This is a genomic window from Streptomyces sp. NPDC092369, from assembly GCF_044755245.1.
In the GTDB taxonomy this organism is placed as follows: domain Bacteria; phylum Actinomycetota; class Actinomycetes; order Streptomycetales; family Streptomycetaceae; genus Streptomyces.
On record NZ_JBIVQP010000003.1, the window covers coordinates 1,259,681 to 1,315,314 of the forward strand.

Genomic DNA, 55,634 nt, shown 5'->3' on the forward strand with positions numbered 1-55,634 from the left:
ATCGCGATGAGCTCCTGCGTGCGCTCTTCCTTGGTGATCAGACCACGCTCGTACTGCTTCTGGACCTTCTCGTCCTGGTCCTCGTAGCCCTTGACGATCGCGCGCTTCGCGTCGGGCACGACGATGTCGGAGATGGCCACGGTGACACCGGAACGGGTCGCCCAGAAGAAGCCGGCCGCCTTCAGGTTGTCGAGCGTCGCCGCCACGATGACCTTGGGGTAGCGCTCGGCGAGGTCGTTGACGATCTCGGAGAGCTGCTTCTTGCCGATCTCGTAGTCGACGAACGGGTAGTCCTCGGGCAGCAGCTCGTTGAAGAGCGCGCGGCCCAGGGTCGTCTTCAGCCGGAAGCTGTCACCCTGCTGCCACTCCGGCTCGCCCTCCTCCTGCGCCGGCGGGGTCCAGCCGCGCGGCGGGATGGTGCCCACCGGGAAGCGGATGTCCACGCGCGACTGCAGCGAGAGCTCGCCGGCGTCGAACGCCATGATCGCCTCGGCGACGGACGCGAAGGAGCGGTCCTCGCCCTTCACGTTCCGCAGCTCGCCGTCGGTGGTGAGGAAGAACAGACCAAGGACCATGTCCTGGGTCGGCATCGTCACCGGACGGCCGTCGGCGGGCTTGAGGATGTTGTTCGAGGACAGCATCAGGATGCGGGCCTCGGCCTGCGCCTCCGCGGAGAGCGGCAGGTGCACGGCCATCTGGTCACCGTCGAAGTCCGCGTTGAACGCGGTGCAGACGAGCGGGTGGATCTGGATGGCCTTGCCCTCGACCAGCTGCGGCTCGAAGGCCTGGATGCCGAGGCGGTGCAGCGTGGGCGCACGGTTCAGCAGAACCGGGTGCTCCGCGATGACCTCTTCCAGGACGTCGTACACGACCGTGCGGCCGCGCTCGACCATCCGCTTGGCGCTCTTGATGTTCTGCGCGTGGTTCAGGTCCACCAGGCGCTTCATCACGAACGGCTTGAAGAGCTCCAGCGCCATGGCCTTCGGCAGACCGCACTGGTGCAGCTTCAGCTGCGGACCGACGACGATCACGGAACGCGCGGAGTAGTCCACGCGCTTGCCGAGCAGGTTCTGACGGAAGCGACCCTGCTTGCCCTTGAGCATGTCGCTCAGGGACTTCAGCGGGCGGTTACCCGGGCCGGTGACCGGACGGCCACGACGACCGTTGTCGAACAGCGCGTCGACGGCCTCCTGAAGCATGCGCTTCTCGTTGTTGACGATGATCTCGGGAGCACCAAGATCCAGAAGCCGCTTCAGGCGGTTGTTGCGGTTGATCACACGGCGGTACAGGTCGTTCAGGTCGGAGGTCGCGAAGCGGCCACCGTCCAGCTGCACCATCGGGCGGAGGTCCGGCGGGATGACCGGGACGCAGTCGAGGACCATGCCCTTAGGGCTGTTGGAGGTCTGCAGGAAGGCAGACACGACCTTCAGCCGCTTCAGCGCACGGGTCTTCTTCTGGCCCTTGCCGGTGCGGATGATCTCGCGAAGCCGCTCGGCCTCCTCGTCGAGGTCGAAGGACTCCAGGCGCTTCTGCAGCGCCGCGGCACCCATCGAACCGTCGAAGTACGTGCCGAAGCGGTCACGCAGCTCGCGGTAGAGGAGCTCGTCGCCCTCCAGGTCCTGGACCTTGAGGTTCTTGAACCGGGTCCACACCTCGTCCAGGCGGTCGATCTCGCGCTGCGCACGGTCGCGCAGCTGCTTCATCTCCCGCTCGGCACCTTCGCGCACCTTGCGGCGCACGTCGGCCTTGGCGCCCTCGGCCTCCAGCTCGGCCAGGTCGGCCTCGAGCTTCTTGGCGCGGGCTTCGAGGTCGGAGTCACGCCGGTTCTCGACCTGCTGACGCTCCACGGAGACGTGCGCCTCCAGGGAGGGCAGGTCGCGGGTGCGGCGCTCCTCGTCGACGAACGTGATCATGTACGCCGCGAAGTAGATGACCTTCTCGAGGTCCTTCGGGGCGAGGTCGAGCAGGTAGCCCAGACGGGACGGGACACCCTTGAAGTACCAGATGTGCGTGACGGGGGCGGCCAGTTCGATGTGGCCCATCCGCTCACGGCGCACCTTGGCGCGGGTCACCTCGACGCCGCAGCGCTCACAGATGATGCCCTTGAAGCGGACGCGCTTGTACTTGCCGCAGTAGCACTCCCAGTCCCGGGTCGGACCGAAGATCTTCTCGCAGAAGAGTCCGTCCTTCTCGGGCTTGAGGGTGCGGTAGTTGATGGTCTCAGGCTTCTTGACCTCGCCGTGGCTCCACTGACGGATGTCGTCAGCGGTGGCCAGACCGATCCGGAGCTCATCGAAGAAGTTGACGTCGAGCACTATGCGTCAATCCCTCTCAGGGTTGTAAGTCATGGGGTCTGATACGGGGGTCCAGGGGCCGGCCGAAGATTCCTCACCAGGACCTTCGGCCGGACTCCCGTCAGACCTCTTCGACGCTGCTCGGCTCACGCCGGGACAGGTCGATGCCAAGCTCCTCCGCAGCGCGGAAGACGTCCTCGTCGGTGTCGCGCATCTCGATGGACATGCCGTCCGAGGACAGCACCTCCACGTTGAGGCACAGGGACTGCATCTCCTTGATGAGCACCTTGAAGGACTCGGGGATGCCGGGCTCGGGGATGTTCTCGCCCTTGACGATGGCCTCGTAGACCTTCACGCGGCCGGTCACGTCGTCGGACTTGATGGTCAGCAGCTCCTGGAGGGCGTACGCGGCGCCATAAGCCTCCAGCGCCCACACCTCCATCTCACCGAAGCGCTGGCCACCGAACTGGGCCTTACCACCCAGCGGCTGCTGGGTGATCATCGAGTACGGACCGGTCGAGCGGGCGTGCAGCTTGTCGTCGACCAGGTGGTGCAGCTTGAGGATGTACATGTAGCCGATGGAGATCGGCTTCGGGAACGGCTCGCCGGAGCGGCCGTCGAACAGGTTGGCCTTGCCGGAGGGCTGGACCAGCCGGTCGCCGTCGCGGTTGGGGATCGTGGCCTCGAAGAGACCGGAGATCTCGTCCTCGCGGGCACCGTCGAAGACCGGGGTCGCGACGTTGGTACCCGGCGCGACCTGGTCGGCACCGATGACCTGGAGGCGCTGCGCCCAGTCGTCCGCGAGGCCGGAGACGTCCCAGCCGCGGCTGGCGAGCCAGCCGAGGTGGATCTCCAGGACCTGTCCCGGGTTCATTCGGGACGGGACACCCAGCGGGTTGAGGATGATGTCGACCGGGGTGCCGTCCTCCAGGAACGGCATGTCCTCGATCGGCAGGATCTTCGAGATGACGCCCTTGTTGCCGTGCCGGCCGGCCAGCTTGTCGCCGTCGGTGATCTTGCGCTTCTGCGCAACATACACCCGGACCAACTGGTTGACGCCGGGCGGCAGTTCGTCGCCCTCCTCGCGGTCGAAGACGCGGACGCCGATGACCTTGCCGATCTCGCCGTGCGGCACCTTCAGCGAGGTGTCGCGCACCTCGCGCGCCTTCTCGCCGAAGATCGCGCGGAGCAGGCGCTCCTCGGGGGTCAGCTCGGTCTCACCCTTGGGCGTGACCTTGCCGACGAGGATGTCACCGGCGACGACCTCGGCACCGATCCGGATGATGCCGCGCTCGTCGAGGTCGGCGAGGACCTCCTCGGAGACGTTCGGGATGTCCCGGGTGATCTCCTCGGGGCCGAGCTTGGTGTCACGGGCGTCGACCTCGTGCTCCTCGATGTGGATCGAGGAGAGGACGTCGTCCTGCACGAGGCGCTGCGACAGGATGATCGCGTCCTCGTAGTTGTGACCCTCCCACGGCATGAACGCCACGAGCAGGTTCTTGCCCAGCGCCATCTCGCCGTTCTCGGTGGCCGGACCGTCGGCCAGGACCTGGCCCTCGATGATCCGGTCGCCCTCGTTGACGATGACCTTCTGGTTGACCGAGGTGCCCTGGTTGGAGCGGGCGAACTTGGCCAGGCGGTACGTGATGTACGTGCCGTCGTCGTTGGCGGTGGTGATGTAGTCCGCGGAGACCTCCTGGACGACACCCGCCTTCTCGGCCTTGACCACGTCGCCGGCGTCGACGGCGGAGCGGTACTCCATGCCGGTGCCGACGAGCGGGGCCTCGCTCTTGATGAGCGGAACGGCCTGACGCATCATGTTCGCGCCCATCAGGGCACGGTTGGCGTCGTCGTGCTCGAGGAACGGGATCATGGCGGTCGCGACCGACACCATCTGGCGCGGCGAGACGTCCATGTAGTCCACGTCGTCACCGGCGACGTAGTCGACCTCTCCGCCACGGCGGCGGACGAGGACCCGGGCCTCGGTGAACTGCATGTCGTCGTTGAGCGTGGCGTTGGCCTGCGCGATGACGAATCGGTCCTCTTCGTCGGCCGTCAGGTAGTCCACCTCGTCGGTGACCTGACCGTCGACGACCTTGCGGTACGGCGTCTCCACGAAACCGAACGCGTTGACGCGGCCGTAGGAGGCGAGCGAACCGATCAGACCGATGTTCGGGCCCTCAGGGGTCTCGATCGGACACATGCGCCCGTAGTGCGAGGGGTGCACGTCACGGACCTCGAAGCCGGCTCGCTCACGGGAGAGACCACCCGGGCCAAGAGCCGACAGACGGCGCTTGTGGGTGAGACCCGACAGCGGGTTGTTCTGGTCCATGAACTGCGACAGCTGGCTGGTGCCGAAGAACTCCTTGATGGAGGCGACGACCGGCCGGATGTTGATCAGGGTCTGCGGCGTGATCGCCTCGACGTCCTGGGTCGTCATGCGCTCACGCACGACGCGCTCCATACGAGCCAGACCCGTGCGGACCTGGTTCTGGATGAGCTCGCCGACGCTGCGCAGACGACGGTTGCCGAAGTGGTCGATGTCGTCGGTCTCGACGACGATGGAGCCGCCGCTGTCGCCGACCGTCTCGGTCTCACCGGCGTGCAGCTTCACCAGGTACTTGATCGTCGAGATGATGTCCTCGACGGTCAGGATGCCCGCGTCCAGCGGAGCGTCCGCACCCAGCTTCTTGTTGACCTTGTAGCGGCCGACCTTGGCCAGGTCGTAGCGCTTGGGGTTGAAGTAGAGGTTCTCGAGCAGCGTCTGCGCGGCCTCACGGGTCGGGGGCTCGCCCGGACGCAGCTTGCGGTAGATGTCGAGCAGCGCGTCGTCCTGGCCCTGGGTGTGGTCCTTCTCCAGGGTGGCGCGCATCGACTCGTACTCGCCGAACTCCTCGAGGATCTGCTCGGTGGTCCAGCCGAGAGCCTTCAGGAGAACGGTGACGGACTGCTTGCGCTTGCGGTCGATGCGGACACCGACCATGTCGCGCTTGTCGATCTCCATCTCCAGCCAGGCACCCCGGGACGGGATGATCTTGGCGGAGAAGATGTCCTTGTCGGACGTCTTGTCGATGGAGGAGTCGAAGTAGACACCCGGCGAGCGGACCAGCTGCGACACCACGACACGCTCGGTGCCGTTGATGACGAAGGTGCCCTTGTTCGTCATGAGCGGGAAGTCACCCATGAAGACGGTCTGGGACTTGATCTCGCCGGTCTCGTTGTTCGTGAACTCGGCGGTGACGAAGAGCGGAGCCGCGTACGTGAAGTCGCGCTCCTTGCACTCGTCGATGCTGTTCTTAGGCGGCTCGAAACGGTGGTCGCGGAAGGTCAGCGACATCGACCCGGAGAAGTCCTCGATCGGGGAGATCTCCTCGAAGATCTCCTCCAGACCGGACTTGGTGGGGACGTCCTGACCGGAATCCAGAGCCGCCTCGACTCGAGCCTTCCACGCGTCGTTGCCGAGCAGCCAGTCGAAGCTCTCGGTCTGCAGCGCAAGAAGGTTCGGAACCTCGAGGGGCTCCTTGATCTTTGCAAAAGAGATGCGCAGCGGGGCGGTGCTGGCAGCGTTGTTCGTATTCGCGGTCGAGGCAGTGCGCGAGGCGGCCAAGAGGGGGTCCTTCCGAGGGCTCGGACTCACTACGCGCTCCCCGATCCCTCCCCGGCCACGGAGACAGAAACCCCAGTTCAAAGGGGGCTCGGTCATCGGTGCTCAGGTGAGGGCAGACCCCTGGTGACGGGCAGGGGACAGCTAACAGGCAGCGCAAAGGGTCAGTGTAGCCACTCGGCACACTGATGTCCAGTCCCCATTTTCTGAGACCCTCGTTGTCCTCAACGCCTGCGCCATGCCTGCCTTCAACGCACGTTGATACTGCCCTCTTCGTCGCCGATCCATGCCTCGGATTCGGACCGTTCTGGCGACGCGTCCTGAGAATTGCGCGCTCCGTGCGGTTCGTCAAGGCCCCTCTGCGCAAACCCGGTGCGCGGGAGACACGACGAAGATCACCATACCCGCCGCCACTGCGGGTGCAAGGCAACCGTGGCCCGCCTCCCCGGAACGCCGAAGAGCGACCACCCGGATGGATGATCGCTCTTCGGTGCTCTCGCGTTACAGCCCGATCGGGCCGCGTCCGCGCGCGGAGGCCTTGAGGGCCTCGGAGGTGTTACTTGACCTCGACGGAGGCGCCGGCGGCCTTGAGGGACTCGGCAGCCTTCTCGGCGGCCTCCTTGGCGACCTTCTCGACGACGGGCTTCGGGGCGCCGTCCACGAGGTCCTTGGCCTCCTTCAGGCCCAGCGAGGTCAGCTCACGCACGACCTTGATGACCTGGATCTTCTTCTCGCCGGCGCCGGTGAGGATGACGTCGAACTCGTCCTGCTCGGCCTCGGCCTCGACCGGAGCGCCGGTAGCGGCGGGACCGGCAACGGCGACCGCGGCAGCGGCGGTGACGTCGAACTTCTCCTCGAACGCCTTCACGAACTCGGAAAGCTGGATGAGGGTCATCGTCTCGAACTCGGCGAGCAGTTCGTCCTGGGTGAGAGCCACGATGGCTTCCCTTCACTAATTCGGCTGGTGCCGGGTGTGTACATGTCTGGCGGGCGTACGTTCGGCCCGCTACGACCGTTGCCTTGGGGCGCGAAGCCTCAGGCGGCGGTCATTTCGCGAGCCGAATTACTCGGCACCGCCCTGCTCTTCTTGCTTGGCGCGAAGGGCGTCCACGGTGCGGACGAGCTTCGACGGAAGCGCCTGGAAGAGCTGCGCAGCCTGAGTCTGCTTGCCCTTGAAGGCACCCGCCAGCTTGGAGAGCAGAACCTCGCGGGACTCGAGGTCCGCGAGCTTCTTGATCTCGTCGGCGGACAGCGCCTTGCCGTCAAGGACACCGCCCTTGATGACGAGGTTCGGGTTGTCCTTGGCGAAGTCACGAAGACCCTTCGCCGACGTCACCGGGTCACCGGTGACGAAGGCGACCGCCGTCGGACCGTTGAACAGGTCGTCGAGCGTGGAGATCCCGGCCTCGTTGGCCGCAATCTTGGTCAGCGTGTTCTTCACCACGGCGTACTGGGCGTTCTCACCGAGCGAACGACGCAGCGTCTTGAGCTGCGCCACGGTGAGACCCCGGTACTCGGTCAGCACAGCAGCGTTCGAGCTGCGGAACTGCTCCGTCAGCTCGGCTACCGCAGCAGCCTTGTCGGGCCTTGCCATAGAGCGTCGGCCTCCTTCCGGGTGTTGGACCGCTCAGAAGGGGCTGAGGAATACGAAACGCCCCGGCGCAGGCGCACGGGGCGTAACTCGACCGGGTTCACCCGCTGTTGGGCGGCGAAGTCCGGGAGTACTTCCACAGTGTCACCTGCGCGGGTCGTCCGCAGTTCAGCGGATCCTTCGGTCACCGAACCCTCTTGCGAGAGCACGGCAACGACCAGCGGTCTTTGGCTTCTCCTGGAGAGTACGGGACCGCATCCCTGTCAAGCAAATCCGCTCCTACGGTGCTCAGCCCCGGGACTTCCCGGCCTGCTCGCGCAGGTCCACCGTGTCGTCGGCGGCCGGTGCCCGCACCGTCACCGGCGTGCCGAAGTCGAGCAGGGTGACGGTGAGATCGAGCTCCCCGTGCCGGCCGAAGCCCTGGGTCCGCAGCCGCCTGACATGGTCGTCGCCGTCCACCCATACGTCGAGGGTGAGCTCGTCGACGCCCAACGTCTTGTACTGCGCCAGGTCCGCCTTCGCCTTCCCGGTCACTAGGTCGCGGAGGTGATCGAGGGTCGCCGTCCCGGTGTAGTGCGTGGTGCGGGAGCCCGCGACGGTCTCGGTGCCGGTCCGGCGTACGTCGTCGGCGGCCGCCAGGAAGGCGGCGTCCCGGGCCGGGTTGCGCCCGACCTGGTCGCGCAGACCGCCGACGTCCATCTTCAGTCCGCTGCCCGCGGTGAACCTGGCGTCCGGACCGAAGTCGGCCCAGTGCCTGCCGTGCGTCTGCTGGGCCACGCCGTTCTCGGTCATGCTCTGGTACAACACCCCGTCGACCAGGCGCAGTTCGGCCTTGCCTGCGTTGCCGTCGGCCCGGCTGGTGGTGACCATGCGGGCGCGTGCCGGCTTCGCGGCGACGGACGCCTCGGTCTCGACCTGTCCCTGCTCCGGTATCCGCCCGCTGATCCGGTAGTGCACGGACGGAACGCCCTCGGTCGCTCTCGCCGCCCGCGCGACGGCCGCGGCGGCGGACGAGTCCGAGGACCCGCCCGCACCGCCACCTGCACCGCCCACGCAGCCCGCGCACAGCAGCACGGCGAGCCCGGCGAACCCGAGCACTCGGGCCGTTCCGACCGCTCCGGCAGCCGATCTCAAGAGCTGTCGGCCGAGCCGCTGGCGGTGTCGCCGCTGCCCGGTGTCATGCCCTGCTTCTTCAGCAGGTCCTTGAAGTCCTCGGTGTCGCTCGCCGCCGGCTCGCTGACGGAGACCTTCGTGCCGTAGTCGCTGTAGTACGCGGTCTGCGTGTACTCGCCTGCCGTCATCCGGCCCTTCTCGACCTTCTTGACCAGCAGGTCCTTGCCGTCTACCCAGATGTCCACGGTCTCGGTGCTGACACCGGCCTGGGTGAGCTGCTTCTTCAGACCGGCCAGCTGGCTCGCGGTGAGGCTGGAGTTCTTGCGGGCCAGGTCGGCCACGTCCACCGTGCCCGAGTAGTGCGTGGTCTCCACCCCGCGCACCTTCTCCGTGCCGACCTTCTTGACGTCCCCGGAGGCCAGCAGCAGCTTCACCGACTGGTTCGGAGTCGTGTTCTGCATCTGGTCCTTGAGGTAGGCGCCGGAGCTGCCCCCGAGGTCCGCGAGGTCGTCGTAGCCGTACCGGATCCAGTGCTTGCCGCCGGCCTGCTGGGCGAACTGCTCGCCCATCTTGGCGTAGTAGGCGTCGGGCAGGTAGCGGGCCTGCATCGACGTGGTGCCGAGCTGGCGCATGGTGTCGGCCATCGTGCCGCCGGTGTAGGTGATGACGAGGTTGCCGGTGAGACCGTCGGCCCAGCCGAGGGCGCCGTCGGCGGTCATCGACATCACGGAGCCCATGGACGTCGTGGACTCGACCTTGGCGGAGTCGGCGCCGTCGGTGGACTTCTCGGCGGTGCGCAGGGCGGCTATCGGGCTGAGCCGTGTGCTGCCCTTGCCGGCCGCGTTGTCGTCCTTGGCGGACCCGCCGCCGGAGCCCGAGGAACCGCAAGCGGCCACCCCCGACAGAGCGGTCCCCACCGCGATCGACAGCGCCACGCGGCGCACGGTCCTGCTCTTCATTCGTCCCACCCCTAAGCGTTTGCTGTGTCCCGACGGTAACCCAGGGCACTGACAAGCCGTACGGAAATATCCGCACACACAAAGGACGGGCCCCGCACCCGTGAAGGTTGCGGAGCCCGTCGTGCTTTTGTCGCGTCCCTGACGCGGCTACCGGGGTGAGCGCTCAGCTCAGACGGCGGCCGGGTCCTCCTCGACGAGGAGGTTGCGGGTGCGGTTCGGGTCGACCGGAACGCCGGGGCCGATCGTGGTGCTGATCGCGGCCTTCTTGATGTAGCGACCCTTGGCGGCGGACGGCTTCAGACGGAGGATCTCCTCCAGCGCGGCGCCGTAGTTCTCCACCAGCTTGGTGTCGTCGAAGGACGCCTTGCCGATGATGAAGTGCAGGTTCGAGTGCTTGTCGACGCGGAACTCGATCTTGCCGCCCTTGATGTCGTTGACAGCCTTCACGACGTCCGGGGTGACCGTGCCGGTCTTGGGGTTCGGCATGAGGCCACGGGGGCCGAGCACGCGGCCGAGGCGGCCGACCTTGCCCATGAGGTCCGGGGTGGCGACGACGGCGTCGAAGTCCAGCCGGCCCTTCGCCACCTCGTCGATGAGTTCGTCGGAGCCGACGATGTCGGCGCCCGCGGCGGTCGCGGCCTCGGCACGGTCACCGGTCGCGAAGACCAGGACCCGGGCGGTCTTACCGGTGCCGTGCGGAAGGTTCACGGTGCCACGGACCATCTGGTCGGCCTTGCGCGGGTCGACACCCAGGCGGAAGGCGACCTCGACGGTGCCGTCGAACTTGGAGGTGGAGGTCTCCTTGGCGAGACGGACGGCCTCGAGCGGGGCGTAGAGCTTGTCCCGGTCGATCTTCTCGTCCGCAGCGCGGAGAGACTTGCTGCGCTTGCTCACTTCTTCTCCTGGTGAGTCTTAGGAGTCGTGGTCCGGACCGAGCAGGCCCTGCCACTTCTGCAGTTGAACGGGGGTGGGACTCAGCCCTCGACCGTGATGCCCATGGAACGGGCGGTGCCGGCGATGATCTTCGACGCGGCGTCCAGGTCGTTGGCGTTGAGGTCGGGCATCTTCGTGGTGGCGATCTCGCGGACCTGCGCCTGAGTGATCTTGGCGACCTTGGTCTTGTGCGGCTCGCCGGAGCCCTTCTCCACACCCGCGGCCTTGAGGATCATCTTGGCGGCCGGCGGCGTCTTGGTGATGAAGGTGAAGGAACGGTCCTCGTAGACCGTGATCTCCACCGGGATCACCCAGCCACGCTGCGACTCGGTCGCGGCGTTGTACGCCTTGCAGAACTCCATGATGTTCACGCCGTGCTGACCCAGCGCGGGGCCGACCGGCGGAGCCGGGTTGGCCGCGCCGGCCTGGATCTGGAGCTTGATGAGCCCCGTGACCTTCTTCTTCTTGGGAGGCATGCTCTCTCCGGGTCCTTACTGAGAGTTGGTTACCAGCTGCATCAATTGGATGAATCATCCGGCAGATGGCATACCGCACCACGGTAGCCGATGACCTCCCCCGGCATGAAATCGTCGAGGTCAGAAAGGCTGCGCGGGGGTACGGTCCCGGCTCGCGACCACCAACTGGACCAGCCCCGCGACCAGGAAGAGGACGCCGAAGAACCCGATGAGTGCGGTGATGGCGCCCACCTGACCGAGCCCGCCCTCCTCGGCCGCCACCGTCGGGTCCGAGGGCCGGTACCGGATGGTGATCGGCTCGCCCTCGCGGGAGACCTTGTTCTCCTTGGCGGAGGTGAGGACCGGCAGATCGGCCTCCACCTTCTTCCCGTCGAGCTCGAACTCGGCCCAGCAGCGGTGGCGCCAGCAGTTGGCCGCGCCCTCGTTGTGGAAGACGCCGACCTCGCGGACCCCGTCCTTCTGGAGCGAGGAGACCTGTGCCCACTGGGTGACGCCCACGTATGCGGCGCAGGCCGAGACGACCGCCCCGATCAGCAGGAGCACCCCGGCGAGCAGGAAACGACGAGAGCGCCCGAGCCGTGGGGCGACTGCCGCCCGGCTCAAGGCGCTCTCTCTGTCTGTGTCGGTCAACGGACCTCGGTCGTCAGTTCTTCTGAATCTGATCGAAGGACAGCTCGACCGGCGTCTCACGGCCGAAGATCTCGACGAGACCCTTGACCTTCTTGGAGTCGGGGTTGATCTCGTTGATGGTCGCCTGCAGCGTCGCGAACGGACCGTCGGTGACGGTGACCGAGTCGCCGACCTCGAAGTCCAGCACCTGGACCTCGAGCTTGCGCTGCGGAACCGGCTTGCCCTCGGCCTCGGCGGCCTCACGGGCGGCCTTCTCCTCGGCCTCCGGCGCGAGCATCTTGACGATCTCGTCCAGGGTCAGCGGGTACGGGTCGTAGGCGTTGCCCACGAAGCCGGTGACGCCGGGGGTGTTGCGGACGACGCCCCAGGACTCGTTCGTCAGGTCCATGCGGACCAGGACGTAGCCCGGGAGCTTGTTCTGCTTGATCGTCTTGCGCTCGCCGTTCTTGATCTGCGCGACCTCTTCCTGCGGCACCTCGGCCTGGAAGATGAAGTCCTCGACGTTCAGCGAGACGGCACGCTGTTCGAGGTTGGTCTTCACGCGGTTCTCGTAACCGGCGTAGGTGTGGATGACGTACCACTCGCCGGGCAGTGCGCGCAGCTCCTGGCGGAGGGCCTCGACCGGGTCGACCGGCTCGGGCTCCGCTTCGACGAGCTCGTCCTCGGCGTCCTCGTCGGACGCTTCCTCGGCGCTCTCGTCCTCGTCCTCGACGTGCAGCGCGGCTTCCTCGGCGGGCTCGCCCGCCTCGGCCTCGGCAGCCTCGAACTCGTCCTGCTCGTCCGAGCCCTCGACGATGTCGAGCTCGTCATCGACCGACTCATCGGGCTCGACGGCGGCGTCGTTCAGGTTCGGGTCAGACACGATGGCTGCTTCTTCCTGGATACATGGGGGTGGAACATGCGAAAGGGGCGCCGGTTACCTCGGCGCCCTTCGCACTCGACTCAGCCGAAGACGTACTTGGCGGCGTGGCTGAGCCCATAGTCAATCACGGTCACCAGGCCGATCATGATGACGACGAAGACAATGACCACTGTCGTGTACGTCGTCAGCTGGTTTCGCGTGGGCCAGACGACCTTGCGCAGCTCCGCGATGACCTGACGGTAGAAGAGGGCAAGCCTCTTGAACGGACCCTTCTTGGCCCGCTTACCGCCCTTTCGGGACTTCTTCGTCTCCTGCGCCTCGTCCTGGGCACCAGGCGTGTCGATGGAGCCCACGGCGTCCGCCATTCGTCCTCACCTGTTCCCGGGTCGTGGCCGTGCCGCGCCCGGTCTGAGCCGCACGGCTGTGCACTACTGTACGTACATGCACACACATCCTGGCGAAGGTGTGTGTAGCAGGGCCGGAGGGACTTGAACCCCCAACCGCCGGTTTTGGAGACCGGTGCTCTACCAATTGAGCTACGACCCTTTGCGCGTCCCCCAACGTACCGCATCCGACCGAGTGCTCGGTGTGCACCTTCCACGGCGCGGCAGTTGATGGCCAACGAGGTGAGAGTGTACGTGGTCCGGGGCGCCCCGTCGAACAGAAAGCGCCCGTAGGGGCCTTGGCGGAGGAAGATCGTCGGAAAACCGACGGAAGATCACCAGGCCACCGCATGATTCCGGACGGGTGTTCAGTGGTCGACCGCTACATGTTCAGTCTGTGAAACCCGCGTGCCGGTGGCGTTTCCGGTCTGAAACGATGGCCCCATGAGCCCTGCAACCCCTCCCACCGAGCGCCGGGTCTCCGCCCGAGTCGGCGCGATCTCCGAATCCGCCACCCTCGCCGTCGACGCCAAGGCCAAGGCCCTCAAGGCCGCCGGGCGTCCGGTGATCGGCTTCGGCGCCGGCGAGCCCGACTTCCCGACCCCGGACTACATCGTCGAGGCGGCCGTCGAGGCCTGCAAGAACCCGAAGTACCACCGCTACACGCCGGCCGGCGGACTGCCCGAGCTGAAGGCCGCGATCGCCGCGAAGACGCTGCGCGACTCCGGCTACGAGGTCGAGGCGTCCCAGATCCTGGTGACCAACGGCGGCAAGCAGGCCATCTACGAGGCCTTCGCCGCGATCCTCGACCCGGGTGACGAGGTCATCGTCCCGGCGCCGTACTGGACGACGTACCCGGAGTCGATCCGGCTGGCCGGCGGTGTCCCGGTGGACGTCGTCGCGGACGAGACGACCGGCTACCGGGTCTCGGTCGAGCAGTTGGAGGCGGCGCGCACCGAGAACACGAAGGTCCTCCTCTTCGTCTCCCCCTCGAACCCGACCGGCGCCGTCTACACGCGCGCGCAGATCGAGGAGATCGGCCGCTGGGCCGCCGAGCATGGCCTGTGGGTCCTGACGGACGAGATCTACGAGCACTTGGTGTACGGCGACGCCGAGTTCCACTCGCTCCCGGTGGTCGTGCCGGAGCTGGCCGACAAGACGATCGTGGTCAACGGCGTCGCGAAGACGTACGCGATGACCGGCTGGCGGGTCGGGTGGGTCATCGGCCCCAAGGACGTCGTCAAGGCGGCGACGAACCTCCAGTCGCACGCCACGTCGAACGTCTCCAACGTGGCCCAGGTCGCCGCTCTGGCCGCCGTCTCCGGCGATCTCTCCGCCGTGGAGAAGATGAAGGAGGCCTTCGACCGCCGCCGCAAGACCATCGTGCGGATGCTGAACGAGATCGACGGCGTGGTCTGCCCGGAGCCCGAGGGCGCCTTCTACGTGTACCCGTCGGTCAAGGCACTGCTCGGCAAGGACATCCGCGGCAAGCGCCCGCAGGACTCGGTCGAGCTGGCCGCGCTCATCCTCGAGGAGGTGGAGGTCGCGGTCGTCCCGGGCGAGGCCTTCGGCACCCCCGGGTATCTGCGGCTGTCGTACGCCCTGGGTGACGAGGATCTCGTCGAGGGCGTCAGCCGGATCCAGAAGCTGCTGGCCGAGGCTCAGGACTGACGCTGGACTGACGTTTTCGCGCTCCACGCGCGCGTGACGGGCCGTCTTCCCGAGGGGAGGCGGCCCGTTTCTGCGTGCGAGCAAGACCACGTACGGGGAATCCGGTATCGGGACGGCGCCGGCGTACGGCAGGATCCTCCAATGGAGCGTGTACGTGATGTCTCTGAGCTGCCGAAGGCCCATCTGCATCTGCACTTCACCGGGTCGATGCGGCCGGCGACCGTGCTGGAACTGGCCGACAAGTACGGCGTCCGCCTGCCCGACGCCCTCACCGAGGCGCTGACCAGCGGGGAACCGCCGAGACTGCGGGCGACCGACGAGCGGGGCTGGTTCCGCTTCCAGCGCCTGTACGACGCGGCGCGGTCGTGCCTGCGGGAGCCCGACGACATCCGCCGGCTGGTGCGCGAGGCCGCCGAGGAGGACGTCAGGGACGGCTCGGGGTGGCTGGAGATCCAGGTCGACCCGACGTCGTACGCACCACGTCTTGGCGGGCTGATCCCGGCGCTGGAGATCATCCTGGACGCGGTCGAGACGACCTCCCGCGAGACGGGTCTCGGGATGCGCGTGCTGGTCGCCGCGAACCGGATGAAGCACCCGCTGGACGCGCGGACGTTGGCCCGGCTGGCGGTGCGGTACGCCGACCGTGGCGTGGTCGGCTTCGGCCTCTCGAACGACGAACGCCGGGGCATGGCGCGGGACTTCGACCGGGCCTTCCACATCGCGCGGGAGGGCGGGCTGCTGTCCGCTCCGCACGGTGGTGAGCTGACGGGGCCGGCGTCGGTGCGGGACTGCCTCGACGACCTGCACGCCGACCGGCTCGGACACGGCGTGCGCGCGGCGGAGGACCCACGACTCCTCAAGCGCCTCGCCGAGCGAGGCATCACCTGCGAGGTCTGCCCCGCCTCGAACGTCGCCCTGGGCGTCTACGAGAAGCCCGAGGACGTCCCGCTGCGCACGCTGTACGAAGCAGGGGTCCCGATGGCGCTCGGCGCCGACGACCCGCTGCTCTTCGGCTCGCGGCTGGCCGCGCAGTACGAGATCGCCCGTCGATATCACGCTTTCACGGACGAGGAGTTGGCGGAGCTGGCACGGCAGTCACTGCGCGGTTCGGCGGCGCCTGAGGACGTGAAGGCGAAGCTGTTGGCGGGGGTCGACGACTGGCTGGCGCAGGGCGTGTAGCGGCACGCGCGCGTAGGGGCACGCCTGGGCAGGGGTCAGCCGCCGATTCCGGCGAGCAGGGTGCGGGCCAGCCGTGCGGCGAACTCGTCGACCGGCGGCCGTACGCCCTGCGCGGTCGCCTCGTACGCGAACGCGCGCTGGGCGCACGCGCCGAGGAGCAGGGACGCGGCGGCGAAGGTGTCGGCGTCGGGGCGGACGCGGCCGACGGCCTGTTCGGCACGCAGGTAGGCGTCGAGGCCCTCGATGGGCCGGTGCGGACCCGCACCGATGTCCCTCATCGCGTCGTCGTGCCGGCGCTTGAGCTGGGTCTCCGCGTACAGGGAGGCGGCGATCGGGAAGCTCTGCTCGTAGAACAGGGCGGCCTGGCGGGCGATCTCGGTGAGGTTCACCGTCAGTGTGCCCCGCCCGGGCTCGGCGGCCAGGCTGTTCAGCAGGGGCGTCAACTGCGGCAGCCGCTCCGTGAGGACACGGATGAACAGGTCTTCCTTGCTGTCGAAGTACTTGTAGAGCGCGGCCTCGGAGCAGTCAGCCGCCTTGGCGATCTCCTTGGTGGTGGTACGAGCCAGCCCGACGGTGAGCATCAGTTCGTGAGCGGCGTCGAGGAGACGGACGCGGGCGGGCTTCTTCTCCATGGCACGGCCAATCGGGCTTGACGGGTGAGTGAGTGCTTACCCATTCTAGGGAGAGGCCGGAGTGAGTGAATACTCACCCACCACACGAGCACAGGAGGAGCCATGCACCTCACCGTCTTCGGTGCCACGGGAGGCATCGGCCAGGAAATCGTCCGGCAGGCCTTGGACTCGGGGCACGGGGTCACCGCCGTGGTACGGGATCCAGCGCGGCTTGCGGTGACCGGTGAGCGGCTTGAGGTGTTTCGCGCGGATCTGACCGATCCGGAAGCGGTGCGGGCCGCCGTGGCCAGCCGGGACGCGGTCCTGTCCGGGCTGGGCGCGCGCACCCGCAAGGAGGCGGGGGTCACGGCCCGGCTCACGCGTACGGTGCTGGGCGCGATGGAGTCGGAGGGCGTACGGCGGATCGTCGTGGTGAGCGCGGGTCCGGTCGGTCCGGCGCCCGCGGCGGAGGGTCCCGTCGACCGCACGGCACGGCGGATCGTCACGGCACTTCTGAAGGACGTCTACGCCGATCTGGGCGCGATGGAGGCCGAGTTGGCGCGGAGCGCCACGGACTGGACGGTCGTGCGGCCGCCGCGGCTGCAGAACAAGCCGGTCACGGGGGTGTACCGGACGGTGGTCGGCGGTTTTCCGGCGAAGGGGCGGTTCATCGGGCGGGCGGATGTGGCGCACGCGATGTTGGCGATGGCCGGTGATCCGGGGGTGGTGAAGCAGGGGGTGGGGGTGGCGTATTAGAAGGGGCGGGAGCGGCCTACTAGAGGGTCACGCCGACCGTCACCGGTTCGTTGACCAGTGTGATGCCGAAGGTCTCCCGGACGCCGGCGACGACCTCGCGCGCGAGGGTGAGCAGGTCCTCGGTGGTGGCGTCGCCGCGGTTGGTGAGGGCGAGGGTGTGCTTCGTGGAGATGCGGGCCGGGCCGGTGCCGTAGCCCTTGGTGAAGCCCGCCTTGTCGATCAGCCAGGCGGCGGAGGTCTTGGTGTGCCCGTCCCCTGCCGGGAAGGCGGGCGGTTCGGCGGCGTCGCCGAGGTGCTCACGCACGCGTGCGTGGAAGGCGGCGAACTCCGTGTCCGTGAGGATCGGGTTCGTGAAGAAGGAACCTGCCGACCAGGTGTCGTGGTCCTCGGGGTCCAGGACCATGCCCTTGCCCGCGCGCAGCTTGAGGACGGTCTCGCGGGCGGCGGCCAGCGGGACTCGGTCGCCGGGCTCGACGCCCAGTGCGCGGGCCGTCTCGGCGTACTTGATCGGCGCGGAGAGACCGTCCGCGTCCTCCAGGTCGAAGCGGACGCGCAGGACGACGTAGCGCTCGGGGTCTGCCTTGAAGCGGCTGTGGCGGTAGGAGAAGGCGCAGTCGGCGCTGGCGAGGGTGACCGTCTCGCGCGCGTGCCGGTCGTACGCGACCACCTCGGTGATCGTGGACGACACCTCCTGCCCGTACGCCCCCACGTTCTGAATCGGCGTCGCGCCGGCCGACCCCGGGATACCGGCCAGACACTCGATCCCGGCGAGCCCGGCCTCGACGGTCCGGGCGACGGCGTCGCTCCACACCTCACCGGCGGCGAGCTCCAGCCGGGTGCCGTCGAGTACGAATCCCTTGGTGGCGACGACAAGCGCGGTCCCGGCGAACCCCGTGTCACCGACCACCAGATTCGACCCCCCACCGATCACCAACAACGGCGTCCCCGCGTCATCGGCTTCCCGGACAGCGTCGATCACCTCGGCGTCGTTCGTCGCGGTGACCAGCCGATCAGCGGGCCCACCGAGCCGAAAGGTGGTCAACGGGCCGAGGGGAGCATCGTGAAGTACCTGCACGCGCCCAAGAGTACGAGACGCCACTGACAGGTTCGGGCGGGGCCGGGGGCGAATGCCTGCGGCGCCTGCGCGGGACGGGTGGGGGTGCACGTAGCGCCCAGCCGTGCTCCGTGGGTCGGGGCCGGGGCGGGGGGTGTCCGTCCTCGGACCGGCGGTTCTGTCGGCCGACGTGTGCCGTAGGTTGACGCCGGCCACTGCGGGCGGACACCCCCCGCCCCGTCCCCTTCGCATGGAGAGCGGGTGCGGGTCGTCGGTAGGTCCCCAGCCATATCCGTCTCCCTCAACTTGCGGGCCGTCAGCACGTCGCCGTCCGCCCGGGGCCTCCGCACGGTCGTACGCCCGACGCACAACGCCCCTCCCCCAACCTGCGGGCAGCCAGTACATCCCCGCTCCCCCGCCCAAGCCGCAGGCAGTCAGCACGTCCCCACTCCCCGCCCAAGCCGCAGGCAGTCGGCACGCCCCCACTCCCGCCCCGCCCCCGTTCCTGCATGCGCCACGCGCACGACGGTGCCCTCCCACCCCCCTAGCCTGCGGGCAGTCGTGCCGCTGGGGCGGCACGGGTGGGCGCAGGCGGCACCCCGTCAGCGCCGGGCCGCGCGACCCACCCCCGCCTCAGCCCCAGCACGCGTGCACGACGAAACGGCCCCGCCTGTCCTGGCAGAGCCGTTCCGTTGCGGAGCAGACAGTCAGCCGGCGATCGACTCCAGAGCCGGAGCCTGCTCCTCCGTGCGCGAAGACTCCCCCGCCTTCTCGGAGCGCCTCGTCGGGATGAGCAGCGCAGCGACACCGGCGAGAGCCACAACGCCCGCCCCGGTCACGAGCGCCGGCTGCAGGCCGTCCACGAACCTCTGCCCGGACTCGTAGCCCCCTTGAGACGCGAAGATCGACGCCATGATGGCGATGCCGAGCGCGCCGCCCACCTCACGCAGCGCGTTGTTCGCCCCGGACGCGATCCCCTGTTCCTTGGGCAGGACGCTGGACATGACCAGGTTGGCTGCCGGGGCGAAGTACAGGGCCATCCCGATGCCGCTGATGATCAGGCCCGGCAACTGGACCGCGTAGGAGACATCGGGCGTGACCACGGACGCCATCCAGCCGAGGCCGACGGCCTGGAGGAAGAGGCCCGTGGCGACCACAGGGCGGCCGCCGATCCGGTCGGAGAGGATGCCGGCGACGGGCGCGACCAGCATCGGCATACCGGTCCAGGGCAGCATCCGCAGACCCGCCTCGGTGGGCGAGTAGCCGAGCACGCCCTGCATGTACTGGCTGAGCAGGAAGATCGACCCGAACATCCCGAGGAACATCAGCAGACTCGCCGCGTTGATGCCGGCGAAGGCACGCGAGCGGAACAGCCGCATCGGGAGCATGGGGTTCTTGGCGCGGATGCTGTAGAGGACGAACCCGACGAGCAGCGCCGACCCGGCGAACAGGCCGGTCAGGACCAGAGGGCTGTTCCAGCCGTCGGAGGGGCCGCGGACCAGCCCGTAGACGATCCCGAAGAGGCCGCCGCTGGCGAGCACCGTGCCGGGTACGTCGAGCGGCGCACCCGTGCCGAAGGACTCGGAGAGGCGAAGGCGGGCCAGGGGCAGCAGCGCGATGCCGAGCGGAACGTTCAGCCAGAAGATCCAGTGCCAGGAGATGTGCTCGGTGAGGCTGCCGCCGATGAGGGGACCGGATGCCACTGCGAGGCCGTTGACCGCGCCCCAGATGCCGAACGCCATTCCACGCTTGGCGGGTGGCACGGCCGCCGTCAGGAGCGTCAGGGTCAGCGGCATCATGATCGCCGCGCCCACGCCCTGGACCGCGCGGGCCGCGATGAGGCTGTCGATGCCGGTGGCCATGGCCGCCGCGGCCGACGAGACGGTGAAGACGCTGATGCCGACGAGGAACATCCGGCGGCGGCCGAACCGGTCGCCAAGTGCCGCGCCGAACATCAGGAGCACGGCGAAGGTGAGCGTATAGGCGCTCACGGTCCATTCGAGGTCCCCCAGCGCGCCGCCGAGATCCTTGCGGATGGAGGGCAGGGCGGTGGTGACCACGAGGTTGTCGAGGGCCGCCATGAATCCGGCGACGCTGGTGATGACGAGGGCCCAGACGGTTCCCCCGCGACGTGCTGTCTGCTCTGACATCGCTCCCCCAGAGAGTGATCAGTCGCTTAGGTGGGTCTACTGGTTGACGCTTGATTAGTTATTGATTACTAACTTTTGCGGGCACGGAAAGGCGGTTGCGGCGCCCTCCCGCGGTTGTCCGGACTATTCGTTCTATTCGTTCCGGATGACCTGATCGCATGGATGGCCCTTGAGCCGCGAATCCGACCCGAAGCCTTCCCAGACCCGGTGTTCGGGTGAAAAGCCCATGGCCACCAGGCAGTTGATGAGCATTCCGTGCGCCAGGAACGACGTCGTCTCGTCGACGTCCGCGCCGAACGACAGCCGCAGCGTGTCCCACAACCGGGACCAGCCCGCGCGCATCTCCTCGCCCAATTCGAGATCCCCGGCCTGTTCGGCGGCGGCCACGGCGACATACGTCTGCATCTGCATCAGCAACCGCTCCGGCTGCTCCGCGATGACCTTGCGGTACGTCTCCCCCATGGCCTGCAGGGCCTCTTCGCCCTGCAGCCCCTCGGCGGCCTCCTCGAACGTGCGGATCGTGTCGTCCACACACCGCTGCGCCGCGGCGAGGAAGATCGCCTTCTTGCCCGGGAAGAGCCGGAAGAGATACGGCTGCGAGACACCGACGCGCTTGGCGATCGCCTCGGTCGACGTGCCGTAGTACCCACCGCGGGCGAACTCCTCGGTCGCCGCGCGGATGACGCTCTCGCGCCTCTCTTCTGCGCTCATCCTGACCATACGAAGAAGTTAGTACTCAATCACTAACTAAGTCAAGGGCGGGTGCGGGATGCGAGCGGAGGGTGCGAAAGGGGCTGGTGTGCGGTGCCGGCCGTGGGCCGAGGGGCTGGTGTGAAGTGCCGGCGGTGGGCCGAGGTGCTTGTAAGGGGCGCTCTCTACGGAGTACGCCCCTTACACCGCGCCACGCGTGCGTGCCTCAGCCCAGTCGTACGACCGCCCGGGACATGCCCAGCACCTTCTGGCCGGCGCTGGTCGCCGTGAGGTCCACGCGGACCGTGTTGTCGTCGAGCTTGGCGGCGACCTTGCCGCTGACCTCGATGACCGCGCCCTGGTCGTCGTTCGGGACGACGACGGGCTTGGTGAAGCGGACGCCGTACTCGACGACCGCGCCCGGGTCGCCGGTCCAGTCGGTGACCACGCGGATCGCCTCGGCCATGGTGAACATGCCGTGCGCGATCACGTCCGGCAGCCCGACCTCCTTGGCGAACTTCTCGTTCCAGTGGATCGGGTTGAAGTCCCCGGACGCGCCCGCGTACTGGACGAGCGTGGCACGGGTCACGGGAAAGCTCTGGGCGGGCAGCTCGGTGCCGACCTCGACGTCGTCGTAAGCGATCTTCGCCGTCATCGGTTCCTCACGCCCCCTCTGCCGCGCGGGAGACCAGCTTGGTCAGGGCGGTCACGACGTGCTCGCCCGCCTCGTCGTGGACCTCGCCGCGGATGTCCAGGATGTCGTTGCCGGCCATGGACTTGATGGCCTCGATGGTCGAGGTGACGGTGAGCCGGTCGCCGGCCCGCACGGGGCGGACGTAGACGAACTTCTGGTCGCCGTGCACGACCCGGCTGTAGTCCAGGCCCAGCTGCGGGTCCTCGATGACCTGTCCCGCGGCCTTGAAGGTGATCGCGAACACGAAGGTCGGCGGGGCGATCACATCGGGGTGACCGAGCGCCTTGGCGGCTTCCGGGTCCGTGTACGCCGGGTTGGTGTCCCCCACCGCGACCGCGAACTCACGGATCTTCTCCCGGCCCACCTCGTACGGGTCGGTGGGCGGATAGGTCCGCCCCACGAAGGACTGGTCGAGCGCCATGGCTCGGCACCTCCTGTTGTCTGAACCGGTCGGTAACCGGGGCCGATAACGACACGAGGCCGCCCCCCGAACTGCGGGGGCGGCCTCGTGTACGAGCCTGATTTATCGCGTTTCGCGGTGCGCGGTGTGCGCGTTGCAACGCGGGCAGTGCTTCTTCATCTCCAGTCGGTCCGGGTTGTTACGCCGGTTCTTCTTGGTGATGTAGTTCCGCTCCTTGCACTCCACGCAGGCCAGCGTGATCTTCGGGCGGACGTCGGTGGCAGCCACAGGAGTGCTCCTTGACGAACGAATGGGACGATTAACGCATAGAAGAGTAGCCGATCGAAGGACCGACCCCGCAATCGGCTACTGTCAGTAGCGGTGACCGGACTTGAACCGGTGACACAGCGATTATGAGCCGCTTGCTCTACCGACTGAGCTACACCGCTGTGATGCGATCGGTTCCCGCCACGTGACGGGAACCTCCCACACCAGAGCCCCAATACGGAATCGAACCGTAGACCTTCTCCTTACCATGGAGACGCTCTACCGACTGAGCTATTGGGGCGAGCGATGAAGACATTACACGCTCGGCAGCCGTTCACCCAAATCCGTTTCGTGGCCCCCATACAGGGCCATCCAGCCGCTCCCTCAGCGGCCTCCGGAGCCCCTCGGGACCGTCGGACCACACCGGTACGACTATTGCGCTCCTCCCCGACACGGGCGGATCACCGCCCTAGGCTCGACTCACTCTGCGTGATCTTGCCTCCCGGTTGAGCACCGGTACGCAGTGCGGGTGCTCACCGGCACGCGATGCCCGAGTCCGCGCAGCCCCGAGCCCCTGGAGCGCGATGCCCGACAGCCAGCCGCAGCCGCCCCACTCGTCGTCTTCGTCGTCTTCCTCCTCCGGTTCCTCGGGCCCTTCGGGCGCACCCGGACAGGGCGATTCGGCCTCCCTGCTGCTGTGCGGGGCGCGGCTGACCGACGGCCGGACGGTGGACGTACGGCTTGGCGGCGGGCGTATCGAGGCGGTCGGTACGGCCGGCAGCCTGGCGACGGACGCCGCTCGCGGCTGCGGCGCGCGCGTGGACCTCACCGGCTATCTGCTGCTCCCGGCCCCGGCCGAGCCGCACACGCACGGCGACACCGCTCTGTCCGCTGACGGCGAGGGCCCCGCCTCCTCCGCCCCCGAGGACGTCCAACGCCGGGCGACCGAGGCGGCGCTGCTGCAACTCGGCCACGGGGCGACCGCGGTACGGGCGCACGTGCGCGTGGGTGACGTCCAGGGGCTCGGCGCGCTGGCTGCGGTGCTGCAGGCACGGCGTTCACTGCGTGGCCTGACGGAACTGACGGCGGTCGCCATGCCGCGCCTGCTGACCGGGGTGGCCGGCGCGGACGGGCTCGCGATGCTCCGGGACGCGCTGAAGATGGGCGCGTCCGTGGTGGGTGGCTGTCCCGACCTGGACCCCGACCCGACGGGGTACGTGGAAGCGGTCCTCGAGGTCGCCTCCGAGCACGGCTGCCCGGTCGACCTGCACACCGACGCCGCCGATCCGGCGCGCCTGGCCCGCCTCGCCGCGATGTCCGGCGGACTGCGCACCGGCGTGACCCTCGGCCCGTGCGGTGGCCTGGACCGCCTGCCCGCCGACGCGGCCCCGCGCATCGCCGACGGGCTCGCCACGGCCGGCGTGACCGTGGTGTGCCTGCCGCAGGGCGGCTGCGCCGCCGTCGACCGCCGCGACACGGCTCCGGTACGGCTGCTGCGCTCGGCCGGCGTACGCGTCGCCGCGGGCAGCGGCGCCCTGCGCGATCTGTCGAACCCGGTGGGCCGCGGGGATCCCCTGGAGGCGGCCTACCTCCTCGCCTCCCGCTACGGCCTGCGCCCCGAGGACGCCTACGACGCCGTGAGCTCCTCCGCCCGCACCGCCCTCGGCCTGCCCGAGGTCCGCGTCGAGGCCGGTTTCCCCGCCGAACTCCTCGCAGTCCGCGGCGACCGCCTCGCCGGCGCCCTCTCCCTCGCGTACAGCCGCATCGTCGTACACCGGGGGCGCGTGGTGGCACGCACCAGCGCGGTACGGGAGTACTGCAACTCGGCGGCGGCAGCGGAACTGGGGTTGCCCCGACAGGGGCGGGGCGAGGTGTCCTGACCGGGCGTCTCGCAACCGGGGTCGTGACGGGGCGCACGAGCGGGTGGTGGACGCCTCAGCCGCACGAGCCACCCGCACGCACTCCCGCGTACGCCCCTGCCCTCTCCCTCTCCCCCGCCCCTGATGCGTGGCTCAAGTCGTGCGGCGGATGCGGCTGTCCGGGCGTACGGTCGAAGACATGCGCATTGTCATCGCTGGTGGTCATGGTCAGATCGCGTTGCGGCTGGAGCGCCTGCTCGCCGCGCGCGGAGACGAGGTCGCGGGGATCATCCGCCACCCCGAACAGGGCGACGACCTGAGGGAGGCCGGCGCCGAACCGGTGCTCCTGGACTTGGAGTCGGCATCGGTCGAAGAGGTCGCGGAGAAACTGCGGGGAGCCGACGCGGCGGTCTTCGCGGCGGGCGCGGGCCCGGGCAGTGACGCCGCCCGCAAGGACACGGTGGACAAGGGCGCGGCGGTCCTGTTCGCGGACGCGGCGGTCAAGGCGGGCGTACGACGGCACGTGGTCGTCTCGTCGATGGGCGCCGACCCCGCGCATCAAGGGGACGACATCTTCGACGTGTACCTGCGCGCGAAGGGCGCGGCGGACGCGTACGTGCAGGGCCTGAGCGCGCTGGACTCGACGATCCTGCGCCCCGGGGCCCTCACGAACGACGCCGGCACCGGTCTCGTCCGCCTGGAGGCCAAGACGGGCCGCGGTTCCGTCCCGCGCGACGACGTGGCCGCCGTACTGGCCGAGTTGGTGGACAGCGTCGCGACGGCCGGGCTGGTCCTGGAACTGGTCAGCGGCTCGACGCCGGTGTCGGTGGCGGTCAAGTCGGTCGCGGGGAACTGAGCCCCACGGCGGCCCGCTGGATCAGCTAGAACAGCGGGAGCTGGCCGGGAAAATCGGGCACCGCGTACCCGTCCAAAGACGGCTGCGCGGCACCCAGCTGCGTCTGCCGACGCGAGCCCGGACACGACACCAACTCCCCCGCCTCCCGCGCCCCGGGCGGGTCATGCCGCGCAAACCGTCCGGCGACCACAGCAATCTCACGCCGGCATTCGGGACAGCGTCTACGGGGAGTGGACATGCTGTCAGTGTGCCCTGAGGGGTGGTGGGTTGCGGGTGCGCGCGGCCGGGGTGGGGTGGGGTGGGGTGGAGTCTCGTGGGGCGGAGCATGAGGAATCCGACCGAGCACGCAAAGACCCCCTCCCTCTGCGTTTCCGCAGTATGGAGGGGGTCTTTTTCCCGTGTGGCGGCGCCAGGATTCGAACCTGGGAAGGCTGAGCCGGCAGATTTACAGTCTGCTCCCTTTGGCCGCTCGGGCACACCGCCGGGGGTTGCTGCCGTTCGAACCGCTTTTCGGCGGTGCTCGCTGGCAACGACGTAAACAATACCCGATACGGAGGGGTGCTTCGCCACCCGATTGATCTGCGCTCGGGGGACATGGGGTGGCTAGGCTTGTGCGGATGCGGACCGGGTCGACGCCCGGCTCGGCGGCCACCCCCGCGCCCGCCGACACGCACCCGACAAGCACCCCGATACAAGGAGCCACAGGACATGGCCGACTCCAGTTTCGACATCGTCTCGAAGGTCGAGCGGCAGGAGGTCGACAACGCCCTCAACCAGACCGCCAAGGAGATCTCGCAGCGCTACGACTTCAAGGGTGTGGGTGCCTCGATCTCGTGGTCCGGCGACAAGATCCTGATGGAGGCGAACTCCGAGGACCGGGTCAAGGCCATCCTCGACGTCTTCCAGTCCAAGCTGATCAAGCGTGGGATCTCGCTGAAGTCCCTGGACGCCGGTGAGCCGCAGCTCTCGGGCAAGGAGTACAAGATCTTCGCGTCGATCGAGGAGGGCATCTCCCAGGACAACGCGAAGAAGGTGGCGAAGATCATTCGCGACGAGGGCCCCAAGGGCATCAAGGCCCAGGTGCAGGGCGAGGAACTGCGCGTCAGTTCCAAGAGCCGTGACGACCTGCAGACCGTGATCGCCCTGCTCAAGGGCAAGGACTTCGACTTCGCCGTGCAGTTCGTGAACTACCGGTAGATGGCTGCCGGCTGCTCGGCCGTTGCACGAGGAAGGGTGGGCACAGACTGTGCCCACCCTTCTCGCCTGCTGGCCGCAGTCCAGGGGTGTGCGGTGTGCTCAGCCGCTCAGTCGCGCGAGTTGCCGAACACCAGGCGGAAGGCGATCAGGAGGACCAGCGAGCCTCCGATCGCCGCGGCCCAGGTCGCGCCGTCGTAGAAGTCCTTGGAGATCGGGTGGTCCAGCCAACGGGCCGATATCCAGCCACCGATGAACGCGCCCGCGATCCCGATCAGCGTCGTGCCGATGAAACCGCCCGGGTCGCGGCCCGGCAGCAGGAACTTGGCGATGGCTCCGGCCAACAGCCCCAGAATGATCCAGCTGATGATGGTCATGCCGTGAACCTGCCCTTCCGCGCTGTGCCCGCACTGTCCGGGCACTGTGATTTCGGGCGCGTCTGCTCGTGCTTGATGCTCATGCTCTGTTGAGGGATGGGACGTCTTTACGGTGCTTCTCGGTTGCAACTGATCAGTAAGGTTTCGGCCATGACATCGCCTGGTTCGGATCCGTCCGGTTCGAGTCCACCCAGTTCTGATCCGACCGAGCTTCGGCGCACTCTGGGGGTCGGGGACGCCGTGGTCATCGGGCTCGGTTCGATGCTCGGGGCCGGCATCTTCGCCGCCCTCACACCCGCGGCACGCGCTGCCGGGTCCGGCCTGCTGCTCGGCCTCGCGGTCGCCGCCGTCGTCGCGTACTGCAACGCCACGTCGTCGGCTCGGCTGGCCGCCCGCTATCCGGCCTCGGGCGGCACGTACGTGTACGGACGCGAGCGGCTCGGGGCCTTCTGGGGCTATCTCGCGGGCTGGTCGTTCGTGGTCGGGAAGACGGCCTCCTGTGCGGCGATGGCGATCACGGTCGGGGCGTACGTCTGGCCGGGACAGGCGCATGCCGTGGCGGTCGCGGCCGTGGTGGCGCTGACCGCGGTGAACTACGGCGGCGTCCAGAAGTCCGCCTGGCTGACGCGGGCGATCGTGGCGGTGGTCCTCGCTGTCCTCGCTTCCGTGGTGGTCGTGTGCCTGGGGTCCGGCGCGTCCGACGCCGGGCGCCTGGACGTCGGCGTCTCGGGTGGTGTGGGCGGGGTGCTGCAGGCGGGCGGGTTGCTGTTCTTCGCGTTCGCCGGGTACGCGCGCATCGCGACCCTCGGTGAGGAGGTACGGGATCCGGCGCGCACCATCCCACGCGCGATCCCGCTCGCCCTGGGCATCGCGCTGGCGGTCTACGTGTGTGTCGCGGTGGCCGTCCTTTCCGTGCTGGGAGCCGGCGATCTCGGTCGGGCGAGCGCTCCGCTGTCCGACGCGGTGCGGGCCGCCGGTGTACCGGGGCTGGTGCCCGTGGTGCGGGTGGGTGCCGCGGTGGCCGCACTGGGATCGTTGCTCGCCCTGATCCTGGGCGTCTCACGGACAACGCTGGCCATGGCCCGGGACCGGCATCTGCCGAGCGCTCTGGCGGCCGTGCACCCGCGCTTTCAAGTCCCGCACCGGGCCGAGCTGGCCGTGGGCGCGGTGGTCGCCGTCCTGGCCGCCACAGTGGACATGCGAGGTGCGATCGGGTTCTCCTCCTTCGGTGTGCTGGCCTACTACGCCGTGGCCAACGCCTCGGCCTGGACGCTCGATTCGGCTCCGGCGGCCCGTGCGCTACCGGCGCTGGGACTTGTCGGGTGCGTGGTCCTGGCCTTCTCTCTGCCGGTGACGTCGGTGATCGTGGGCGCGGGTGTGCTCGTCGTGGGAGTGCTGGCGTACGGCGTGCGGCGGCGATTGGCGTCCCGATAGTGGTCGGGGTGAGGTCCGGCGAGGTCCGGAAACCTGCCTGTCAGGATGCCCGCTCGGCCGTCGTGCGTATGCGGAAGTCGGCCCAAGGAGCCATCTCCAGCTCCTCGTTCATCTCCTCGTACCAGCCGGTTCCGTCGACCCAGGCGCGCAGCCAGTCCGTGAGGTCGGGGGCGTCGATGAACCAGGCGTGGTCGGCCTCGGCGGCGTTCGGCTCGTAGAGGAGGACGGTGGCCTGTGGGGTGTGGCAGTCCACGCAGGCGTACATCGCGCAGCCCCAGTGGGATATCGGCAGGACGCCCTCGGGCCAGGGCCACTCCGGGTCCTTGCGGCCGTCCTTGCGGTTGGCGAGGTACTGCACGACGGCGGCGGGCTCGCCGGCGGGCGGGCTGTCGAGCAGGGGCAACAGGCCGTATTCCGGGCCGAATCCGCCGTCCCCTATCCGCAGGTAGAGGTCGGCGAGCAGGGGCGGCAGGGAGAAACCGAGCGTGGCCTCGGCGCGGGCCAGGGTGGCGGCGTCGACGGGCTCAGGGAGGGAAGTCCAGCCCCACGGATGGGTGTTGCGCGCCTTGGCGGCCACCCGTGCCAGCAACTGCTCGTTCTCGGTCATGGGTTCATGATGCAAGGCGGCACTGACAATCGAACCGGCCTGTGGACAACTGCCGGGTTGTGGAAAACGCCTCGGCCCGGGCGACGGGGCGACCGATCGTCCACCCTCTGCCCGGGCCGTGTGTTCTGCGTGCCTAGCGTGCCGCGAAGGGCTGGTCCGTCGGCACGATCTCGCGGCCGAGCGGCAGCAGTGAGACCGGGATGAGCTTGAAGTTGGCGATACCGAACGGGATGCCGATGATCGTGATGCACAGGACGATGCCGGTGACGATGTGCGCCAGAGCCAGCCACCATCCCGCGAGGATCAGCCAGAGCACGTTGCCGATGCAGGACGGCGCCCCGGCGTCGCGGCGCTCGACCGTCGTGTACCCGAAGGGCCACAGGGCGTAGATGCCGATGCGGAAGGCCGCGATGCCGAATGGGATCCCGATGATCGTGACGCAGAGGAGGACGCCCGCGAGCAGGTATCCGAGGAAGAGCCAGAAGCCGCTCAGGACGAGCCAAATGACGTTCAGGATGGTTTTCACTGGGGTCGACCTGCCATCTTCTCGAGACGGGCGATGCGCTCCGCCATCGGCGGATGTGTCGAGAACATCTTGGAGAGTCCCTGGCCCGGGCGGAAGGGGTTCGCGATCATCATGTGGCTCGCGGTCTCGATCCGGGGCTCGGGGGGCAACGGCAGCTGCTTGGTACCGGCTTCGAGTTTGCGAAGGGCGCTGGCGAGCGCGAGGGGGTCGCCGGTGAGCTGAGCTCCGGACGCGTCGGCCTCGTACTCCCGGGACCGGCTGATGGCCAGTTGGATGACGGTGGCCGCGAGCGGTCCCAGGATCATGATCATCAGCATGCCGAGGATGCCGGGGCCGTCGTCGTCGTTCGAGCGGCCGATCGGGATCAGCCAGGCGAAGTTGACCAGGAACATGATCACGGAGGCGAGGGCGCCGGCCACCGACGAGATGAGGATGTCGCGGTTGTAGACGTGGCTCAGTTCGTGGCCGATGACGCCACGCAACTCGCGCTCGTCGAGGAGGCGCAGGATGCCGTCCGTGCAGCACACGGCGGCGTTGCGCGGATTGCGGCCGGTCGCGAAGGCGTTGGGTGCTTCCGTCGGCGAGATGTAGAGGCGGGGCATGGGCTGGCGGGCCTGGGTGGAGAGCTCACGGACCATGCGGTAGAGGGCGGGGGCCTCGAACTCGCTGACCGGGCGGGCGCGCATCGCGCGTAGCGCCAGCTTGTCGCTGTTCCAGTACGCGTACGCGTTCGTGCCCAGTGCCACCACGACCGCTACGACGAGCCCCATGCGGCCGAAGAAGCTGCCGATGACGATGATGAGGGCGGACAGTCCCCCGAGGAGTACTGCGGTCCTTAGCCCGTTGTGCCGGCGGTGCACGGTACGCCCTCCAAATCGCGCAGCAGGGGAACCCTTTGCTTGCTGATCCTGCGTGTTGTCTCCGATGCCACCGGTGCCGTGGTGTCACGTCCAGTGGACCCTCCCTCACTGGTCAACGCCAGGCGAGGGCCTCTAGTTCCCTTGTGCGCGCGGCGCGGGGCATGGACCGTCCGGGTGATGGCGGCCTCTGCTGCCTGCTTCTGCCCCGGAAGAGCGGGGTGCCGGTTCTAGAAGAGTGCCGTGTCGGCGAAGCGCAGGACCAGTTGTGGAGCGCCGGACAGGGCGACGGCGAGGGCGCCGGTGAGGGTGATGGCCGCCGTGAGCGGGGCGGGCAGACGGTGCTTGACGGGCTCGCCCTCGGGGGCGCGGAAGAGCAGGGCCGTCCACTGGAGGTAGTAGAAGAGCGCGATCACCACGTTGACGGCCATGACCACGGCCAGCCAGCCGAGGCCCGCGTCCACGGCCGCCGCGAACACGGTGACCTTCGCGAAGAGACCGATGATGCCCGGCGGCAGTCCGGCCAGACAGAGCAGGAAGAAGGCCAGGAGCAGGGCGGCGAGGGGGTTCTTGGCGTACAGGCCGCGGTAGTCCGTGATGCGGTTGAGGGTGCGTGTACGCCCCACCAGTGCGGCCACCGCGAAGGCGCCGAGGTTCACGGCTGCGTACATGAGGGCGTAGGCGACCGTGGAGCCGATCGAGTGCTCGGCGTCGTCGGAGTAGGCGGCCGCCGCGATCGGTACGAGGAGGTAGCCGGCCTGGCCGACCGACGACCAGGCGAGCAGGCGTACCGCGCTGTACGCGCGCGTGGCTTGTTGGCGCAGGGCGCCGACATTGCCGACGGTCATGGTGAGCGCGGCCAGGGCAGCCAGCGCGGGGCCCCAGACATCGGCGTACGAGGGGAAGGCGACGACAGTGACGAGGATCAGGCCGGAGAAGCCGACCGCCTTGCCGACGACCGAGAGGTAGGCGGCGATCGGCAGGGGCGCTCCCACGTAGGTGTCGGGCACCCAGAAGTGGAAGGGGACGGCAGCGACCTTGAAGGCGAAGCCGACGAGGGTGAGGACGACGCCGGTCTGGGCGAGGGTGTGGAGCTGTCCGTCGACGTGCTGGATGCGGTCGGCGACCTGGGTGAGGTAGAGGCTGCCCGTGGAGGCGTACACGAAGCTGATGCCCATGAGGCTGACGGCGGTCGCGGTGACCGACGACAGGAAGAACTTGAGGGCGGCCTCGGAGGACTTCCGGTCGCCCTGCCGCAGGCCCACGAGAGCGAAGGCGGGCAGAGAGGCGACCTCCAGGGCGACGATCAGGGTCGCGAGGTCGCGGGAGGCGGGCAGGAGGGCGGCGCCTGCGGCGGAGGACAGCAGCAGGAACCAGTACTCCCCTTCGGGGAGTCCCTTGTCGGCGTCCTTGAGGGCGGTGACCGACAGGAGAGCGGCGAGGAGGGCGCCGCCGAGGACCAGGAACTGGATGACCAGGGTGAAGCGGTCCGCGGTGTAGCTGCAGACGTCGGCGTCGCCGTTCAGACAGAAGGTGGAGCGGTCGCCGTCCAGGAGCGGCAGCAGGAGGAGTGCGGAGGCGGCGAGACCCGCCACCGAGAGCCAGCCGAGGAGCGCCTTCTTCTGTTCGCCGACGAACAGGTCGGCGACAAGGACGACGAGTCCGACGATCGCCGCGAGGGTGGGCGGCGCGATGGCGAGCCAGTCGACGGACTGGACGAGGTTCGCGGCCAGCGGCTGGACCGGGCTGCTCATCGGGTGCCTCCTGCGAGGAGCTGCTGCACGGCCGGGTCGGTGAGGCCGAGGAGGGCCTTGGGCCACAGCCCGGTGACGACGGTGAGGGCGACGAGCGGGGTCCAGGCGGCGAACTCGTAGGACTGCACGTCGGCGAGTTGCGGTGCCTCCTGCGGTACGGCGCCCATGCAGACGCGGCGGACCACGATGAGCATGTAGGCGGCGGTGAGGAGCGTGCCGAAGGCCGCGATCGCCATGAAGGTGAGGAACGCCGGGCGGCTGAGGTCGTCGGCGGGCTTGAACGCGCCGAACAGTGCCAGCATCTCGCCCCAGAACCCGGCCAGTCCGGGCAGGCCGAGCGAGGCGACCGCGCCGAAGGCGAGCAGGCCGCCGAGGCGCGGGGCCTTGCCGTACAGCGCGGCGCCGGTCTCCTTGGCGAGGGTGTCGAGGTCGGTGCTGCCAGTGCGGTCCTTCAAGGCGCCGACCAGGAAGAAGAGGAGGCCGGTGATGAGGCCGTGGGCGATGTTGGCGAACAGGGCGCCGTTCACGCCGGTCGGGGTCATCGTCGAGATGCCGAGCAGGACGAAGCCCATGTGGCCGACTGAGGAGTAGGCGATGAGGCGTTTGAGGTCGCCCTTCGCGCCCTGTCTGGCGAGGGCCAGGCAGGCCAGGGAGCCGTAGATGATCCCGACCACGGCGAAGGCGGCGAGGTAGGGGGCGAAGGTGCGGAAGCCGTCGGGGGCGATCGGCAGCAGAATCCGGACGAAACCGTACGTACCCATCTTGAGCATGACGCCGGCCAGCAGGACCGAACCGACGGTCGGCGCCGCGGTGTGGGCGTCGGGCAGCCAGCTGTGCAGCGGCCACATCGGCGTCTTGACCGCGAGCCCGATCCCGATCGTCAAAACGGCGATGACCTGCACGGATGTGCTCAGCGACCGGCCGTTGTCAGTGGCGAGTGCCACCATGTCGAATGTGCCCGCCTTGATCCCGATCAGGAGCAGGCCTAGCAGCATGACGACCGAACCGAGCAGTGTGTAGAGGATGAACCGCCAGGCGGCCCGGGTCCTGCCCTCGCCGCCCCAGCGGGCGATGAGGAAGTACATCGGGACGAGGACCATCTCGAACGCGAGGAAGAACAGCAGCAGATCGAGGACGGCGAAGCTCGCGAGGGTGCCGGACTCCAGGACGAGCACCAGCGCGACGAAGGCCTTCGGGGTCGGGCCCGCAGGCATCTTGAAGTAGGAGTAGAGCGCGCAGAGGAAGGTCAGCAGCGCGGTCAGGACCAGAAGGGGGAGGGAGATGCCGTCGATGCCGAGGTGGATCCGCACGTCGAGTGCGGGGATCCAGCTGATGTCCGTCGTGGCCTGCATCTTCGACGGGTGGTCGTGGTCGAAGCCGAGTGCGAGGACGATCGCGGCGATGAGTACCGCGCCGGTGACGGTCATGCCGTGCCGCAGCACGGCCTGTTCGGGCGACTTCCCCTTCAGCCCGGGCGGGGCGGGCAGGAGAGCGGCGACCGCGCCGAGGAGCGGCGCGACGACGACGAACGCCAGAAGGAACTGCATCACGGACTCGTTGATATCGATCACGTGTGCTCACGCTCCCGTGGCGACGAGGAGGGCGGCGACCGCCAGGACGACGGTGCCGGCGAGCAGCGCGCTCACATAGGTCTGCGTATTGCCGGTCTGGGCACGCCGTACGGCGGACCCGAGCAGGCGGGGCAGGGCACCCGCACCACGTACGTAGGTCTCGACGACCTCGCGGTCGAGGAACCGGACGAGACTCGCGCCCGCCAGGACCGGGCGGACGAAGAGGGCCGCGTACACGGCGTCGAGGTGGAAGCCGACGGCCGCGTGCCGGTGCAGCGGGCCGAGCAGCATCCGTCCGGGGTCCGCGGGGTCGGGCGCTGAGGCCACGTCACCGTACGCGGGTGCGTGGCTGGCGATCGCCTCGGCCTCGACGAGTCCGGCGTCGCCTTCGGGGTGGGCGGCGACCGCGCCGAGCGGGACGCGGGCGGCGAGTGAGGTGGTGTGCCGCCACGCGCCGTAGGTGACGATGCCGCCGACCAGGGCCACGCCCGTGCCGAGCACGGAGGTGGTGAGGGTCGGGGTGAGGTCGCGGCCGTCGAACCAGCCGGGCAGCGATCGGTAGGCGAGTCCGCCAAGGGCGAGGGACGGGACGGCGAGCACCCACAGCACCACGGTCATGGTGCGGGGCTGGCGGCCGTGGTCGGGGGCTTCGGCGCCGTGTCCGCGGAAGGCGAGCAGCCACAGACGGGTGGCGTACGCCGCGGTGAGCAGGGCCGTGAGCAGGCCGGCGACAAGGACGGTCCAGCCCGCCGCGCCGGGGGCGTGCTCGGTGTGGCCGGTGGCGACGTGTTCGGCGGCACCGAGGACGGACTCCTTGGAGAAGAAGCCACTGAAGGGCGGGATCGCGGCGAGCGCGAGAAGCGCCACGGTCATCGTCCAGAAGGCGTCCGGGACGCGGTCGCGCAGGTTGCCCATGCGGGACATGGCGGCCAGCGAGTTGGTGCCGGCGGCGTGGATGATCACGCCGGCCGCGAGGAACAGCAGCGCCTTGAAGGCGCCGTGGGACAGGAGGTGGAAGACGGCGGCACCGCGGTCACCGACGGCCAGGGCGCCGGTCATATAGCCGAGTTGACCGATCGTCGAGTAGGCGAGGACGCGCTTGATGTCGTCCTGGGCGAGCGCGGCGAGACCCGAGCCGACCATCGTGACGGAGGCCATCACGGCGAGGACGACCATCGCGGCCTGCGAGGCCTCGAACACCGGGAGGAGACGGGCCACGAAGTAGACACCGGCGGCGACCATCGTCGCGGCGTGGATCAGCGCGGAGACGGGGGTCGGGCCGGCCATGGCGTCGGGGAGCCAGGTGTGCAGCGGGAACTGCGCCGACTTGCCCGCGACGCCGGCCAGGAGCAGCAGGGCGATCAGGGTCGGGTGGTCGAGGCCGCCGCTCGCGACCGTGCCGAGGACCTTTGTGATCCGGAAGGAGCCGGCGTCGGTGGCGAGGGCGAACAGGCCGATGAGAAAGGGGACGTCACCGAGCTTGGTCACCAGGAAGGCCTTGATGGAGGCGGCGCGGGCCTCCGGGGTCTCCCAGTAGTGGCCGACCAGGAAGTACGAGCAGATGCCCATGATCTCCCAGCCGACCAGCAGCACGATCAGGTCGCCGGAGTAGACGACGAGCAGCATCGCGGAGGTGAAGAGGGAGACGAGGGCGGCGTAGGAGGGGTAGCGCGGGTCGTCGCGCAGGTAGCCGGTCGAGTAGATCTGCACGCAAAACGCGACGACGGTGACCAGTACGGCGACGAGGGCGGCGAAGCCGTCGATGTGCAGGGCGAGTCCGATCGGGACCGAGCCGGTGGGCGTGAGCTCCGTGGCGGCGTCGACGGCCCGGTCACCGCCCTGGCGCACGGCGACCAGCACGGCGAGCACGAGGGAGGCGAGGGGCGGCAGGATCGCGAGCGGGCGAACGAACCCGGGGGCCGTTCGGCCCAGGAGCAGGCCGGCCGCCGCACCCAGGAACGGCAGGAGGGGGACGAGGACGGCGAGGGTGGTCGTGGTCACGCGGTGGCCTCAGCCTTCCCGGCCCGACCGGCCCGACCGGCCCGACCGGTCGTGCGGGCGTCACTGTCGGCGCCGTCGGAGTCCCAGCCGTCGGAGTCGGAACCCCCGGGAGCCGGCCCATCGGATTCCGGCCCATCGGATTCCGGCCCGTCGGGCTCATGCCCCTCGGCGGTGTCGCGGAGCCGGTCGATGTCCGAGGTGCCGCGGTTGCGGTAGACGGCGAGGACGATCGCCAGGCCGATGCCGATCTCGGCGGCGGCGATGGCGATGGTGAACAGGGTCAGGGCCTGTCCGGAGTGCAGGGTGTCCCGGGCGGTCCTGCTGAGCCAGACGTCGAAGGCGACGAGGTTCAGGTTGACGGCGTTGAGCATCAACTCGACGGACATCAGGACGAGGATCGCGTTGCGGCGGGCCAGGACGCCGTACACGCCGGTGCAGAAGAGAAGAGCGGCGAGAACTGCGGGATAGGCGAGGTGCATCAGCGGGTGCCTTCCTGCTTGGCAGGGCTGGTTCCCTCAGCCGGGCCGGTTTTCCGTACCGGGCTGGTTCCCTCAGCCGGGCCGGTTTTCCGTACCGGGCTGGTTCCCTCAGCCGGGCCGGTTCCCTGTACCGGCCTGGTTCGCTCCGCCGGGCTGGTTCCCGATTCCGGGATATTTCCCCCGATCGGGTTATTCCGGGAATCCGGGACAGATGGGGAACTCCGCGTGATCGACCGGGAGTTCACAGGGGGAGAACTCGACTCCGCCTTCGCCTTGCGGGACAGGACGATCGCGCCGACCAGGGCCGCGAGGAGAAGGACGGAGAGGGCCTCGAAGGGGAGCACCCAGTTCTGGAACAGGCTCGCTCCGGTGACGGCGGTGGTGCCGGCGGCCGGGCCGTCCAGATCGATCCAGGTCGCGCGGAAAGCGTCGACGACGACCCAGACCAGGGCGGCCGCGGCGGCGACGGCCACGGTGAGGGCGGCCCAGCGGTTGCCGGAGTCGGCGTCCGGGGAGCGGCCGATGGGGGCCTTGGTGAGCATCAGACCGAACAGAAGGAGGACGACGACGGAACCGACATAGATGAGGACCTGCACCCAGGCGATGAACTCGGCGGTGAGCAGGAGGTATTCGACGGCCAGACCACCGAGGGTCACCACCAGCCACAGGGCGGCGTGCACCAGCTGTCGGGTGGTGACGCTGACAAGCGCGGCGCCGAAGGTGACCAGGCCGACGAGGAGGAACGCGACCTCGACGCCGGTCGGGGAAAGGAAGCCGTGGGTTTCGGCGGCGGTCGTGGTCAGCGTGGGGTGCGCGGCGGTGGCAGGCACGTTCAGGGCGTGCGTCGCGGCGGTGGCGGCTGCGGCGAGGGTCACGATGTGCCTCCCTCGGCGTCGGAGGACTTGGGCGGCTCGGGTTTGGCGGGCGGCTCCGCCGGGGTGGGCGGCTCCGCCGAGGTGGACGGGTCTGCAGGGGTGGACGGGTCTGCCGGAGTGGGCGGCGTGGGGACGTCCGCCGGAGCAGGTGCTGTGGGCGGCGCGGGCTGCTCCGCCGGGGTGGGCGGCAAAGGACGGGTCGGCTCACTCGACGCGTCCTGCCCAGCCGGCGTGACCTGCTCCGCCTGGCCGGCCGCCGCGACCTGTCCGACCTGCCCAGCCTGAGTCGCCTGAGTCGCCTGCGCCGCCGCCAGTTTCTCGGCGGTCTTGTGGGCGGCGGCGATTTCCTTCGGTTCCTCCGCGCCGGGGTCGAGGGCCGGTGGGGCCGGGACGGTCCACATCCACTCGCGGAGCTTGTCCCGCTCGTGGGTGAGGTCACGGATGTCGGTCTCGGCGTACTCGAACTCAGGTGACCAGAACAACGCGTCGAAAGGACAGACCTCAATACAGATACCGCAGTACATGCACAGGGAGAAGTCGATGGCGAAGCGGTCGAGGACGTTGCGGCTGCGCTCGCGGCCGCCGGGGGTCGCCGCCGGGACCGTCTCCTTGTGGGAGTCGATGTAGATGCACCAGTCGGGGCACTCACGGGCGCAGAGCATGCAGACCGTGCAGTTCTCCTCGAACAGGCCGATCACACCGCGGGTGCGGGGCGGGAGGTCCGGCTGAACGTCCGGGTACTGCTCGGTGACGGTCCTCTTCGTCATCGTGCGGAGGGTGACAGCCAGACCTTTGGCCAGGCCGGAGCCGGGAAAACGGGGCCGGGTGGGCGGAAGGGGCTCGGCCATGGTTAGGAGATCACCACCTTGACGATGCCGGTGAGGGCGATCTGGGCGAGGGAGAGGGGGACCAGGAGGGTCCAGGAGAGTTTCTGCAGCTGGTCCTCGCGCAGGCGGGGATAGGTGACGCGGAGCCAGATGACGACGAAGGCCAGGACGGCTGTCTTCAGCAGGGTCCAGACCCAGCCGAGGCCGTCGGCACCCCAGGGGCCGTGCCAACCGCCCAGGAAAAGGACGGTGGTCAGGCCGCACAGCACGATGATTCCGGCGTACTCGGCGAGGAGGAACAAGGCGAAGCGCAGACCGGTGTACTCGGTGTAGGCGCCGAAGATGATCTCCGAGTCGGCGACGGGCATGTCGAAGGGCGGGCGCTGGAGTTCGGCGAGGCCGGCGACGAAGAAGACGATCGCGCCGACGATCTGCCAGGGCAGCCACCACCACTCGAAGGCGTCCAGGATGCCGGGGAGGGAGACGGTGCCTGCCGCCATGGCCACCGAGGCGGCGGTGAGCAGCATCGGGAGTTCGTAGGCGAGGAGTTGGGCGGCGGTGCGCAGGCCGCCCAGGAGGGAGAACTTGTTGGCGGAGGCCCACCCGGCCATGAGCGAGCCGAGGACGCCCACACCCATCACCGCGAGCACGAAGAAGATGCCCGCGTCGAGGACCTGGCCGACCGCGCCCTCGCCGGGGCCGATGGGGATGGCCAGCAGGACGATCAGGTACGGGAGGAGGGCCACGGCGGGGGCCAGTTGGAAGATACGGCGGTCCGCGCCCGCCGGGACCACGTCTTCCTTCTGCGCGAACTTGACGCCGTCCGCGACGAGTTGGGCCCAGCCGTGGAAGCCGCCGGCGTACATCGGGCCGAGACGGCCCTGCATGTGGGCCATGACCTTGTGCTCGGTCTGACCGACGATGAGGGGGAAGGTGAGGAAGACGACGAAGACGATCAGGAGTCGCAGGGCGACGTCGAGAGCGTCGTTCACTGCGGGCCTCCTGCGGGGTCTTCGGGGGCTGGTGCTTTGGGGACGGCGTCGGGATCGGCGGCTTGTTCCGTTCCCGACGCGGATTCCGAAGCGGACTCCGTGGATTCCGAGGTGCGCTCCGCAGATTCCGAGGTGGGTTCTGGACTGGATTCCGGGCTGGATTCCGGGGCGTCGAAGGCCGGGCGGGCGTGATGCCACGGTGCGTCCGGGCTGCGAGGGGCCGTGGGTGCCGTCGGCGGCGTGGCGGTCTCGCCCTCGCTCCGGTCGTCGGACGGCGGTTGCGATTGCTGTTCCGGAGTGGTCGCCGACTGTTGGCTCGCGGAGCCCTGAGACGCGGTGCGGTTGCGCCGTGGCGAGGCAGGAGCCGGCGCGGGCGTGGCCGCATCGGTTGCCGGTGCCGACGGTCCCTCCGCCGGACCAGTCCCCGCCGGACCGGTCCCCGCCTGACCAGTCCCCGCCTGACTGGCGGAGCCCTCCGCGGCGGTGCGGGCGCGGCGGGGCGGACGCTCGCCCGCGGCTCGGGCGGGGCGGTCGGCCGGGGCCTGGCCGGGGCGTTCTACCGCCGCGCGGCCCGGTGCTCGGCCGGCTGCGCGGGTGGGGCGGGCCGGTGCCGGGGGCAACTGGCCCTTCTGGGGGCCCCATTCGTTCGGGTCGGGGACGCCAGGGGGGAGGGTCTGGCGGCGTTTGGGGCCGCCGTGGTCGGACTCGCCCGGTTCCTTGGCGCCGGGCCAGGCCTTGGCGACGCGGGCCGCCAGGACGAAGTCCTTGCGCAGGGGGTGGCCTTCGAAGGTTTCCGGGAGGAGGAGGTGGTCCAGGGCGGGGTGGCCGTCGAAGGCGACGCCGAACATCTCGTGGGTCTCGCGCTCGTGCCAGGCGGCGCCCGCGTAGACGTCGACGGCGGAGGCCAGGGCCGGTGACTCGTGCGGGACGGTCGTGCGCACCAGGAGACGGCGGACCGGGGACAGTGCCACGACGTGGGCCGAGACGCGGAAGCCGGTGCCCGGTTCGTCGACGGCGCTGAGCCAGTCGAAGTAGGTGCAGCCCAGTTCGTCGCGGGCCACGCGCAGTGCGGTGAGCCAGGTGGCGGGCGGGACGTCGACCGTCAGGACGTCGTAGGACTCCTCGGCGGTGGCCTCCGTACCGAAGAGTTCTTCGGCGGCGGCGGGGAGCCAGCCGATCGTCGTCATCGTGCGTCCCCTTCGGCCGACCCGGCCGGTCCGACCGCAGGGGTCGGCGGGGGCTTCACCAGGTCGCTCTGCAGGGCCGCCGTCGACGGGCGTGGCGCGGCGGTGCCGTAGCGCTCGGCCAGGGACTCCCGGGCGATCTTCTCCTGGAGTTTGAGGATTCCCTGGAGGAGGGCCTCGGGGCGGGGCGGGCAGCCGGGGACATAGACGTCGACGGGGATGATCTGGTCGACGCCCTTGGTGACGGAGTAGGAGTCCCAGTAGGGGCCGCCGCAGTTGGAGCAGGCACCGAAGGAGATGACGTACTTGGGTTCCGGCATCTGTTCGTAGAGGCGCTTCACGGCGGGGGCCATCTTGTCCGTGACCGTGCCGGAGACGACCATCAGGTCGGCCTGGCGCGGGCCGGGCGCGAAGGGGATCACGCCGAGGCGGATGAAGTCGTGGCGGGCCATGGACGCGGCGATGAACTCGATGGCGCAGCAGGCGAGGCCGAAGTTGAAGACCCAGAGGGAGTAGCGGCGGCCCCAGTTCAGGACCACCTTCATCGGCTCGGGGGCGAGGCGGGCGAGGGCGCCCAGCCGTTTCGGCTCGGGGAGGTACACCGGCTCCGCCGCCGGCATCGGCTCCGGCGCGGACGAAGGCGAGGTCACTTCTGGCGTCACGTCCATGCCAGGACGCCCTTCTTGTAGGCGTACAGCAGGCCGACGGCGAGGAAGCTGAGGAAGATGAACATCTCGACGAGGGTCGCCGCGCCGTAGCCGGGGGCGGCGAAGACCGTGGCCCAGGGGAACAGGAAGATCGAGTCGACGGCGAAGATGACGTAGAGGAAGGCGTAGACGTAGTAGCGGACCTGGGTGTGGGCCCAGCCCTCGCCGACGGGGTCGACGCCGCACTCGTAGGTCAGGAGCTTCTCGGGGGTGGGGACCACCGGGCGCAGCAGACGGCCGGCGCCGAAGGCGACGGCGACGAAGAGCACGCCGACGACGGCGAGCAGTCCGACGACCGAGTACGACTCGAAGTAGTCCGCCGCGACGACGGTCGGATCGAGGACAGTCGGTTCCCGCACGTCCGCGTCCGTCCCTTCGCTGGCTGCTCGACGATCGCTGCGGTTCGGCAATCCGCGATCGGCGAGTTGCGATCTGCGATCTGTACGGACGGGAGTCTAGGCCCTGTTAAAGGGACGGTAAGCAGCCCGTCAGGCTTGAGATCTGCTTGATATGCCGGGGCCGGACCGGAGGCCGTGCACGAGCCCGTGCCGAAGGCCGTGCCCGGGGGTGGGGTTTTCCCCAGGGGATCCTGGCGGTCCGCCTCATGGCGCCGCGGCCCGGTGGGCGGCACGCTAGCCCATATGACCGAACGCCTCTCGTTCCCGACGCCCGATCGGGAAGCCGCGCTGCCGGAGCAACCGGAGCCCGACGACCGTCCGCCGCCCGCCCGTTTCGCCTACGACCGGCACACCTGGAAGGAGATCGCGCATCTGCTGGCGAACCTTCCGGTGTCGGTGGTCGGTTTCACCTACACCGTGGCGGTGCTGTTCTCCGGGGGCATGCTCGCCCTCACGGTGATCGGGTTCCCGCTGCTGACGCTCGGGCTGCTGGGCGCACGGCAGTTGGGCCGGTTCGAGCGGGCGCGGGCCAGGAAGCTGCTCGGGATGCGGATCGAGGAGCCCAGCCGGCTGCCCAAGCGGCGCAGGGGCTATCTGCCGTGGCTGTGGATGACCCTGAAGGACCCGGTGGGCTGGCGCACGATTCTGTACGACTTCATGCGGCTGCCGTGGGGCATTCTCACCTTCACCGTCACGCTGACCTCGTTGTTCGTGCTGTGGCCGGTGCTGCCGTTCATCGCGCGGGGGCTGGCCAACGCCGACCGGGCGATGGTGCGCGGTCTGCTGTCGCCGTCCGACGAGTTGGAGCAGCGGATCGCCGAGCTGGAGTCGGACCGGGGGGTCGTGGTCGACACGGCCAACGCCGATCTGCGGCGCATCGAGCGTGATCTGCACGACGGGGCGCAGGCCCGCCTGGTCAATCTGGCGATGGGCCTCGGGCTCGCCAAGGAGAAGCTCCTGGAGGACCCGGACACGGCCGCGGAGATGGTCGCGGAGGCGCACGGCGAGGTGAAGCTGGCGCTGCAGGAGCTCAGAGATCTCGCCCGGGGCATCCATCCGGCGGTGCTGACGGACCGGGGCCTGGACGCCGCGCTGTCGTCGGTGGCCTCACGCTGCACGGTGCCGGTGAAGGTGACGGTCGATCTCGTCGCCCGGCCGGCCGCGGCGATCGAGGGCATCGCCTACTTCACCGTCTCCGAGCTGCTGCAGAACATCAGCAAGCACAGCGCCGCGCGGACGGCCTCGGTGGAGGTGTGGCGGTCGGCGGACCGGCTGCTGATCCAGGTCGAGGACGACGGCCGCGGGGGCGCGCGGCTGGACGGTGGTACGGGGATGCGGGGCCTCGCGGACCGGCTGGGCGCGGTCGACGGGCTGTTCGTCCTCGACTCGCCGGTGGGCGGCCCGACCACGGTCACGGCGGAACTGCCCTGGCGGGACCGCACGCCGGGACAGGCCTAGCACGCAGGGGGCGGCAGGGCGCCCGCGGAGGTAGGGAAAACCCCCCGTCCAAGAGGCCGACGGACTCCATGGTTCGCGGAGCTGCGGCGCAGGAGGGTGGAGGTACGGCGGGACAGCCGCAGGACGAGTAGAACGGGACGACGTCGATGGCCACGGAGTACGGACAGGGCTACGGGGACGGGCACGGTTACGACAGCGGTCTCTCCCTCGCCGGTGAGCGCCGGCACCGGCTGCCCGCCGGGCTGCGGGCGCCGTTCGAGGCCCGCACCTGGCGGGCCTTCGGGTACGTGATGCTGAGCCTGCCGATCAGCATCCTTCTCTTCACGTACGCGATCACGATGGTGTCGCTCGGGGCGGGTCTGCTGGTGACCTTCCTCGGCGTTCCGGTGCTGGCGGCGGGGCTGGCCGGCTGCCGCGGGTTCGGGGCGATGGAGCGGGCGCGGGCGCGGAGCCTGCTCGGCGTGGAGGTGGCCGACCCGGAGCCGCTGCGGATGAAGAAGTCCGGCGTGCTGGCCTGGGTGGGCGCCGTGCTGAAGAGCGGCACGTCGTGGCGGTCGCTGCTGTACGCGGTGCTGCAGTTCCCGTGGTCGGTGTTCTCGTTCGTCGTCGCGCTGAACTTCTGGGCGTACGGGTGGGCGGCGCTGACGTATCCGCTGTGGTTCTGGGTCTTTCCCGTGTACGCCGGTCAGGACGGGCTTCAGCTGTACGGCGACGGGACCCACGACATCTACCTGAACAACCCGTTCGAGATCACCGTGACCGCGTTGGTGGGGCTGCTGTTCACGTTGGCCACGCCGTGGATCGTGCGGGCGCTGACGACGGTGGACCAGGTGATGGTGCAGGGGCTGCTCGGGCCGACGCGGTTGTCCGCGCGGGTGGTGGAGCTGGAGTCGGACCGGGGGATCGTGGTCGACACGGCGGCGGCGGATCTGCGGCGGATCGAGCGGGACCTGCATGACGGGGCGCAGGCACGGCTGGTGGCGCTGGCGATGGATCTGGGGCTGGCGAAGGAGAAGCTGACGGAGGATCCGGAGGCGGCGGCCCGGATGGTGGGTGAGGCGCACGGCGAGGTGAAGACGGCGCTTCAGGAACTGCGGGATCTGGCTCGGGGGATTCATCCGGCGGTGTTGACGGACCGGGGGCTGGACGCGGCGTTGTCCTCGGTGGCCTCGCGTTGCACGGTGCCGGTGCAGGTGGAGGTGGATCTGCCGGCTCGGCCTGCGCCGGCCATCGAGGGGATCGCGTACTTCACCGTGTCCGAGCTGCTGCAGAACATCAGCAAGCACTCGCGGGCCACGTGGGCTGCGGTGGATGTGTGGCGGGTGGAGAACCGGCTGATGGTGCAGGTTGTGGATGACGGGGTGGGCGGGGCGGACACCTCAGGGGGATCCGGGCTCGGGGGGCTGGCTGAGCGGTTGGACGCGGTTGACGGGATCCTGGTGGTGGATTCGCCGGCGGGCGGGCCCACTCGGGTGACTGCGGAGCTGCCTTGGCGGACGGTGGGCTGACCTGGGGTTTCCTCGCCCCCGCCGCCCCTGCCCGTCCCATCCCCAGGGGCTCTGCCCCTTCGACCCCACCGGGGGCTGCGCCCCCGGACCCCGCCACGGCCCTGAACGGGCCTTGTCCTCGAACTCCCCCAGGGGGCACCCCCAGACGGGCTGGAAGATGCTCACCGGCGTTGAGGCGTGGGTGGTGTAGACCTCGGCTTGCTGGAATGCTGGACCACGGGAGCTGCCGCGGGGGCCGACTTGGTCGGTGCGGCGGGCGGAGTCGGGCTCGGGGGGCCGGAGATCGTGGAGGACAGGGTGCGGGTGGTCATCGCCGAGGATTCAGTGCTGCTTCGGGAGGGCCTGACCCGGTTGTTGACCGACCGCGGGCATGAGGTCGTCGCCGGGGTCGGGGACGGGGACGCGTTGGTCAAGACCATCACGGAGCTGGACGGTCAGGGCGAGCTGCCGGACGTGGTGGTCGCCGATGTGCGGATGCCGCCGACGCACACGGACGAGGGGGTCCGGGCCGCCGTACAGCTACGGAAGGCCCATCCGGGACTCGGTGTGCTCGTGCTGTCACAGTACGTGGAGGAGCGGTACGCCACCGAACTGTTGGCCGGTTCCAGTCATGGGGTGGGCTATCTGCTCAAGGACCGGGTCGCCGAGGTGCGCGAGTTCGTGGACGCCGTGGTGCGGGTCGCCCAGGGCGGTACGGCCCTGGATCCCGAGGTTGTCGCGCAGCTGCTGGGGCGCAGCCGGAAGCAGGACGTACTGGCCGGACTCACCCCGCGGGAGCGGGAAGTGCTCGGGTTGATGGCCGAGGGGCGGACCAACTCGGCGATCGCCCGACAGCTCGTGGTGAGTGACGGCGCCGTCGAGAAGCACGTCAGCAATATCTTTCTGAAGCTCGGGCTGTCTCCGAGTGACGGGGATCACCGGCGCGTTCTCGCGGTGCTCACCTATCTGAACTCCTGACGGGCTGACACTTGGTCAGAAACCGCGGAGGCATCCGTGGCGTCTCCACAAGGAGGCGTCGGGGGGCGAGAAATCATGACAAGTCAGGGCGGCGCACCGTCTCAAAACCGCGTCCATCATGCGAATGTCCCAGGGAAGGCGACCACGACGGACGTAGGGTTGATCCTGGGAAGGCCTGCGGGAAGGCCGGTCCCAGACAGCCGCCTCGAAGGAGGTCCAGTTCAGTGACCAGCCAGGTCAGCAGGACAGCGGAACAGGCCGACGAAGCCGTCTTGGGAGAGCAGCGCAAACCGACGGGCGAGAAGGACGTACGCAGGCTGGACCGGGTGATCATCCGGTTCGCGGGAGACTCCGGCGACGGAATGCAGCTCACCGGCGACCGCTTCACCTCGGAAACGGCGTCCTTCGGAAACGACCTTTCGACACTGCCGAACTTCCCCGCCGAGATCCGCGCCCCTGCCGGCACCCTGCCAGGGGTCTCCTCCTTCCAGCTCCACTTCGCGGACCACGACATCCTCACCCCCGGCGACGCGCCCAATGTGCTCGTCGCCATGAACCCCGCCGCGCTCAAGGCGAACATCGCCGACGTGCCGCGCGGCGCGGAGATCATCGTCAACACGGACGAATTCACCAAACGGGCCCTGCAGAAGGTCGGGTACGCCACCTCCCCGCTGGAGGACGGTTCCCTCGACGGGTACAGCCTGCACGAGGTGCCGCTGACCACGCTGACGGTCGAGGCGCTCAAGGAGTTCGACCTCAGCCGCAAGGAGGCCGAGCGCAGCAAGAACATGTTCGCGCTGGGCCTGCTGTCGTGGATGTACCACCGGCCGACCGAGGGGACCGAGAGGTTCCTGCGGGCCAAGTTCGCGAAGAAACCCGAGATCGCCGAGGCGAACCTGGCCGCGTTCCGCGCGGGCTGGAACTTCGGCGAGACCACCGAGGACTTCGCTGTCTCCTACGAGGTCGCCCCGGCCGCCACCGCGTTCCCGCCCGGCCTCTACCGCAACATCTCCGGCAACCTCGCCCTGGCCTACGGCCTGATCGCCGCCGCCCGCCAGGCCGACCTGCCCCTCTTCCTCGGCTCCTACCCCATCACCCCGGCCTCCGACATCCTGCACGAACTCAGCAGACACAAGAACTTCGGCGTACGGACCTTCCAGGCCGAGGACGAGATCGCGGGCATCGGTGCGGCGCTGGGCGCGGCCTTCGGCGGTTCGCTGGGGGTCACCACGACGTCCGGTCCGGGGGTGGCGCTCAAGTCGGAGACCATCGGTCTCGCCGTCTCCCTCGAACTGCCGCTGCTCGTCATCGACATCCAGCGCGGCGGGCCGTCCACCGGTCTGCCCACCAAGACCGAGCAGGCCGACCTGCTCCAGGCCATGTTCGGCCGCAACGGTGAGGCGCCGGTTCCGGTGATCGCGCCGAGGACGCCGGCCGACTGTTTCCAGGCGGCCCTGGAGGCGGCGCGTATCGCGCTGACGTACCGCACTCCCGTCTTCCTTCTCTCCGACGGTTATCTGGCCAACGGTTCGGAGCCCTGGCGGATCCCGGAGGCGGACGAACTCCCGGACCTGACCGTGCAGTTCGCGCAGGGACCGAACCACACGCTCGATGACGGCACCGAGGTCTTCTGGCCCTACAAGCGCGACCCGCAGACCCTCGCGCGCCCCTGGGCGATCCCCGGCACGCCGGGTCTCGAACACCGCATCGGCGGTATCGAGAAGGAGGACGGGACCGGCAACATCTCGTACTCCCCCGCCAACCACGACTTCATGGTCCGCACCCGGCAGGCCAAGATCGACGGCATCGACGTGCCCGATCTGGAGGTCGACGACCCGCACGGCGCGAGCACGCTGGTGCTGGGCTGGGGATCGACGTACGGGCCGATCACGGCGGCGGTGCGACGGCTGCGCGGGGCCGGGGAGGCCATCGCGCAGGCGCATCTGCGGCACCTCAACCCGTTCCCGAAGAACCTCGGCGCGGTGTTGAAGCGGTACGACAAGGTCGTGATCCCCGAGATGAACCTCGGTCAGCTCGCCACGCTGATCCGGGCGAAGTACCTGGTCGACGCCCACTCGTACAACCAGGTCAACGGCATGCCGTTCAAGGCTGAGCAGCTCGCCACGGCTCTCAAGGAGGCCATCGATGGCTGAGACGTCCACGGAAGGCACGGACACGATCGAGGCGCTTTCTCTCGTCCCCAAGGCCGAGGGCAGGCAGTCCATGAAGGACTTCAAGTCCGATCAGGAAGTGCGCTGGTGCCCCGGCTGCGGTGACTACGCGATCCTGGCGGCCGTCCAGGGCTTCATGCCGGAGCTCGGCCTGGCCAAGGAGAACATCGTCTTCGTCTCGGGCATCGGCTGCTCGTCGCGATTCCCGTACTACATGAACACGTACGGGATGCACTCCATTCACGGCCGCGCGCCCGCCATCGCGACCGGACTGGCCTCCTCCCGGCGGGACTTGAGCGTGTGGGTGGTGACGGGTGACGGTGACGCCCTGTCCATCGGCGGCAACCACCTCATCCACGCCCTGCGCCGGAACGTCAACCTCAAGATCCTTCTCTTCAACAACCGGATCTACGGTCTGACGAAGGGGCAGTACTCCCCCACCTCCGAGGTCGGCAAGATCACGAAGTCCACGCCGATGGGGTCGCTGGACGCGCCGTTCAACCCGGTGTCGCTGGCGATCGGCGCGGAGGCGTCCTTCGTGGCGCGGACGATCGACTCCGACCGCAAGCATCTGACGGAGGTGCTGCGGCAGGCGGCGGCCCACCCCGGCACGGCGCTGATCGAGATCTACCAGAACTGCAACATCTTCAACGACGGGGCGTTCGAGGCGCTGAAGGACCGGCAGCAGGCGGAGGAAGCGGTGATCCGCCTCGAACACGGGCGTCCGATCCGCTTCGGGGCGGACGGTTCGCGGGGCGTGGTGCGGGACGTGTCCACGGGTGACCTGAAGGTCGTCACGGTCACGCCGGACAACGAGTCCCAGATCCTGGTCCACGACGCGCACGCGGCTTCGCCGACAACGGCGTTCGCCCTCTCGCGCCTCGCCGACCCGGACACCCTCCACCACACCCCGATCGGCATCCTGCGCTCCGTGGACCGACCGGTGTACGACACCCAGATGAGCGACCAACTCGACGCAGCGATCGAGCAGAACGGCAAGGGGGATCTGGGGGCGCTGCTGGCGGGTGGGGATACTTGGACGGTTGTGGGTTGAGGCGACAGCCGACGGACACACAGAAAGGCCCGGATGCTGAACAGTGTCCGGGCCTTGCGCGTCAGGCGTCGGGAATGTCCCGCTTGGCTCGCAGAAGGGTTTCGCGGGTGATCACCACGATGCGTTCGTAGTCGGCCCTGGCAGCGTCCGCAGGCAATAGCCCGTCTAGTTCATCCGTTCGGTCGGTACCGATGACAGCGAAACTCCCGTCGCTCAATTCGAACAAATCGGGACACGTTTCGCCGGTCATTGATCCTCGCTGGCGAGGAGATTCACCAATTCGCCGAACAATATTGACGGCAGGGAGTTCGCTGTGCACGCGGGAGCCCTTTTCTACATCCGGACACAAATGAAGTCCGGCCCCGGGTAGCTCCGGGGCCGGAGGTAAAGCGTCTGGTGAGACCCTACATGATCACCGCGATGCCAGGGACCGGTCTCTATTCCTCGCCGCGGCGATCTGGTCCACCCATTCGAATGGAAATCAGCCCTGTCGACTTGTGGATTACACCACTTCAGGAATCCCGCTCATCCTCCGAACCGACAACCCACCATTCGTCCGGATCGTCCGCCAATTCATCGACAATTACATTGACGACATCGCTCACCCGAGCCTCTAATGAATGGCGCGGCAGGCTCAGGCGATGCTCCCGAGTCGTTTCCCAATACTCCGCAAAGACCGGGTTGCGAGCCAGTACCCGCAGATGCCCGATCAGCTCCTCCCAGCCATAGGCACCGATGCGATGCCCCAGCAGGATGGCGCTGTACTCCCGGTTGACGAACAGGACTTGGCGGCGCTTGTGGTCCGAGAGTTCGCGCAGAGTGCTCATGGCGGCCGCAAGCGCGGGGTCGGCGATCGCGCGGTCCACCTGCTCGGCAGTGATGCGGTGCAGCATCAGCAGGTTGGCGTTCCTGATCTCCTCTGCGACACAGGTGAGTTGGTGCAGCACGGCCAGCGCCAGTTCCTCCTGACGTCGGCGCCAAGCCTGGCGGGGGAAAGGGGTGCGCACCCGGCCGCTCCTCAATCGCGTTGCAGAACCGATCCTTCGCGCATCCGGATTCTGTCTGGCCATGCGACCCCCGAGTAGGCGTCCGCACGCCGGTCGATGTCCTCGTGGGCGGCACGAGGGCCGGTGCGCGGTTGGGCACTGCGCCCCGCCCCCAGGATGCCGGGCGACTCAAGTCGGCGCGGGAGGCGGAGAGGGGGCGCATGGATGGACGTGCCGCTCATGTCAACCGGCGCCCTGACATCTGTGTGCCCGGCGAGCGCCCGCCGCATTCCTGTGCCGGAGGCGTCCGCGCTGCTCAGCTGCGGCTCTTCGCCTCGTCGTAGGCCTCCCGCGCCTTCTCGACGTCCCCCATGCGCTCCTCCGTCCACAGCGCCAGCGCCCGTACCTGTTCCGCCGCCTCGCGGCCCAGGTCGGTCAACGAATAGTCGACCCGCGGCGGGATCACCGGCTTGGCGTCGCGATGCACCAGGCCGTCCCGCTCAAGCGTCTGCAACGTCTGGGTCAGCATCTTCTCGCTGACCGTGCCGATCGCCCGGCGGAGTTCGCTGAAGCGGTAGGGGCGGTCGAGGAGTTCGATGAGGACGAGGACGCCCCAGCGGGACGTCACATGCTCCAGGACCAGGCGGTACGGGCACATCACCGCCCCCGCGGTGGACTTGCCGTTCGCCTCGCTGCTCACCGTCATGTGGGTACCTTACTTTGAAGTGGGTACTTTCGCAAAGTTAGCGCCGCTCCTAAGGTTAGTGACATCGCACCCCACAAGGAGTTGTCATCATGAGCATCGTCGTCACCGGAGCCACCGGACACCTCGGCCGCCTCGTCGTGGAACAGCTGCTGGAGAAGGTTCCGGCCGACCAGATCACCGCCGTCGTGCGCACCCCGGAGAAGGCCGCCGACTTCGCCGAGCGCGGGGTGAAGATCGCGGTCGCGGACTACAACGCCCCGGAGACCTTCGACTCCGTCTTCGCCGCCGGCGACAAGGTGTTGCTCATCTCCGGCAACGAGTTCGACAAGGGCCGCGTCGGGCAGCACAAGGTCGTCATCGAGGCCGCCAAGGCCGCCGGTGTGGCGCTGCTCGCGTACACCAGCGCCCCCGGTTCCCTCACCGCCGCCCTGGCCGACGACCACCGCGGCACCGAGGAGGCGCTGCTCGCCTCCGGTCTGCCGTACACCCTGCTGCGCAACGGCTGGTACAACGAGAACTACACCGAGCAGCTGGCCCAGGTCCTGGAGCACAACGCCGTCGTGAACGCCGCCGGTGACGGCCGGGTCTCCTCCGCCTCCCGCGCCGACTACGCCGCGGCCGCCGCGGCCGTCCTGACCGGCGAGGGTCACGAGAACCAGACGTACGAACTGGGCGGCGACGAGGCCTGGGGCTTCGCCGAGTACGCGGCCGAGCTGAGCCGGCAGACCGGCAGGGAGATCGCCTTCAACAACGTCCCCGGCGAAGTTCTCATCGGCATCCTCACCGGCGCCGGGCTGCCCGAGCCGTTCGCCGCGATCCTCGCCGGCGTGGACGCCTCCATCGAGAAGGGCGAGCTGGTCGTCGCCACCGGTGACCTCTCCCGCCTCGCCGGCCGTCCGACCACGCCCATCGCCGAGTCGATCGCGCTCGCGCTCAAGGGCTGACACCCAGGTCAGGGACGTGGACCCGACCTGTCATGACCGTATGGCGATACGGGCATGACAGGTGCGGGTCCTCGGCGTTACCTTCGTGCCTGCGCGCGTGTGCGATCAGGTGAGGGGGAAGGCCCGTGAGCGGGAAGCCGAAGGGTGAGCGGCACATAGGACTGCTGAACGGCTTCGCCGCGTACGGGATGTGGGGGCTTGTGCCTCTGTTCTGGCCCCTGCTGAAGCCCGCGGGCGCGATCGAGATCCTCGCCCATCGCATGGTCTGGTCGCTCGCCTTCGTCGCGGTCGCGCTTGTTTTCGTACGGCGCTGGGCCTGGGCCGGCGAGTTGCTGCGGCAGCCGCGACGACTGGCGCTGGTCGCCGTTGCCGCGGCCGTCATCACCGTCAACTGGGGCGTCTACATCTGGTCCGTCAACAGCGGGCATGTCGTCGAGGCGTCCCTCGGGTACTTCATCAATCCCCTGGTCACCATCGCCATGGGCGTGCTGCTGCTGAAGGAGCGGCTGCGGCCCCTGCAGTGGGCGGCGGTCGGGGTCGGGTTCTCGGCCGTGGTCGTGCTCACGGTCGGGTACGGACAGCCGCCCTGGATCTCGTTGACGCTGGCGTTCTCCTTCGCCACGTACGGGCTGGTGAAGAAGAAGGTCAATCTCGGGGGCGTCGAGTCGTTGGCGGCCGAGACCGCGATTCAGTTTCTGCCCGCGGTGGGGTATCTGGTGTGGCTGGGGTCGCGCGGGGATGCGACCTTCATGAGCGAGGGGGCCGGGCATGCGGCATTGCTCGCCTCGACCGGCGTCGTGACCGCGCTGCCTCTCGTCTGTTTCGGGGCGGCGGCGATACGGGTGCCCCTGTCGACGCTCGGGTTGCTGCAGTACCTGGCGCCCGTCTTCCAGTTCCTGCTCGGGGTGCTGTACTTCCACGAGGAGATGCCGGTGGAGCGGTGGGCCGGGTTCTCGCTGGTGTGGCTGGCCCTGTGTCTGCTCACCTTTGATGTGTGGCGTACGGCGGCGGCGGGGCGGCGGCGGTTGGAGTCGGCCCGGGCAAAGACGCCGGCGGCCACTCCCGTGGATGTCTGACCTGGGGGTTCGGCCGGACGGGCGGAGATTGTCAGACCCTCGTTGGATAGTGGGTGTCATGACTCAGACGCCCGCGCCCACGCCCGAACCCGCGGCCACCCCCGCCCCCATCCACTGGAAGCTCGTCGTCGACTCCGGTGACCCGCACGCCCAGGCCGACTTCTGGGCCGCCGCCCTGCACTACTCGGTCGAGGACAACAGCGCCCTCGTCGAGCGGTTGCTGGGGGTCGGCGCGCTGCCCAAGGAGGCGACCGTCGAGCATCACGGGCGGGCCGCGTTCCGGGACCTGATCGCCGTGCGGCACCCGGCGGACCCGTATGACGCGGGCAGCGGTACCGGGCTGGGGCGCCGGCTGCTGTTCCAGCGGGTGCCGGAGGCAAAGAGCGTCAAGAACCGGCTGCACCTGGATCTGCATCCCGGCCCGGAGCTGCGGGACGGCGAGGTCGAGCGGCTGGAGGGGCTCGGCGCGAGCGTGCTGCGGCGGGTGAAGGAGAACGGCGGGGAGTGGGTCGTGATGGCCGACCCGGAGGGAAACGAGTTCTGTGTGCAGTAAGAGTTCTGTGTGCAGTAAGAGTTCTGTGTGCAGGAGGAGTTCTGGCGCGCAGTGAGAGTTCTGGCGTGCGGTTGGAGCCCCGTGGGCAGGAGGAGTTCGGAGTTCACCCGGATATCCGTTATGTGAACTCGCTGTCCTGATACCGCTCTTGACGGGGAATTGGTCAAGGCTTCACCATCCTGGGACCCCATCCACTGTGGAATCCCTGTGATTCCCGATGAAGCCGGAGCCCCCCACATGGCCCCCGTCCTGGCACCTCGCATCAAACTCGCCGCCGGTGTTTCTGTTGTCATGCTCCTGACTGGTGGATCCATAGTCGGCGCGGCACCCGCGCCCGCGCCCGCCCCGGCCCTTGCCGCCGCGCCCGACATCCCCGTGGCCAACGTCAAGGCGCACCTGGCCCAGCTCCAGTCCATCGCCACCGCCAACGGCGGCAACCGCGCGCACGGCCGCACCGGCTACAAGGCCTCGCTCGACTACGTGAAGGCCAAGCTGGACGCGGCCGGATTCACCACGACCATCCAGCAGTTCACCTCCTCCGGCCGCACCGGCTACAACCTCATCGCCGACTGGCCCGGCGGGAACACCAACACGGTCGTGCTGTCGGGCTCGCACCTCGACAGCGTCACCGCCGGAGCCGGCATCAACGACAACGGCTCGGGCTCCGCGGCCATCCTGGAGACCGCGCTCGCCGTCTCTCGGACCAACTTCCAGCCCACCAAGCACCTGCGGTTCGCCTGGTGGGGCGCGGAGGAGCTCGGGATGGTGGGCTCGCGGTACTACGTCAACAGCCTCACCACCGCCAACCGCCAGAAGATCAGCGGCTATCTGAACTTCGACATGATCGGCTCGCCCAACCCCGGCTACTACGTCTACGACGACGACCCGGCCATCGAGAAGACCTTCAAGGACTACTTCTCCGGCATCGGCGTCCCCACCGAGATCGAGACCGAGGGCGACGGACGCTCCGACCACGCGCCCTTCAAGAACGTGGGCATCCCCGTCGGCGGGCTGTTCAGCGGCGCGGACTACATCAAGACGACCGCGCAGGCGGCCAAGTGGGGCGGGACCGCGGGGCTCGCCTTCGACCGGTGCTACCACGCGTCCTGCGACACGACGGCGAACATCAACGACACGGCCCTGGACCGCAACAGCGACGCGATCGCCTACGCGGTGTGGTCGCTCTCGTCGTAGGTCTCAGCCGCGGCGGGCTCGTTCGGTGAGGCGGCCCATGCGGGCCCGGGCCGCCTCCAGCTGCTCGATGTCCTCGGCGGCCGGGCCGTCCTCGGCCGTCAACTCCGTCCACAGGCCGATCAGTTCACGGCCGAGGGACAGGCCCTGCTCCGGGTCGCGTACGGCACGCCAGGCGGAGGCCGCGCTCTGGATGTTGCCGTACGCGGCCTCCGCGTCCCGCGTGTGGCGGCGGATCCGGGCGAGGTCGAGGGAGAGGTGGAAGGAGCGGACCGGGTCGCCGGCCAAGTAGGCGATGTACGCGGTGAGTTCGCGCAGCCGGAGTACTTCCGGGTGCTCCGGCCCGAGCGACCGCGCGCCCTCCCCCACGGTGCGCTCCGCGAGTTCGGCCGCCACGTCGATCCGGCCGTCCTTCACCGCCTCGTTGATACGTGCCATCGGCTCCGCGAGGACCGGCGGAACCGTCGAGGGGGCGTCGTCGAACACGGCTTCCGCCACCGCGTCGAAACCCCGGGCGGGGGTCTGCCGGGAGTCGGGGTCCGGCTCGGGCGGCAGCGCGGGGAGCGGGATCGCGTCCATCTGCGGCGGCGGACCGAACTCGCCCAGCGGCGCGGCGACCGTCCCGGGGGTGCGGTCCTCGACCCACTCCGGCACGGCGCGCAGCGGGAAGGTGGGCACGTTCTCGCCCAGCGGCAACGGTTCCGAGACCGCCTTCATGCGGAAGGTCGGCGGGGAGTCCGGCAGGGGCTCGGCGCCGGCCTCGGCGGCGGGAGGGAAGACGTGCGTCGGCTTGTCGGCCGGGGAGTCATCCTGCGGCCGCTGCCGTTGCGCCTGCGGCGGCTCCGGGGCGGACAGGAGCGCGGGCGGGGGTGCGGGGGCGTGCGAAGGGGCGGCGGCGGACACGGGCGGACGCGTTGCTGCGGGGGCGGGCGGAAGCGCGGCCGAGGAGGTGGGCGGAGGCGCCGGCGCGGCGGGCCGCTCGGGCGCCCCGGGCCTCTCCTGCGAGCCGTCCGGCACGCCGGGCCACTCCTGCGACCCCTCGGGTGCCCGGAACGCGTCCGGCGTCTCCGTCCGCGCCCCCTGCTGAACCGGCGGAGCCAGCGGTACCGGCTCCCCCGTGAAGTCGCTGGAGCCGTCCGGGGCGACCTGGAGCCGGACGACGTAGCCGATGCGCTCGTCGCGGACCGTGGCGTGGACGGGGTGGCCGGTGGTGAGGGCGATGTGGTGGAGGTGGTTCAGGACGGTCAGCTGGAGTTCCTCGCCGGGGGCCGCCGTGACCGGGACGCCGCCCACGGACGCGGGTCCGGTGCCGGGGACGTGGACGTCGATCGGCGCCGCCATGAGGGCCGCCGACCGCTCGGCGCGCTGCTGTTCACGCTTCTTCTCACGGCTGAGTCGAGACATCGGTTCCCTCACTCGGATGCGTCGGGGTCGGGCGGGTGAGGCCTTCGGGTTCCATGGTGCTCCCTCCCGGCCTCGGTCCGCGCTCCCCCGGCGGCAAGATCCGGTCCTGCTGTGGTCCGGTCGTACACGTACTGTTGAGTCTCTCCGGTCGCTCCTGCTCTCCAGGTCACCGGGACGTCACAGACTCGTCCCAGGAGCCCGCGTCCCGTCGCGGAACCGTCCGTTCCCGGAACTGTCCCGGAGCCGTGCGTACCGGTAGGCGTGGCGAAGGAGGAGCGCGGGCATGCGGACCGATGTGCAGCAGGGACCGGAGATCTGGATCCGCGGACCGGTCGCCGTACCGGAGGGGCACAGCTTTGCCGGCACCCGGCGCTACTCCTGGGTCGGCACGCACGGCGGCGCCGGTGTCTCCACCCTCTCGACGGTGTACGGCGGTCACGACTGCGGGCGCGACTGGCCCGGGCCCGACGCCCCCCGGTCGGTGCTGCTGGTCGGCCGCACGCATGCGTCGGGGCTGGCGTCGCTGCTCGCCACGCTGGAGATGTTCCGGCGCGGACAGGCGCCGCCGGAGCTGTACCTCGACGGTGTCGTGCTGGTCGCGGACGCGCCGGGGCGGCTGCCCAAGCCGCTCGACCGGGATGTGCGGCTGCTGGAGTCGATCATCGACGTGTACCGGGTGCCCTGGGTGCCGGCCTGGCGTCTGGGTGACTTCGGCGGGGCGCCTCCGAAGGAGACGGCGGTGCTCGCGCGGCTCACGGCTACGCCGTGACGTCCTTCGTCGTGAAGCGCGCCCAGGCCGCCGAGCCGAACA

Annotated in this window: 55 protein-coding genes and 4 tRNA genes (2 of these 59 running past the window's edge); 17 read left to right on the plus strand and 42 right to left on the minus strand. The window is 69.2% G+C overall.

What is annotated here, in order from left to right:
• From ACIQI8_RS22670 to ACIQI8_RS22725, 12 genes are all read right to left on the minus strand, one after another.
• Positions 1-2,315 carry the 5' portion of a DNA-directed RNA polymerase subunit beta' gene (locus ACIQI8_RS22670; protein WP_123998326.1) on the minus strand. The gene continues 1,585 nt to the left of window position 1, outside the view, so the window shows 2,315 of its 3,900 coding nt (coding positions 1-2,315); the start codon lies at positions 2,313-2,315; its stop codon lies off the left edge, out of view.
• Positions 2,316-2,415: 100 nt separating this feature from the next.
• Positions 2,416-5,901: a DNA-directed RNA polymerase subunit beta gene (gene rpoB, locus ACIQI8_RS22675; RefSeq protein ID WP_402353343.1), complete on the minus strand. Its 3,486-nt coding sequence runs from the start codon at positions 5,899-5,901 to the stop codon at positions 2,416-2,418.
• Between the two features lie 553 nt (positions 5,902-6,454).
• Complete coding sequence (rplL, locus tag ACIQI8_RS22680) at positions 6,455-6,838, minus strand: 50S ribosomal protein L7/L12 (protein ID WP_402354118.1); 384 nt, start codon at positions 6,836-6,838, stop codon at positions 6,455-6,457.
• Between the two features lie 123 nt (positions 6,839-6,961).
• The gene (rplJ, locus tag ACIQI8_RS22685; RefSeq protein ID WP_402353346.1) at positions 6,962-7,492 is read right to left on the minus strand and encodes a 50S ribosomal protein L10; all 531 of its coding nucleotides are present in this window, start codon (positions 7,490-7,492) and stop codon (positions 6,962-6,964) included.
• Between the two features lie 285 nt (positions 7,493-7,777).
• The gene (locus ACIQI8_RS22690) at positions 7,778-8,587 is read right to left on the minus strand and encodes an LppX_LprAFG lipoprotein (protein WP_402353349.1); all 810 of its coding nucleotides are present in this window, start codon (positions 8,585-8,587) and stop codon (positions 7,778-7,780) included.
• Positions 8,588-8,619: 32 nt separating this feature from the next.
• Positions 8,620-9,561: a hypothetical protein gene (locus tag ACIQI8_RS22695; protein ID WP_402353352.1), complete on the minus strand. Its 942-nt coding sequence runs from the start codon at positions 9,559-9,561 to the stop codon at positions 8,620-8,622.
• Between the two features lie 168 nt (positions 9,562-9,729).
• Positions 9,730-10,455 (minus strand): 50S ribosomal protein L1, encoded by a 726-nt coding sequence (rplA, locus tag ACIQI8_RS22700; protein ID WP_123998331.1) that lies wholly within the window; start codon positions 10,453-10,455, stop codon positions 9,730-9,732.
• Between the two features lie 80 nt (positions 10,456-10,535).
• Positions 10,536-10,970, minus strand: coding sequence for a 50S ribosomal protein L11 (rplK, locus tag ACIQI8_RS22705; RefSeq protein WP_030359033.1), 435 nt, complete (start codon positions 10,968-10,970; stop codon positions 10,536-10,538).
• Positions 10,971-11,090: 120 nt separating this feature from the next.
• Positions 11,091-11,573, minus strand: coding sequence for a DUF3592 domain-containing protein (locus ACIQI8_RS22710; protein ID WP_402353355.1), 483 nt, complete (start codon positions 11,571-11,573; stop codon positions 11,091-11,093).
• Positions 11,574-11,613: 40 nt separating this feature from the next.
• Entirely contained in the window at positions 11,614-12,462 is an 849-nt protein-coding gene (gene nusG / locus ACIQI8_RS22715) for a transcription termination/antitermination protein NusG (RefSeq protein WP_402353358.1), read from the minus strand.
• An 80-nt stretch (positions 12,463-12,542) separates the two neighbouring features.
• The gene (gene secE, locus ACIQI8_RS22720) at positions 12,543-12,827 is read right to left on the minus strand and encodes a preprotein translocase subunit SecE (RefSeq protein ID WP_123998334.1); all 285 of its coding nucleotides are present in this window, start codon (positions 12,825-12,827) and stop codon (positions 12,543-12,545) included.
• 108 nt (positions 12,828-12,935) lie between these two features.
• Positions 12,936-13,008, minus strand: a tRNA-Trp gene (locus ACIQI8_RS22725).
• A 281-nt stretch (positions 13,009-13,289) separates the two neighbouring features.
• Here ACIQI8_RS22725 and ACIQI8_RS22730 point away from each other — a divergent pair.
• Both ACIQI8_RS22730 and ACIQI8_RS22735 read left to right on the plus strand, forming a co-directional pair.
• A complete protein-coding gene (locus ACIQI8_RS22730) occupies positions 13,290-14,516 on the plus strand; it encodes a pyridoxal phosphate-dependent aminotransferase (RefSeq protein WP_123998335.1) in 1,227 nt (408 codons plus the stop codon).
• Between the two features lie 141 nt (positions 14,517-14,657).
• On the plus strand, positions 14,658-15,695 hold the full coding sequence (locus ACIQI8_RS22735; protein WP_402353362.1) for an adenosine deaminase: 1,038 nt from the start codon (positions 14,658-14,660) through the stop codon (positions 15,693-15,695).
• A 35-nt stretch (positions 15,696-15,730) separates the two neighbouring features.
• On the opposite strand, the gene ACIQI8_RS22740 is transcribed toward ACIQI8_RS22735, so the two are convergent.
• Positions 15,731-16,327: a TetR/AcrR family transcriptional regulator gene (locus ACIQI8_RS22740; protein ID WP_402353365.1), complete on the minus strand. Its 597-nt coding sequence runs from the start codon at positions 16,325-16,327 to the stop codon at positions 15,731-15,733.
• A 102-nt stretch (positions 16,328-16,429) separates the two neighbouring features.
• On the opposite strand from ACIQI8_RS22740, the gene ACIQI8_RS22745 reads away from it, so the two are divergent.
• Complete coding sequence (locus ACIQI8_RS22745) at positions 16,430-17,062, plus strand: NAD(P)-dependent oxidoreductase (RefSeq protein WP_402353368.1); 633 nt, start codon at positions 16,430-16,432, stop codon at positions 17,060-17,062.
• A gap of 19 nt (positions 17,063-17,081) precedes the next feature.
• On the opposite strand, the gene ACIQI8_RS22750 is transcribed toward ACIQI8_RS22745, so the two are convergent.
• From ACIQI8_RS22750 to ACIQI8_RS22785, 8 genes are all read right to left on the minus strand, one after another.
• On the minus strand, positions 17,082-18,137 hold the full coding sequence (locus ACIQI8_RS22750) for a UDP-N-acetylmuramate dehydrogenase (protein WP_402353371.1): 1,056 nt from the start codon (positions 18,135-18,137) through the stop codon (positions 17,082-17,084).
• 686 nt (positions 18,138-18,823) lie between these two features.
• On the minus strand, positions 18,824-20,266 hold the full coding sequence (locus ACIQI8_RS22755; RefSeq protein WP_402353374.1) for an MFS transporter: 1,443 nt from the start codon (positions 20,264-20,266) through the stop codon (positions 18,824-18,826).
• 132 nt (positions 20,267-20,398) lie between these two features.
• Complete coding sequence (locus tag ACIQI8_RS22760) at positions 20,399-20,986, minus strand: TetR/AcrR family transcriptional regulator (protein ID WP_402353377.1); 588 nt, start codon at positions 20,984-20,986, stop codon at positions 20,399-20,401.
• A gap of 196 nt (positions 20,987-21,182) precedes the next feature.
• Complete coding sequence (locus ACIQI8_RS22765) at positions 21,183-21,611, minus strand: MaoC family dehydratase (RefSeq protein ID WP_402353380.1); 429 nt, start codon at positions 21,609-21,611, stop codon at positions 21,183-21,185.
• 7 nt (positions 21,612-21,618) lie between these two features.
• Entirely contained in the window at positions 21,619-22,071 is a 453-nt protein-coding gene (locus tag ACIQI8_RS22770) for a MaoC family dehydratase N-terminal domain-containing protein (protein ID WP_402353383.1), read from the minus strand.
• Between the two features lie 102 nt (positions 22,072-22,173).
• Positions 22,174-22,338 (minus strand): 50S ribosomal protein L33, encoded by a 165-nt coding sequence (gene rpmG / locus ACIQI8_RS22775; RefSeq protein WP_003948671.1) that lies wholly within the window; start codon positions 22,336-22,338, stop codon positions 22,174-22,176.
• 88 nt (positions 22,339-22,426) lie between these two features.
• Positions 22,427-22,499 (minus strand) — tRNA-Met (locus tag ACIQI8_RS22780).
• 46 nt (positions 22,500-22,545) lie between these two features.
• Positions 22,546-22,618 (minus strand) — tRNA-Thr (locus ACIQI8_RS22785).
• A 283-nt stretch (positions 22,619-22,901) separates the two neighbouring features.
• On the opposite strand from ACIQI8_RS22785, the gene ACIQI8_RS22790 reads away from it, so the two are divergent.
• Complete coding sequence (locus tag ACIQI8_RS22790; RefSeq protein WP_402353386.1) at positions 22,902-24,197, plus strand: amidohydrolase family protein; 1,296 nt, start codon at positions 22,902-22,904, stop codon at positions 24,195-24,197.
• Between the two features lie 178 nt (positions 24,198-24,375).
• Positions 24,376-25,032, plus strand: a complete 657-nt coding sequence (locus ACIQI8_RS22795) for an NAD(P)H-binding protein (RefSeq protein ID WP_402353389.1) — start codon at positions 24,376-24,378, stop codon at positions 25,030-25,032.
• Positions 25,033-25,057: 25 nt separating this feature from the next.
• On the opposite strand, the gene ACIQI8_RS22800 is transcribed toward ACIQI8_RS22795, so the two are convergent.
• Together ACIQI8_RS22800 and ACIQI8_RS22805 are read right to left on the minus strand one after the other, a co-directional pair.
• Complete coding sequence (locus ACIQI8_RS22800; RefSeq protein WP_402353392.1) at positions 25,058-25,270, minus strand: hypothetical protein; 213 nt, start codon at positions 25,268-25,270, stop codon at positions 25,058-25,060.
• A gap of 163 nt (positions 25,271-25,433) precedes the next feature.
• Positions 25,434-25,515, minus strand: a tRNA-Tyr gene (locus tag ACIQI8_RS22805).
• A 225-nt stretch (positions 25,516-25,740) separates the two neighbouring features.
• Here ACIQI8_RS22805 and ACIQI8_RS22810 point away from each other — a divergent pair.
• Positions 25,741-26,229, plus strand: coding sequence for a YajQ family cyclic di-GMP-binding protein (locus tag ACIQI8_RS22810; protein WP_402353395.1), 489 nt, complete (start codon positions 25,741-25,743; stop codon positions 26,227-26,229).
• 107 nt (positions 26,230-26,336) lie between these two features.
• Here ACIQI8_RS22810 and ACIQI8_RS22815 read toward each other — a convergent pair whose 3' ends face one another.
• Positions 26,337-26,603 carry a GlsB/YeaQ/YmgE family stress response membrane protein gene (locus ACIQI8_RS22815; RefSeq protein ID WP_402353398.1) on the minus strand — a complete coding sequence of 89 codons (267 nt, stop codon included), beginning with the start codon at positions 26,601-26,603 and terminating at the stop codon, positions 26,337-26,339.
• Between the two features lie 150 nt (positions 26,604-26,753).
• Between ACIQI8_RS22815 and ACIQI8_RS22820 the strand changes: the two genes are divergently transcribed.
• The gene (locus ACIQI8_RS22820; RefSeq protein WP_402353401.1) at positions 26,754-28,037 is read left to right on the plus strand and encodes an APC family permease; all 1,284 of its coding nucleotides are present in this window, start codon (positions 26,754-26,756) and stop codon (positions 28,035-28,037) included.
• A 40-nt stretch (positions 28,038-28,077) separates the two neighbouring features.
• Here ACIQI8_RS22820 and ACIQI8_RS22825 read toward each other — a convergent pair whose 3' ends face one another.
• The 13 genes from ACIQI8_RS22825 to ACIQI8_RS22885 form a co-directional block, all read right to left on the minus strand.
• Complete coding sequence (locus ACIQI8_RS22825; RefSeq protein ID WP_402353404.1) at positions 28,078-28,644, minus strand: SMI1/KNR4 family protein; 567 nt, start codon at positions 28,642-28,644, stop codon at positions 28,078-28,080.
• Between the two features lie 133 nt (positions 28,645-28,777).
• Complete coding sequence (locus ACIQI8_RS22830; RefSeq protein ID WP_402353407.1) at positions 28,778-29,170, minus strand: YccF domain-containing protein; 393 nt, start codon at positions 29,168-29,170, stop codon at positions 28,778-28,780.
• Complete coding sequence (gene htpX, locus ACIQI8_RS22835) at positions 29,167-30,030, minus strand: zinc metalloprotease HtpX (RefSeq protein WP_402353410.1); 864 nt, start codon at positions 30,028-30,030, stop codon at positions 29,167-29,169. Before htpX ends, ACIQI8_RS22830 begins: the two co-directional genes overlap by 4 nt.
• Positions 30,031-30,257: 227 nt before the next feature.
• Positions 30,258-31,781, minus strand: coding sequence for an NADH-quinone oxidoreductase subunit N (locus ACIQI8_RS22840; RefSeq protein ID WP_402353413.1), 1,524 nt, complete (start codon positions 31,779-31,781; stop codon positions 30,258-30,260).
• A complete protein-coding gene (locus ACIQI8_RS22845; RefSeq protein ID WP_402353416.1) occupies positions 31,778-33,352 on the minus strand; it encodes an NADH-quinone oxidoreductase subunit M in 1,575 nt (524 codons plus the stop codon). Before ACIQI8_RS22845 ends, ACIQI8_RS22840 begins: the two co-directional genes overlap by 4 nt.
• Positions 33,353-33,358: 6 nt before the next feature.
• On the minus strand, positions 33,359-35,353 hold the full coding sequence (locus ACIQI8_RS22850; RefSeq protein ID WP_402353419.1) for an NADH-quinone oxidoreductase subunit L: 1,995 nt from the start codon (positions 35,351-35,353) through the stop codon (positions 33,359-33,361).
• Positions 35,350-35,832 carry an NADH-quinone oxidoreductase subunit NuoK gene (gene nuoK, locus ACIQI8_RS22855; RefSeq protein WP_402353422.1) on the minus strand — a complete coding sequence of 161 codons (483 nt, stop codon included), beginning with the start codon at positions 35,830-35,832 and terminating at the stop codon, positions 35,350-35,352. Before nuoK ends, ACIQI8_RS22850 begins: the two co-directional genes overlap by 4 nt.
• Complete coding sequence (locus tag ACIQI8_RS22860; protein WP_402354121.1) at positions 35,832-36,668, minus strand: NADH-quinone oxidoreductase subunit J; 837 nt, start codon at positions 36,666-36,668, stop codon at positions 35,832-35,834. The genes nuoK and ACIQI8_RS22860 overlap by 1 nt, the downstream gene beginning before the upstream one ends.
• Positions 36,669-36,703: 35 nt before the next feature.
• Positions 36,704-37,555, minus strand: coding sequence for a 4Fe-4S binding protein (locus tag ACIQI8_RS22865; protein WP_402353425.1), 852 nt, complete (start codon positions 37,553-37,555; stop codon positions 36,704-36,706).
• Positions 37,556-37,557: 2 nt separating this feature from the next.
• On the minus strand, positions 37,558-38,526 hold the full coding sequence (locus ACIQI8_RS22870; protein WP_402353428.1) for an NADH-quinone oxidoreductase subunit H: 969 nt from the start codon (positions 38,524-38,526) through the stop codon (positions 37,558-37,560).
• Entirely contained in the window at positions 38,523-39,713 is a 1,191-nt protein-coding gene (locus tag ACIQI8_RS22875) for an NADH-quinone oxidoreductase subunit C (RefSeq protein ID WP_402353431.1), read from the minus strand. The genes ACIQI8_RS22870 and ACIQI8_RS22875 overlap by 4 nt, the downstream gene beginning before the upstream one ends.
• Complete coding sequence (locus ACIQI8_RS22880) at positions 39,710-40,378, minus strand: NADH-quinone oxidoreductase subunit B (RefSeq protein WP_402353434.1); 669 nt, start codon at positions 40,376-40,378, stop codon at positions 39,710-39,712. The genes ACIQI8_RS22875 and ACIQI8_RS22880 overlap by 4 nt, the downstream gene beginning before the upstream one ends.
• Positions 40,369-40,776, minus strand: a complete 408-nt coding sequence (locus ACIQI8_RS22885) for an NADH-quinone oxidoreductase subunit A (RefSeq protein ID WP_402353437.1) — start codon at positions 40,774-40,776, stop codon at positions 40,369-40,371. Before ACIQI8_RS22885 ends, ACIQI8_RS22880 begins: the two co-directional genes overlap by 10 nt.
• A gap of 282 nt (positions 40,777-41,058) precedes the next feature.
• Here ACIQI8_RS22885 and ACIQI8_RS22890 point away from each other — a divergent pair, with 282 nt between their 5' ends.
• The 5 genes from ACIQI8_RS22890 to ACIQI8_RS22910 all read left to right on the plus strand — a co-directional run bounded on the left by ACIQI8_RS22890 (position 41,059) and on the right by ACIQI8_RS22910 (position 47,963).
• Positions 41,059-42,273, plus strand: coding sequence for a sensor histidine kinase (locus ACIQI8_RS22890; RefSeq protein WP_402353440.1), 1,215 nt, complete (start codon positions 41,059-41,061; stop codon positions 42,271-42,273).
• Between the two features lie 146 nt (positions 42,274-42,419).
• Positions 42,420-43,781, plus strand: coding sequence for a sensor histidine kinase (locus tag ACIQI8_RS22895; protein ID WP_402353443.1), 1,362 nt, complete (start codon positions 42,420-42,422; stop codon positions 43,779-43,781).
• 297 nt (positions 43,782-44,078) lie between these two features.
• Positions 44,079-44,738, plus strand: a complete 660-nt coding sequence (locus ACIQI8_RS22900; RefSeq protein WP_402354124.1) for a LuxR C-terminal-related transcriptional regulator — start codon at positions 44,079-44,081, stop codon at positions 44,736-44,738.
• Positions 44,739-44,962: 224 nt separating this feature from the next.
• Complete coding sequence (locus ACIQI8_RS22905) at positions 44,963-46,891, plus strand: 2-oxoacid:acceptor oxidoreductase subunit alpha (RefSeq protein ID WP_402353446.1); 1,929 nt, start codon at positions 44,963-44,965, stop codon at positions 46,889-46,891.
• The gene (locus tag ACIQI8_RS22910; protein WP_402353449.1) at positions 46,884-47,963 is read left to right on the plus strand and encodes a 2-oxoacid:ferredoxin oxidoreductase subunit beta; all 1,080 of its coding nucleotides are present in this window, start codon (positions 46,884-46,886) and stop codon (positions 47,961-47,963) included. Before ACIQI8_RS22905 ends, ACIQI8_RS22910 begins: the two co-directional genes overlap by 8 nt.
• Positions 47,964-48,024: 61 nt before the next feature.
• Here ACIQI8_RS22910 and ACIQI8_RS22915 read toward each other — a convergent pair whose 3' ends face one another.
• The 3 genes from ACIQI8_RS22915 to ACIQI8_RS22925 all read right to left on the minus strand — a co-directional run bounded on the left by ACIQI8_RS22915 (position 48,025) and on the right by ACIQI8_RS22925 (position 49,655).
• Positions 48,025-48,213, minus strand: coding sequence for a hypothetical protein (locus tag ACIQI8_RS22915; protein WP_402354127.1), 189 nt, complete (start codon positions 48,211-48,213; stop codon positions 48,025-48,027).
• A 262-nt stretch (positions 48,214-48,475) separates the two neighbouring features.
• Complete coding sequence (locus tag ACIQI8_RS22920; protein WP_402353452.1) at positions 48,476-48,970, minus strand: DUF6082 family protein; 495 nt, start codon at positions 48,968-48,970, stop codon at positions 48,476-48,478.
• A 295-nt stretch (positions 48,971-49,265) separates the two neighbouring features.
• Entirely contained in the window at positions 49,266-49,655 is a 390-nt protein-coding gene (locus ACIQI8_RS22925; RefSeq protein ID WP_402353455.1) for a winged helix-turn-helix transcriptional regulator, read from the minus strand.
• Between the two features lie 89 nt (positions 49,656-49,744).
• Here ACIQI8_RS22925 and ACIQI8_RS22930 point away from each other — a divergent pair, with 89 nt between their 5' ends.
• The 4 genes from ACIQI8_RS22930 to ACIQI8_RS22945 all read left to right on the plus strand — a co-directional run bounded on the left by ACIQI8_RS22930 (position 49,745) and on the right by ACIQI8_RS22945 (position 53,422).
• Positions 49,745-50,599: an SDR family oxidoreductase gene (locus tag ACIQI8_RS22930; protein WP_402353458.1), complete on the plus strand. Its 855-nt coding sequence runs from the start codon at positions 49,745-49,747 to the stop codon at positions 50,597-50,599.
• 188 nt (positions 50,600-50,787) lie between these two features.
• On the plus strand, positions 50,788-51,675 hold the full coding sequence (gene rarD, locus ACIQI8_RS22935; RefSeq protein WP_402354130.1) for an EamA family transporter RarD: 888 nt from the start codon (positions 50,788-50,790) through the stop codon (positions 51,673-51,675).
• A 58-nt stretch (positions 51,676-51,733) separates the two neighbouring features.
• Positions 51,734-52,228 carry a VOC family protein gene (locus ACIQI8_RS22940; RefSeq protein ID WP_402353460.1) on the plus strand — a complete coding sequence of 165 codons (495 nt, stop codon included), beginning with the start codon at positions 51,734-51,736 and terminating at the stop codon, positions 52,226-52,228.
• 291 nt (positions 52,229-52,519) lie between these two features.
• Positions 52,520-53,422: a M28 family metallopeptidase gene (locus ACIQI8_RS22945; protein WP_402353463.1), complete on the plus strand. Its 903-nt coding sequence runs from the start codon at positions 52,520-52,522 to the stop codon at positions 53,420-53,422.
• A 3-nt stretch (positions 53,423-53,425) separates the two neighbouring features.
• Here ACIQI8_RS22945 and ACIQI8_RS22950 read toward each other — a convergent pair whose 3' ends face one another.
• Positions 53,426-54,823 (minus strand): tetratricopeptide repeat protein, encoded by a 1,398-nt coding sequence (locus ACIQI8_RS22950; RefSeq protein ID WP_402353466.1) that lies wholly within the window; start codon positions 54,821-54,823, stop codon positions 53,426-53,428.
• 283 nt (positions 54,824-55,106) lie between these two features.
• Between ACIQI8_RS22950 and ACIQI8_RS22955 the strand changes: the two genes are divergently transcribed.
• A complete protein-coding gene (locus tag ACIQI8_RS22955; RefSeq protein WP_402353468.1) occupies positions 55,107-55,592 on the plus strand; it encodes a hypothetical protein in 486 nt (161 codons plus the stop codon).
• Here the strand turns inward: ACIQI8_RS22955 and ACIQI8_RS22960 are convergent.
• Positions 55,582-55,634, minus strand: the final stretch of a protein-coding gene (locus ACIQI8_RS22960; protein WP_402353471.1) for an ABC transporter permease. The gene runs 838 nt beyond the window's last position; only the last 53 of its 891 coding nucleotides appear in the window; the start codon falls outside the window, past its right edge; it ends in the stop codon at positions 55,582-55,584. The genes ACIQI8_RS22955 and ACIQI8_RS22960 overlap by 11 nt on opposite strands.

Excerpts from the sequence above, each read along its gene's own strand:
- ACIQI8_RS22940 (WP_402353460.1), top strand. The coding sequence starts at position 51,734 with ATGACTCAGACGCCCGCGCCCACGCCCGAACCCGCGGCCACCCCCGCC.
- ACIQI8_RS22730 (WP_123998335.1), top strand. The coding sequence starts at position 13,290 with ATGAGCCCTGCAACCCCTCCCACCGAGCGCCGGGTCTCCGCCCGAGTC.
- nuoK (WP_402353422.1), bottom strand. The coding sequence starts at position 35,832 with ATGCACCTCGCCTATCCCGCAGTTCTCGCCGCTCTTCTCTTCTGCACC.
- rplJ (WP_402353346.1), bottom strand. The coding sequence starts at position 7,492 with ATGGCAAGGCCCGACAAGGCTGCTGCGGTAGCCGAGCTGACGGAGCAG.
- rplK (WP_030359033.1), bottom strand. The coding sequence starts at position 10,970 with ATGCCTCCCAAGAAGAAGAAGGTCACGGGGCTCATCAAGCTCCAGATC.
- ACIQI8_RS22955 (WP_402353468.1), top strand. The coding sequence starts at position 55,107 with ATGCGGACCGATGTGCAGCAGGGACCGGAGATCTGGATCCGCGGACCG.
- ACIQI8_RS22695 (WP_402353352.1), bottom strand. The coding sequence starts at position 9,561 with ATGAAGAGCAGGACCGTGCGCCGCGTGGCGCTGTCGATCGCGGTGGGG.
- ACIQI8_RS22840 (WP_402353413.1), bottom strand. The coding sequence starts at position 31,781 with ATGAGCAGCCCGGTCCAGCCGCTGGCCGCGAACCTCGTCCAGTCCGTC.
- ACIQI8_RS22800 (WP_402353392.1), bottom strand. The coding sequence starts at position 25,270 with ATGTCCACTCCCCGTAGACGCTGTCCCGAATGCCGGCGTGAGATTGCT.
- ACIQI8_RS22745 (WP_402353368.1), top strand. The coding sequence starts at position 16,430 with ATGCACCTCACCGTCTTCGGTGCCACGGGAGGCATCGGCCAGGAAATC.
- ACIQI8_RS22790 (WP_402353386.1), top strand. The coding sequence starts at position 22,902 with ATGCCCGACAGCCAGCCGCAGCCGCCCCACTCGTCGTCTTCGTCGTCT.
- ACIQI8_RS22865 (WP_402353425.1), bottom strand. The coding sequence starts at position 37,555 with ATGGCCGAGCCCCTTCCGCCCACCCGGCCCCGTTTTCCCGGCTCCGGC.
- ACIQI8_RS22930 (WP_402353458.1), top strand. The coding sequence starts at position 49,745 with ATGAGCATCGTCGTCACCGGAGCCACCGGACACCTCGGCCGCCTCGTC.
- ACIQI8_RS22755 (WP_402353374.1), bottom strand. The coding sequence starts at position 20,266 with ATGTCAGAGCAGACAGCACGTCGCGGGGGAACCGTCTGGGCCCTCGTC.
- ACIQI8_RS22735 (WP_402353362.1), top strand. The coding sequence starts at position 14,658 with ATGGAGCGTGTACGTGATGTCTCTGAGCTGCCGAAGGCCCATCTGCAT.
- ACIQI8_RS22810 (WP_402353395.1), top strand. The coding sequence starts at position 25,741 with ATGGCCGACTCCAGTTTCGACATCGTCTCGAAGGTCGAGCGGCAGGAG.
- ACIQI8_RS22795 (WP_402353389.1), top strand. The coding sequence starts at position 24,376 with ATGCGCATTGTCATCGCTGGTGGTCATGGTCAGATCGCGTTGCGGCTG.
- ACIQI8_RS22875 (WP_402353431.1), bottom strand. The coding sequence starts at position 39,713 with ATGACGACGATCGGCTGGCTCCCCGCCGCCGCCGAAGAACTCTTCGGT.
- ACIQI8_RS22740 (WP_402353365.1), bottom strand. The coding sequence starts at position 16,327 with ATGGAGAAGAAGCCCGCCCGCGTCCGTCTCCTCGACGCCGCTCACGAA.
- ACIQI8_RS22910 (WP_402353449.1), top strand. The coding sequence starts at position 46,884 with ATGGCTGAGACGTCCACGGAAGGCACGGACACGATCGAGGCGCTTTCT.
- ACIQI8_RS22890 (WP_402353440.1), top strand. The coding sequence starts at position 41,059 with ATGACCGAACGCCTCTCGTTCCCGACGCCCGATCGGGAAGCCGCGCTG.
- ACIQI8_RS22950 (WP_402353466.1), bottom strand. The coding sequence starts at position 54,823 with ATGTCTCGACTCAGCCGTGAGAAGAAGCGTGAACAGCAGCGCGCCGAG.
- secE (WP_123998334.1), bottom strand. The coding sequence starts at position 12,827 with ATGGCGGACGCCGTGGGCTCCATCGACACGCCTGGTGCCCAGGACGAG.
- ACIQI8_RS22770 (WP_402353383.1), bottom strand. The coding sequence starts at position 22,071 with ATGGCGCTCGACCAGTCCTTCGTGGGGCGGACCTATCCGCCCACCGAC.
- ACIQI8_RS22945 (WP_402353463.1), top strand. The coding sequence starts at position 52,520 with ATGCTCCTGACTGGTGGATCCATAGTCGGCGCGGCACCCGCGCCCGCG.
- ACIQI8_RS22915 (WP_402354127.1), bottom strand. The coding sequence starts at position 48,213 with ATGACCGGCGAAACGTGTCCCGATTTGTTCGAATTGAGCGACGGGAGT.
- rarD (WP_402354130.1), top strand. The coding sequence starts at position 50,788 with ATGTGGGGGCTTGTGCCTCTGTTCTGGCCCCTGCTGAAGCCCGCGGGC.
- ACIQI8_RS22895 (WP_402353443.1), top strand. The coding sequence starts at position 42,420 with ATGGCCACGGAGTACGGACAGGGCTACGGGGACGGGCACGGTTACGAC.
- ACIQI8_RS22825 (WP_402353404.1), bottom strand. The coding sequence starts at position 28,644 with ATGACCGAGAACGAGCAGTTGCTGGCACGGGTGGCCGCCAAGGCGCGC.
- ACIQI8_RS22820 (WP_402353401.1), top strand. The coding sequence starts at position 26,754 with ATGACATCGCCTGGTTCGGATCCGTCCGGTTCGAGTCCACCCAGTTCT.
- ACIQI8_RS22880 (WP_402353434.1), bottom strand. The coding sequence starts at position 40,378 with ATGGACGTGACGCCAGAAGTGACCTCGCCTTCGTCCGCGCCGGAGCCG.
- ACIQI8_RS22760 (WP_402353377.1), bottom strand. The coding sequence starts at position 20,986 with ATGGTCAGGATGAGCGCAGAAGAGAGGCGCGAGAGCGTCATCCGCGCG.
- ACIQI8_RS22925 (WP_402353455.1), bottom strand. The coding sequence starts at position 49,655 with ATGACGGTGAGCAGCGAGGCGAACGGCAAGTCCACCGCGGGGGCGGTG.
- ACIQI8_RS22815 (WP_402353398.1), bottom strand. The coding sequence starts at position 26,603 with ATGACCATCATCAGCTGGATCATTCTGGGGCTGTTGGCCGGAGCCATC.
- ACIQI8_RS22765 (WP_402353380.1), bottom strand. The coding sequence starts at position 21,611 with ATGACGGCGAAGATCGCTTACGACGACGTCGAGGTCGGCACCGAGCTG.